Consider the following 54,656-nt stretch of genomic DNA (forward strand, 5'->3'; position numbering starts at 1 on the left):
CGGGGCGCCCTTGTACTGGACGTACTGGGGTGCTCCGCCAACGCGGCGAGGTGCGGTGCCGGGCGGCGCGGGCGAGGCAAGATCCGGAAGAGACGGCCTAGCGGGCCGTGCTGCCCGTCCCGTCGGCCACCGTCCGGACCCCGTCGGGATCGGACGTGAGGCCGCGGTCGAGGAGCGAGTCCAGGATCTCGCCGACCCTGACGCTGGTGTTGGACAGCAGGGACGAGGTGATGCCGTGCGTGTGCTCCGTGCCGCCCTGCACGTAGATGCCGCAGCGCAGTCCGGGGTCCGTCGCGATGCGGTAGTCGCGCGCGACGCGGACACGGCCCTCGTCGTCGCGCAGGCAGCGGTCGGCGACCTCGCCGAGGAGGCCGAGCGGGTCGGCGGGGCGGTAGCCGGTGGCGAAGACGACCACGTCCGCGTCCAGGGGCGTCTCCTCGCCGGTGACGAGGGACTGCACGGTGGCGTGGACCCCGGCCGGCGTCTCCGTGACGCCGGTGAGCCGCGAGACGTTGAGGAAGCGCAGCCGCTCGGTGCCGAGGACCTTCTCCTGGTACATCTGCCGGTACAGGTCGTCGATCAGATCGATGTCCACCACGGAGTAGTTGGTGTTGCGGTGGTAGTCCATCAGCTTGCGCTTGACGTTCTCGGGCGCGGTGAAGAACTCTCCGACCGCCTCCGGGTCGAAGATGCGGTTGGCGAAGCCGCTGTCGTCGGCGGGGCTGTAGCCGTACCGGGAGAAGACCGCGCAGACCTCGGCGGCGGGGAAGCGGCGGTGCAGATAGGCGACGTTCTCGGCGGCGCTCTGGCCCGCGCCCACGACGACGAACCGGGAGGGGTCGGCGCCCCGCAGCCCCTCGACCTTCGTCAGGAGATCGGAGTTGTGCCAGATGTGGGCGGTGCGCTCCACGCCTTCGGGCATGAGGGGGCGCAATCCGGTGCCGATGACGAGGTTGCGGGCCCGGTGGAGCGCGAGCCCCTCCGCCGACCGGACCGTCACGTCGAGGTGGTCCACCGATCCGTCGTGGACCACCGGCGAGACCCCCACGACCTCGTGCCCGTAGGACACCATGTCGTCGACCTTGGCCGCGGACCACTCCAGGTAGTCGTGGAACTCCACCCGCAGCGGGAAGAGGTTCTTGTGGTTGATGAAGTCGATCAGCCGCCCCTTGCTCTTCAGGTAGCACAGGAAGCTGAACTCGCTGGCCGGGTTCCGGAGCGTCACCAGGTCCTTCAGGAACGACACCTGCATGGTCGCGTCGTCGATGAGCATGCCCCGGTGCCAGCCGAAGCGCGGCTGCTGTTCGAAGAAGTGAGTGGTGATCACTTCCTCCCTGCCGACGCGTGCGTTGTGCTCGCCGACCGCGATCGCCATGGCCACGTTGGACGGCCCGAAGCCGATTCCTAGGAGGTCGTGGATCAGCGGGGGGTCTCCAGGACGAGCCTGTGCCATGTCACTCCCATCATGCGCGGGAAAAGGCGGGAAACCGGGCACGCCGACGGAGACGCGTCCGAATTTAGGTAAGGCTAAGCTGATTGCACGGGCCTGTCGAGACCGCATCAGCACGATTTGACACTGACTAGCCGTCAACTCCCAGCACAGCAGACATCGTTGCAATGTTAGGCAAGCCTTGCTTTACTCGAAAGCGACCAACCCCTGCCCGAGGAGGAACCCCATGCGGGTCGTCATGTTCGGTTACCAGACCTGGGGGCACCGGACCCTGCAAGCCCTCCTGGACTCCGAGCACGACGTGGTGCTGGTGGTGACGCACCCGAAGAGCGAGCACGCCTACGAGAAGATCTGGAGCGACTCCGTCGCCGACCTCGCCGCGGCGCACGGGCTGCCGGTGCTGCTCCGCAACCGCCCGGACGACGACGAGCTGTTCCAGCGCCTCAAGGAGGCCGACCCGGACGTCATCGTCGCGAACAACTGGCGTACGTGGCTGCCCCCGCGGGTCTTCGGACTCCCCCGCCACGGCACGCTGAACGTGCACGACTCGCTGCTGCCGAAGTACGCCGGCTTCTCCCCCCTGATCTGGGCGCTGATCAACGGCGAGACCGAAGTCGGCGTCACCGCGCACATGATGAACGACGAACTCGACGCCGGGGACATCGTGCGGCAGGAGGCCGTGCCGGTGGGGCCGACCGACACCGCCACCGACCTCTTCCACCGGACCGTCGACCTCATCGCCCCGGTCACCGTCGACGCCCTCGCCCTCATCGCCTCCGGGCGGACGGAGTTCACCCGGCAGGACCGGACCCGGGCGAGCTTCTTCCACAAGCGCTCCCCCGAGGACAGCCGGATCGACTGGACCTGGCCCGCGGCGGACCTGGACCGTCTGGTGCGCGCCCAGTCCGAGCCGTATCCCAGCGCCTTCACCTTTCACAAGGGCAGGCGGCTGGAGGTGCTGTCCGCCCGCGTGTCCCAGGGGCGGTACGGGGGCACGCCCGGCCGGATCTTCTACCGCGAGGGCGAGGGCGTGGTGATCGTCGCGGGCGCCGACGCCCGGACCGGCCGCAACCACGGGCTGGCCATCACCCGCGTACGGACCGAGGACGGCCGGGAGCTGCCCGCGGCCGCGTATTTCACCGCCATGGGCGGATACCTCACCGGCCGGCCCTGCCCCGCCGAGCCCGCCGGTCCGGCCGCGGCTCATGCCTCGAAGACCTCCTTCACTCCGTCGTGCGGGGCGCGGGAAGGGTGAGGCGGGTGATCGGGTCGGCGGCCGGGAGGGCGATCGGCCGGGCGCCGTCGTGGTCGTGCGTGACCTCCGCGAGCGGGCGGGTGTGTTCGGCCGCGCGGGCCATCCACGGCAGGATCCGAAACGGGGTGCCGGAAGTCGCGGGCGCCTGCTCGGTGCCGCTGATCCACGTCGTGAGGGTGAACCGGTGATCGGCGAAGTGTCCGCTGGGGCAGGTGGACGGGACCACTTCGTGGAAGGCGCTGGCCGGGAAGAACACGATGGTGTCGTGCTCGGGTTCGATCGTCCGGTACGTCTCCGCCGGCTGTGGCCCGCCCGGGTAGAAGTGGGTGTCGTACAGCCGGAGTTGACCGCCGTCGAAGCCGCGGGGCCGCCGGTGGAGGTAGTACACCGCCGACACGGCCGTGCTGACGTCGCGGACTCGTGAGGCGTCGGTGTGGATGCCGTAGTGGCCCCCGTCGCCGTGCGCCGTCAGGACCGTCAGGGTCTGCGTCAGCGCGGCCCGGTGACCGAGGACGTCCTGGACGAGCGGCAGGCAGTCGGCGAGGTGACGACTGAAGACGGAGCTGGTCACGGGGAGGACGAGGGAGCTGCGGCCCTTGTGGGAGACCTGACCCGACAGGGGGTCCAGGACCGTTCCCGCGTTGAAGTCGGGCTGCCGGGAGACCGCGTACGCCAGCAGGCCGGCGGCGCGCTCCGCGCCCAGGAAGTTCTCGAAGCGGCAGACCGGGGCCGGAATGACGGGGGTCGTGGACCAACGGTCGGAGGGAGGCAAGTCCCGGGTGCTGATCTCCGTCGGCGTGGCCGGTTCCTTCGCGTATCCACTCATGGCCCGGAACCGTAAGCGGAGGGGCCGGTGCCGTCGAAGGAGCACATGGGGGCGCACAGGAGTACGCCTCCGCCGGCCGAAGGCGCGTCCGGCCGGGTGGTTGACTACCCCGCATGGATTCCGCGCGCGTGTTCCCCGCAGGTGGCGAGCCCGGCCCGACGGCGTGGACCGCGCCCCCCTTCGACCCGGAACTCGGGGCGGCGCTGGCGGCCTTGGGGGACGGGGCGCTGGAGCCGTTCACCCCGGAGAACCTCGCCGCCCGGCAGCAGCAGGACGCCGCGGCCCGGCCCAGGCCGACCCTGCGGGAGCTCCGGGCCGACGGCCTCTTCGAGGTGGACGAGCTGCGGGTGCCGGGGCCGCCGGGCGAGCCGGACGTGACGCTCGTGAGCGCACGGCCCGCCGGGACCACCGGCCCGCTCCCGGTGCTCTACTACATGCACGGCGGCGGAATGGTCATGGGCAACGCCCGGTCCGTCGTCCCCGGGTTGCTGCGCGAATGGGCCCTGCCCCTGGAGCTGGCCGTCGTCTCCGTCGCATACCGGCTGGCACCGCACACGCGGTACCCCGGTCCGGTGGAGGACTGCTACGCCGGACTCGTCTGGCTGGCCGGGCACGCGGCCGAACTGGGCGTCGACGCGGACCGCGTCGTCATCGGCGGGAAGAGCGCCGGCGGCGGCCTCGCCGCGGCTCTCGCCCTGCTCACCCGGGACCGGGGCGGGCCCGCGCCGATCGGGCAGCTGCTGCTGTGCCCCATGCTCGACGACCGCGACGCCACCTTCTCCGGCCGGCAGATGGCCGGCCTCGGCATCTGGGACCGGACGTCCAACGCCACCGGGTGGCGGGCGCTGCTGGGCGAGCGGTACGGGGCCGCGGACCTGCCGCCGTACGCGGCTCCCGCCCGCGCCACGGACCTGTCCGGGCTGCCCCCCGCCTACATCGACGTCGGGTCGGCCGAGACCTTCCGGGACGAGGACGTGGCCTACGCGAACGCCATCTGGCAGGCGGGCGGCCAGGCCGAACTGCACGTGTGGCCCGGGGCCTTCCACGGCTTCGACGGCTTCGCGCCCCGAGCGGCCCTCAGCCGGGACGCCCGCCGGGCCCGTACCGCCTGGCTCCGGCGGCTCCTCAGCCGGCCCGGTGCGGGCTGCGGCCCCGCCGTCGGCTGAGCGCCCACGACGGCGGGCCCGGACGCGGGGTCACTGGGCCGCCGTGGCGGCCGCGATGTCGACGCGGGCGGCCCGGCGGGCCGGCCAGAGCGAGGCGGCCAGGGATCCCGCCAGGGCGACGAGCACACCGAGGGCGAGGCGCCCCCAGGGCAGGACCAGCGTGTAGCCCGCGACGCTCTCCTGGAGGGTGCGGCCGAGCGCCCAGCCGAGGAAGACGCCCAGGACCGTGCCGAGGGCCGCGCCGAGCCCGCCGAGGACCAGGGCCTCCAGGCGGATCATCCGGCTCACGCCGGCCCGGTCCACACCGAGGGCCCGCAAGGTGCCGATCTCCTTGCGGCGTTCCAGGACGGACATCGCGAGGGTGTTGGCGATGCCCAGCGCGGCGATCGCCAGGGCCATGCTCAGCAGGGCGTAGAAGACGTTCAGCTGGTCGCCGATGGACCCGCTGTCCTCGGCCCGGATGGCCTCCTCGTCGAGGACGGCCAGGGCGGGGTTGTCCCCGAGGGCGTGGGTGACGGCCGCGAGCGCGGTCCGGCCGGGTCCGCCGTCCAGGGCGACGAGGATCCCGGCGGTGTGCGGGGTGGGGTCGTGGCGGGCGACGAGGGAGTCGGGGGCGGTGATGCTGGGCAGCAGGTTGCTCTGCTCGTCCGCCCGGTAGACGGCGCCGATGGTGACGCTGTCCGGTCGGCCGTCCTGCCGCTCCAGGGCCAGGGTCTGGCCGACGTGCCAGCCGGCCGCCCCGGCCTTGAAGTCGGCCACGGCGATCTGGCCCTGGGCGAGACGGTCGAGGGAACCCTCCAGGACGTCGTAGCGCAGCAGGCGGGCGATGGTGGCGGGGTCGACTCCGGTCAGCACGGAGGGGATGCCGGCCAGCCGGTACTCGGTGGACTGGTTGAGCGGGCTGACCGCTGCGCCCGGCACCTTCCGGAGTGCGGCGGCGGTCTCGGCGCTCATCCGCATCCCGCCCTCGGCGGGCTTCACCAGGTAGTCGGCGGTGAAGTCGTGGGTGGTCGCCCGGTCCAGGTAGTGGGCGGCGGAGGCGCCGAGGACGGACAGGCCCGAGGCGAGGGTGAGGGCGATGGCGAGCGCGGCGGCCGTGGCGCCGGTACGGCGCGGGTCGCGCACGGTGTTGCGGGCGGCGAGGTCGCCGTACACCGGGTGGAGGCGGGTCAGCAGCGGCCGGACCAGGGCGACGAACGGCCGGGCCAGCAGCGGGATGAGGACGATCGTCCCGGTGAGGGTGAGGGCGGCGCCCAGACCGATGACGGTGCGCGCGTCACGGTCCGTGCCGAGCGCCCCGTACGCCGCGGCGGCGACGCCGGTGACCAGCAGCGCGGCGCCGAGGCCGGTGCGCAGGGAGCCGGTGCGCGCCGGGGCCGTCGGCTCGGCCGCGCTGAGCGCGGCGACCGGCGGGATGGCCATGGCCCGGCGGATGGGCAGCCATGCGGCGACCATCGGCAGGGCGGTGCCGACCAGCAGGGACGCGATGACGGTGCCCGGGGTGAGGACCAGCGGGCCGGCCGGGGCGTCGGCCGGGGCGAAGAGGGTCTGGAGCAGGGCGGCGGTCCCGGTGCCGGCGGCGAGTCCGGCCGCGGAGGCGACCGCGCCGACGAGGAGGGATTCCGTGAGCAGGATGCGGCGCACCTGCCCCCGGGAGGCTCCGACGGCCCGCATCAGGGCCAGCTCCCGGGTGCGCCGGGCGACGAGCATGGTGAACGTGTTGGAGATGAGGAAGGTGGCGACGAACAGGGCGACCGCGGCGAAGCCCAGCAGGATCTGGCTCATGGTGTCGCTGTCGTTGGTGGCGAGGTTGGCCTGGATCCGGGCGAGCTGGGCCCCGGTCGCCGCGCCGGCGCCGTCGGGCAGCACCGCTTCGATCCGGCCGAGGAGTTGCCGTACGTCGGCGCCGGGTGCGGCCGTGACGTCCACGGTCTGGTAGAGGCCGGGCCGGAGGAAGAGCCGCTGTGCGGTGGCGTCGTCGAAGAGCGTCAGGCTGCCGCCGGCGGGCAGTGTGGTCCCGTCCGTACGGAAGATTCCGCGGAGGGTGTAGGAGGCGGCGCCCTGGTGCGTGCCGACGCGTACGGTGTCGCCCGGCCGGAAGCCGCCCTTCGCGGCGGTGACCTCGTCGAGGGCGATCGTGTCGCCGCCGGTCGGGCCGGACCCCTGGGTGAATCGGTAGGCGGGGTCGGTGCCGTCCGTCCCCGGGGCGAAGTTGCCCGCCTGGTGGGAGGGGCCGTGTCCGAGCAGTCGGCCGTCGCGGTCGGCGACGGCGGCGAAACCGGTGACGCGGCCCGCGGCGAGGGCGACGCCCTGGACCTTGGCCAGGGCGTGCACGGTGCCCGCGTCGATGCCGGGCGGCCCGTCGTCCTGGCGCGGGGAGTCCTTCGCGCCCTCGGATTCCTGGGGGAAGACGCTGACGGCGATGCGCTCGTAGCCGTCGTTTGCCCGGGCGGAGGCGGCCCGGCGGAGACTGTCGCCGTAGACGAGGCTGCCGGAGACGAAGGTGACGCCGAGCATGACCGCGAACACGGTCATCAGCAGGCGGGCCTTGTGCGCGAACACGTTGCGCAGGGCGGTACGGAACATGGGGATGCGGATCCTGGGGAGGTGGGCTCGTCCGGTGCGAGCGGGCGAGCGCGCGGGCGGGCGGGCGGCTCGTGGGGTGGCTCGTGGGGTGGCTCGTGCGGGGCTGGTGTCGGGGGGTGCGGGGGTCAGCTGGTGCGCGAGCGGGCGTCGAACTCCTTCATCCGGTCCAGCACCCGGTCCGGGGTGGGACGGCTCATCTCGTCGACCAGGCGACCGTCGGAGAGGAACACCACACGGTCGGCGTAGCCGGCGGCGACCGGGTCGTGGGTGACCATGACCACGGTCTGGCCCAGCTCGCGCACCGAGTCGCGCAGGAAGCCGAGGACTTCGGCCCCGGAGCGGGAGTCGAGGTTGCCGGTGGGTTCGTCGCCGAAGACGATCGAGGGGCGGGTCACCAGGGCGCGGGCCACCGCGACGCGCTGCTGCTGCCCGCCGGACAGCTGTCCGGGCCGGTGGTCGAGCCGCTGCGCCAGACCGACCATGGAGACCACGCGGTCCAGCCACTGCCGGTCGGGCCGGCGGCCGGCGATGGTCAGCGGCAGCGTGATGTTCTCCAGCGCGGTCAGCGTCGGCAGCAGGTTGAAGGCCTGGAAGACGAAGCCGATCCGGTCGCGGCGCAGCCGGGTGAGCTGCTGGTCGTCGAGGGTGCCCAGTTCGGTGGTGCCGATGCGGACGGAGCCGGAGCTGAAGGAGTCGAGCCCGGCGGCGCAGTGCAGCAGGGTGGACTTGCCGCAGCCGGAGGGGCCCATGATCGCGGTGAACTCGCCCTCCCCGAAGGCGACGTCGACCCGGTCCAGGGCGACGACGCGGGTGTCGCCGCTGCCGTAGACCTTCGACAGGTCGGTGACGGCGGCCGCGGCCCCGGCCGGAGTGCGCGGCGGGTACGGGGCAAAGGGGTCGGCGGTCACGGAGGACTCCTCTTCGGGTGCGGGAACGTGCACTTCGAAGGGTGTCCGGGGAACGTATCGGGGCCTGGACGACCGTGTATCGGCCGCCGCTCCGCTCCGCTCCGTATCGGTCGGGTGGGAAGCGGCCGTCAGGCCGGCAAGTGCAGGGTGGCGACCGCGCCGCCGTCGGGGGCGTTGTCGAAGCGCAGCTCGGCGCCGAGCAGCCGGGCCTGGCCCAGGGCGATGGTGAGGCCCAGGCCGTGGCCCGTGCCGCGCCCCGCGGCGCCGGTGCGGAAGCGGCGCGGGCCGTCGACGAGCAGGTCCCGGGGGAAGCCGGGGCCGTGGTCGCGGACGACGACCGTACGGCCCTGGACGGTGACCCGCACCGGGGTGCCTCCGTGCCGGTGGGCGTTGACGACGAGGTTGCCCACGATCCGTTCGAGGCGCCGCGGGTCGGTCTCCACGGTCACCCCTGCCGGGGCGGTCCCGGGGCGACGCCGGCCGGCGTCGGCGTCGGCCTCGGCGTCGGCGTCGGCCTCGGCGGGAGCGGTGACCGTGACCTCCGTGTCGAGGCCGGTCCGCACGACCGCCTCGGAGACGACCGCGCCGAGCGGGACACGGTCGCGGACCGGCCGTTCGGCGCCGGCGTCCAGCCGGGAGATCTCCAGGAGGTCCTCCACCAGGCCGCGCAGATCGCGCACCCGGGCCCGGAGCAGGTCCTCCGTCTCACCGGCGGGCAGCAGGTCGGCAGCGGCCAGCAGACCGCCGACGGGGGTGCGGAGCTCGTGGGCCACGTCGGCGGTGAACTGACGCTCGGTGCGCAGCCGTCGGCTGAGGCTGTCGGCCATGAGGTCGACGGTGGCGGCGATGTCGGCCACCTCGTCGCCGCCCCCGGTGGGTCCGGTCCGGGCGTCCAGGTCTCCTGCGGAGATCCGGCCCGCGGTCTCGGAGACCCGACGCAGCCTACGGGCGAGCAGCCCGGCTCCGTAGACCGCCAGGGGCGCGGCGGCCGCGAGCGCGAACAGCGAGGCGAGCGCCATGCTCACGTCGAGCCGGCGCAGTTCGTGGAGCTCCGAGCTCATGTTGACCCGGACGGCGAGCACCGGGCTGTCCGGGCCGGCGGTGCGCTGGGCGGCCCAGACGGTGGGCCCCACGTTGCCTTCGACGTGCCCGTCGTGGGCCACGTGGCGGACGCCGTCGGCGGGGCGGCGCAGTACGGCGGGCAGCTCGGCCGGATCAAGCTCGGCACCCTCGATCAGCGTTCCGGTGCGCCGGTAGGTGGCCATGGCGGAGTACACGCTGTTGAAGGCCTGGGCTTCGGCCCGGCCGCGGATGTCCTGCGCGGTCCACAGGTGGACGAGGACGCCCACCGCGGCCACGACGAGGAATGCCGTGGCCGCGGCCAGCGCGGCGATCTTCCAGCGCAGGGACACGCGGGCCGGCCGCGGCCGGTGGAACGGTCGCACCGGCCTCAGCGCCTGAGTTTGTAGCCGAAGCCGCGGACCGTCTCGATCCGGTCCCGGCCGAGTTTCCTGCGCAGCCGCTGCACGCAGAGGTCCACGACGCGGCTGTCGCCGTCCCAGCCGTAGTCCCACACGTCCCGCAGCAGGGTGTGGCGTTCCAGCACGATGCCCGGGTGGGCGGCGAACACCAGCAGCAGCTTCAGTTCGGTCGGGGTCAGCGCCACCGGGCTTCCGGAGACGAAGACCTCCAGGCCACCGGTGTCGATGGTCAGGTCCCCGAAGACCAGGGACTCGCCCTCGGACGCGGCCCGCTCCTGCACGGGCGAGTCGCCGGCCGTCCGGCCGGGATCCGCGGCGGGCGGCGCGGGTGCGTAGGTGGCCCGCCGCAGCAGGGAGCGGATGCGGGCCACGAGCACGTACGTGTCCACGGGCTTGACCACGTAGTCGTCCGCGCCGGCCTCGAGACCGGCGACGACGTCGAGTCCGTCGCCGCGGGCGGACATCATCAGGACCGGCACCAGGCTGGTCTCCCGGACCCGGCGGCACAGCCCGATCCCGTCCAGGCCGGGCAGCATCACGTCCAGGATCAGCAGGTCGAAGCTCTGCTCGCGGAAGAGCTCCAGCCCCGCCAGCCCGTCGGCGGCGGTCTCCATCCGGTAGCCGTAGCGTTCGAGGGCGACGGTGAAGGACCGGCGCATCAGGTCGTCGTCCTCCACCAGCAGCACGCGAACGGGCCGCGGAGAGGCCGGGGCCGGTGCGGGGGCCGGGGGCGGGGCGGACGAGGACACGCGCGGATGACTCCTTGTTCGGACGGTCCGGGAACACGGGACCTGAGGGGAACGATAGGGCAGCCATCGGGCGTGGCCGGCCGCCCACGGCACGGCGCACGGGATCGATGGACGACCAAGCGCTCCCTGATACCCGCCCGATACAAGCCGGGCCGCCCCGCGGTCGCCGCCCCGCTCAGCCCGCGCCGTGAGCAGCAGCTGGCACGGCGACCGTCGCCCCGTCGGTACGGATCGTGGCGGCGACGGCGGCCGCCCGTGCGCGGGTCCGCGGCGCCAGGGCCGTGTCGAGCGCGAGCGACAGTGCACGACGGCGGCCGCCCGGCGGAACAGTGCCTGCTGGTTGACCTCGCCGACGAGGAAGCAGTCGTCCTGGTCGTCCACCAGGTCCAGGCCGGCCCGGCCGCGGGAGAGGACCACGCGCCTGCCCTGCGCGCGGACCGCGTCGAACGGCCACCCGCGCGAAGTCCTGCGGGGCGCCGGCGGGCGTGCTGCCCAGGCCGACGTACACCGGTGCCGTGCCGGCGTCCAGGAACGCCTCCAGATCGGCGGGGAGCGGGCGTTCGTCGGGCCGGATCCAGGCGCCGTTCTGCACCACGTCGAGGTCGCTCGGCGGCCAAGGGTCCAGGACCGGGTTGGTGGCCGGCCACGGCCGGTCCGTGAACGCGTAGTCGCGGACGCCGTCCACCGGGGGCAGCCCGAAGGCCGCCCGCCGGGCGGCCGGGCGGCCGGCGGCGGCGGGAGGGCGACCGGCTGGTGGCTCGCGTGCACGTAGCGGATCGCCGGCTCCTCGGCCACGGACCGCGCACCGGTCACCGCCGGCCCGCGCCGAGCTCCCGCAACGCCACCGCGAGACCCACCATGGGCTCGACACTCCCGCGCGGGCGGCCCTGAAGATGACTGGACCCGCCCGGACACGGTACGAAGTCCCCCGTGAACGAAAAGATCCAGTCCGAGACCGTCCGCGTCTTCATAGCGCTCGCCCCGCCCGACGACGCGAAGGACGAGCTGGCCGAGCAGCTGCGGCCCGCGTACGCCGCGTACCCGGACATGCGCTGGAACCGCATCGAGGACTGGCACATCACCCTGGCCTTCCTCGGCGAGCTCCCCGTCGCCGCCGTGCCGCTCCTCAAGGAGCCGCTCGCGGACCTCGCCGCGGCCCGGCGGCCCCTGAAGCTGGCCCTGCGGGGCGGCGGGCACTTCGACGAACGGGTGCTGTGGACCGGGATCGACGGAGAGCTCGAAGGGCTGCACCTGCTGGCCACCGACGTGCGCGCGGCGGTCCGCGCCTGCGGCGTCGACTTCCAGGAGCGGCCGCTGCGCCCGCACCTGACCCTGGCCCGCTCCCGCCGCAACGACCGCAACAGCGCGGTGGCCGCCGCGGCCGGGCTGGCCGCGTTCACCGGCCGCACGTGGCAGACCCGGCGGCTCCACCTCGTCGGCAGCAACACCGGTCGGGGCCCCGGACCCATCCACTACCGCGACATCCAGGCCTGGGGCTTCGACGGCGCGCAGTGACATCCCGCGGCGCAGCGAGAACCCGTGGCGGAGCGGGAACCCGCGGCCGGACGGAACCGTGTTGATCATTTTCGGCGTCTTTGTCGCCACGTGATCGTCAAACGGAAGAGGAGAGCCGACGTGGAGCAGACCCGTCGAGCGGTACTGACTCTGGGAGCGGGGGCGGCGCTGGCCGCGGCCCTGCCGGCGGGCGTGGCGCACGCGACGTCGCACGGCGGGGACGGCGGGGACTGCGGGGAGGGCGAGGTCGTCCGGCAGCTGCGCGCGCTGGAGCGCGAGTACGGCGCGCGGCTGGGGGCGTACGCCCGGGACACGGCCACCGGCAGGACGGTGCTGTACCGCGCCGACGAGCTGTTCCCCATGTGCTCGCTGTTCAAGACGATGGCCGCGGCGGCCGTGATGCGGGACCTGGACCGTGACGGCGCGTTCCTCGCCCGGCGCATCCACTACACGCAGGCCGACGTCACGGCCGCGGGCGGCGGCTCGGTGACGGAGCGGCCCGAGAACATCGCCGGGGGGCTGACGGTGGCCGAGCTGTGCTCGGCGGCCATCGCCCAGAGCAACAACGCCGCCGGGAACCTGCTGCTCCGTGAGCTGGGCGGCCCCATCGCGATCACCGACTTCTGCCGTTCCGTGGGGGACCGTACGACGCGGCTCGACCGGTGGGAGCCCGCGCTGAACTCGGCCGAGCCGTCGCGGGTGACCGACACGACCAGCCCGCGGGCCATCGGGCGGACGTACGGGCGGCTCGTACTCGGCGACGCCCTGGCCCCGCGGCACCGGGAGCTCCTGACGCGCTGGCTGCTGGCCAACACGACGAGCGGTGAGCGGTTCCGGGCCGGTCTGCCCGTCGACTGGGTGATCGGGGACAAGACGGGCTCCGGGTCGTACGGGACCAGCAACAACGTGGGCATCGCCTGGCCGCCGGGTCGGCCGCCGGTGGTGCTGTCCGTCCTGACCACCAGGCCGGAGGCCGCCGCGCCGCGTGCCGACGCGCTGGTCGCGAAGGCCGCCGGGACCCTGGCGGCAGCGCTCACCTGACGGCGCCGCACATCCCTTGCCGCGTACTAGGGTTGCCGCCGTGGGCCTCTTCTCGGACTCCTGGGCGGCGTTGCGCACGGCGGTGGCCGACCTGCGTGACGAGGACTTCGCACGGCCGTCCGGATGCGCCGGGTGGCTCGTGCGGGACCTCGTGTGCCATCTCGTCATCGATGCCCAGGACGTGCTGATCACCCTCGTCACGCCCGCCGCGACGGACCCGACCCGCGACGCGGTGACCTACTGGAACCTCGTCGAGCCCCCGACCGGCGACGACCCGCTCGACGCGCTGACCGTGCGTCTCGCCGCCGCGTACGGGGAGCCGTGGCTGCTCAGGTTCCACCTCGACGACGTCGGTTCCGCGGCGGGCCGCGCCGCCGGACTCGCGGACCGCACGGTCCCGGTCGCCACCCGGGACGAGGTGCTCACCACGGGCGACTACCTCACCGCGTACGTGCTGGAGTGGACCTTGCACCACCTCGACCTGATCGCGTACCTCCCCGACGCGGCGCAGCCGCCCGCCGAGGGGCTCGCCCGGTCGCGCGCACTGCTGGAGAAGATCGCCGGTGGGGCCTTCCCCGCGTCGTTCTCCGACGAGGACGCCCTGCTGATCGGCACCGGGCGGCGGGCGCCGACCGGAGCGCAGGAGGCCGAACTGCGAAGGTCGGCCACACCGCTACCGCTCCCCCTCGTCCTCGGCTGAGCGTGATCCGCAGGCCCCGCACCGATATTCGGTGGGAGCGGCGGGCGGCTCTCTGTGACAATCCGCCTTGATGATCACCACCGTCGAACAGCTGCTGTCCGCACTCGACTCGCTCCCGCACCAGGCCCGTCTCCGGCACACCGCCGTCACCGCGCACGCGCTGGCGGCCCGCGGGGAGCTCCGGCCGCTGCTCACCGCTCTCGACCGGCTCGGCCCGTACGAACGGCGGCTCGGCGCGCTGGCCGCGCTGGCCGGGGCGGACACCGACCACCTCGCCGCGCGCCTGGCCGACCCCGACCCGATCGTCCGCCGCTACGCCCTGCGCGCCGCCCGCGCCTCGACCGTGCCCGACCGGGCGGTCGAGGCCGCCTACGACAACGCCCCCGCGGTGGTCCGCGCCGACCTCGCCCGGCTGCTGCGCGACGGCGGCCGGCCCGCCCTGGCGGAGCGCCTGCTGCTGCGGCTGCGGACCGAGCGCGGCGACCGGGACGCGGCCCTGCTGCTGCCGGGCTGTTCACCGGAGTTCACCGCCCGGATGCTGCCCGAGCTCGCCGGCGCCGTCGCGTTCGAGGGGTGGAGCCTGCTGGCCCGCCGTCACCCGGTGGCCGTGCTCGACCAGGCCGAGCGCGACCTCGCCGCACTGACCCACCGGCTGCGCGTCGGCTGGTGGCAGCGGCACGCCAACGGGATCGCGGCGGCCCTGCCCGCCGCCCCCGCCCGGGTACTGGACCTCCTCGAGCGGCACGGCCCCGGGGACCTGCCCGACCCGCTGCACGACAGGCTCGCCGACCTCGTCGACGCGGACGCCGAGCGGACGGCCCGCTGGCTCGCCGACCCCGGCCGGCAGAGCGGCCGCTGGGAGCGCGCCCCACACCCCTCGGTGCTGCGCCGGCTGGTGGCGGCCGCTCCGCCGTCCCTGCACCGGCTCGCCGCCCGCTGGGCCCACCGGGGTGCCTACGTCACCATGCTGCGCGCCGTACCGCCCGCGGACCGGGTGGCCTTCCACGCGGCGGTCACCGCCGCGAGCCACCCCACCTCCGCTCCGGGCACACCCGATGCCGTACTGGCCCTGTTCCCGGCGGCCGAACGGCACCCCAGGGCGCGGGCGGACGTGGCGCGAGCCCGTGCCGAACGGTGGTCCGAGTTCGAGGTGTGGCCCACCCTCGCCCTGCTCCCCCCGGCCGAGGCCCGGCCGGAGCTCCTCGCCGCCACCGGCTCCGGCGACGCCGACGACCGGGCGTTCGCCTGGCAGCAGGTGACGGCCAACGCCGGGCACGCGGCGGATCCGGCGGAAGTGGCCGCCGTACTGGACCTGGCCGCGAGCCGGCTGCGCAACGAACGCGACCCGGTGCGCCGGGCCGTCCTGGAGGCCTTCGCCGCCCTGTCCGCGCCGCTGCTCGCGGCGGCCCTCACCGGGCCCTCGGGCCGCGCCGGCCGCGACGACCTGCAAGGGGTCTGCCTGGACGCCCTGCGCGCCCGGGACTGCGCGCCGGCCACCCGGACCGCCGTCCACACCCTCGCCGTCACCCTCCTCAACTCCTCGGCCGACGAAGAGCTCCTCGGACTCGCCGTGCGCCTGCTGGGGGCGCTCACGGCCCGCACCGGTGCGCTGGCCGCGCCGGCCGTCCGGCTGGACCGGGCGCTGCGGCACGGCCGCGAACGCGCCGTGCTCGACGCCGTACGGCCCTGGCTGGACGCCGCGGCCGGGCGGGGCGATCACGCGCCGCTGCTCGCCCTGGTCGAGGCGTTCGGCCCCCGGGCCCGCCTGCTACCCGAGCTCCAGGAGCGCCTCGCCGACGGCCTGCGCGACTGCCCCGACGGCGCGTTCGCCGACCTGGCCGCGGCCTGGCTGGCGGACCCCGCGACCCGGGCCGGGCGGGTCGCCGTACTCCTGGAACGGGAGCCCACCGCGGTGGCGCTCGGCCCCGTACTCGACGTGCTCGCCGCCCACCGCACCGACCTGCTGGACCGCGCCCTGACCGACCCGCCGCCCGCCGGCCGCTTCCCGGCCCCCGGCACGGCCCGGGCGCTGCCCCGCTTCCGGCGTGCGGACCAGTGGCTGCCCCGCCAGCAGCGGGCTGCCGTGCGCCTGGCCGAGGCGGCCCTCGCCGACCCCGGCCGGTCCCTGGACGAACGCGCCGCGCTGCTGCGCGAGGCGGCCACGGTCCCGGGGTACGGGTGGGACCTCGTCCGGCGGTACGGCGGCGCGGACGCGGCGGGTGCGGACCCCGCCACGCCGGCGGACCCCGGCAGGCCGGACCCTGCCGCGTCGGCCGCCGCGGCCGTCGCCGCCGGTCCGGACGCCGCCCTGCGCCTGCTGCTCGACAGCGCGGGCCAGGACGACGCGGCCGCGGTCTGGGCGGTCGCCGACCAGGTGGCGCTCCGGGCCCGCCCGGACGCCCTCGCCGCCCTGCTGCACGACCTGCTCACCCGGGAACGCGGGGTGAAGCTCACCGTCCGCAAGTCGGCCGCGCGGCTGGCGGCCCGTCACCTTCCGCCGGCCGAGGCCGCGCGGGTGCTGGCCCGGGCGGCGCTCGACGCCTCCGCGCACCCCGACCTGCGGACCGCGGCCGTCGCCCTGGCCCCTGCCCTGCTCCCGGCCGAGGCGGCCTGGTCGCTGCTGGAGTCCGCCGTCGCCGACGGCCCGGAAGGCGCCCGCCGCGCCGTGCTGTGCGGCCCGGCCGAGGTGGCTCCCGCGCACCGCTCCCGTTACGGCCGGCTGGTCACCGGTCTGCTCGCCACCGCCGACGACTTCACGACCCAGAGCGTGCTCTGGGCGCTGGAGGAATGGGCCGCGTACGCGCCGACGGTCACCGGGACGCTCGCCGACATGGTCGCCGACCTGAGCTCCTCCCTCATGTGGGAGGCGGCCGGCAGGACCCTCCTGTGCATCGCCGGATCGGAGCAGCCCCGTCCGTCGGGCGGAGCGGCCCCCGGCAGCGCGCTCCACGAGGCGGTGGCCCGGCTGCTGGCCGCGATGGCGTCCGACGAGCCGGTGGGCGGCGGCCCCGACGGGCTCGACCTGCCCGCCCGCCACCGGCTGCAGCACCTCCTCTCCTCGTCCGGCGTCACGGTGCCCCAGCGGTTGTGCGCCCCGCTCGCCCGACAGTTGGCCGTCGAACCACGGCTGACCGGCCTGCGCGCATCCCTCCTCGTCCGGGCCGTCGACCCGGCCGCGCCGGAGGCCGAACTGACCGCGGCCTGCCGCGAGCTGAGCGCCGCCGTCGCGGACCGCCCCGCGCTGGCGGGCCGCTGCGCCGAGCAGCTGCTCGGGCGGCACCGGTACGGCTCCCGCACGGGGGCGCACCCGGAACGGGCGCTCGGGGCCGTACGCGCCCTGTCCGACGGCACCGGCCCCGAGGGGCTGTTCGCCGCGTCCCTCGCCGCCGCGCTCGGCCCCCGCCTGGACTGGCCGGGGCCCTGGAGAGCCGCCGTCCGTGTCCTGCGCCGCCACCCGGACGCCGAGGTGCGCGAGGCCGCCGACGCCATCGACCTCACCGCCGAGTGACGACCGCGGCGTACGCGCCGCGGGCGACGGCGGCCTCGTCTACGGTGGGCCCATGAGGCTGCTGCTGACCTCCGACACCCATGTGCCCGCGCGGGCCCGGTACCTGCCGCAAGCGCTGCTGACGGCCGTCGACGAAGCCGACGTGGTGGTCCACGCCGGTGACTGGACCGACGAGGCCACGCTCGATGTGCTGGAGTCGAGGTCGCGGCGCCTGCTCGCCGTGTACGGCAACAACGACGGGCCCGCCCTGCGCCGCAGACTGGCCGAGATCGCCCGCGCCGAACTCGGCGGCCTGCGCTTCGCGGTCGTCCACGAGACCGGTCCGGCCGACGGGCGCGAGCGGCGTTGTGCGGCCCGTTTCCCCGACGCGGACGTCCTGGTGTTCGGCCACAGCCACATCCCGTGGGACTCCACGGCCCCGAACGGGCTCCGGCTGCTCAACCCCGGTTCTCCGACGGACCGTCGCAGACAGCCCGACCACACGTACCTGACCCTCACGGTCGCGGACGGCGCCCTGCACGACGTCGTCCTGCACCGGCTCGCCGCACGGCCCTGAACGCGCGGGGCATCGCGTCGAGGCCGGTGTCGCACCTTCACCCGCGGGGTAACACGCCTGCCCGAGCAGCCGAGTTGGGACGATTGCCCGGCTCGTCCCTGTGTTGGTCCTGCGGGTTTCCTTAGGGGAACCTGAAGAACCCCTCCAGCGGGCTCTTTTCACTGGTCGGCGACCTAGGCTCAGCCGGACTCCCCTCCTCCCCCTCTCCCCGTGAGGTGCAACCGCCATGAGCCGCAGCCACACTCCCGAAACGCCGTCCCGCGCCGAGGCGCGACGGAAGAGGACGGTGCGCACCCGCATCGTCCTGTCCGTCACCGCGGCGGCAGCGGCAGTGGCGGTCGGGGTCGCCGTGGCCGACTCCGACGGTGAGGCCGGCAGGGACAAGCGGGCCGACGGCCTCGCCGGTCAGGCGGCCGGGACCGCGGGGACCGGTGACGGCGTAGGGGCGGCACCCTCCCCTGCCGCCCCCACGCCCACCACCGACGCCACGGCCACGGCGAGCCCGAGCCCGTCCGGCACGCCGGAGGCCGGCGCCTCCGAATCCGCCGCCGCGCCGAAGCCCGACGCGGAGGAGAGCAGCGCCCCGGCCAAGTCGGCCTCGACCCGGGCCGCCGACCCGACGCGCAAGCCCTCCACGACCACGGGCGGCGGTTCCGGGGGCTCGGGCGGCTCGGGGGGCTCCGGGGGCTCGGGCACCGTCAACGGCGATGCCGAGTCCGCCGTCCTCGCCCTCGTCAACAAGGAGCGGTCCGCCGCCGGGTGCGGTGCGCTGACCATGAACGCCAAGCTGAGCACTGCCGCACGGACGTACAGCGACACCATGGCCCGCAGCGGCGTCATGTCGCACACCGGCCCGGACGGGTCCACCATGACCAGCCGGGTGGAGGCCGCCGGATACGGGTGGTCCCGCCTGGGCGAGAACATAGCCCGGGGTCAGGCCGACCCCGACGCGGTCATGAAGGCGTGGATGAACAGCTCCGGCCACCGGGCCAACATCCTCAACTGCGCCTTCAAGGAGATCGGCATCGGTGTCCACAAGGGCGACGGCGGCCCGTGGTGGACGCAGGACTTCGGCACCGCGAAGTAGCGGGCCCCGGGCCGACGGCCCCGCCCCCCGGACCGGCCACCCCCCACGCGCCACCACAACCTGCCACCCCCACCTGCCACCCCCCACGTCCACGTCCTCCGACCCGTCCCGCGGATCGGAGGACGTCGGCGTTCTCCGGGCCGCGCCCGGCGGGCCGACACCCGGGGCTCCGGGGCTTGTCGGGGGGAGGGGTGACGGGCCGGCCGGCGGGTCGGCCACAATGCAGCCGTGCCCCGGATTCCGCGTTACCTGCTCATATGGCTGTCGTGCACCGCCACCAGCGTGACCGCCGTGCTCGCCACGGTGCAGTTCGTGGTGGGCTCGACCAGGCACACACCCCCGGTCGCGCGGTCCGCCCCGGTCGTCATCGACACTCCGCCGGCCTGGGAGGCGGGCAGCCCCGCGCCGAGCGAACCGTCCGCGTCCGCGAGCCCCTCCCCCACCCCGACGCAGCGACCGACCCCCTCGGCGGCGACGCCCGCCAAGGCCTCGCCGGCCGCCCCCCGGACCACGGCGCCGAAGACCTCCGTGGACTGCGAGGAGGGCGGAGCGGGCCTGCACACCGTCCCCTCGCAGGGCGGCAAGGTCACGGTGCGGTACGGGAGCCGGGGCGTGTGCCTGATCTCCGCGATCCCCAGCCGCGGGTTCAAGGCCACCACCGCGCAGACCTCGGACGACACCCTCACCGTCACGTTCTCCGCCGCCGACCACCGGTCGGTGGTCACGGCGACGATCGTCCCGGCGGCGAAGGCGAGCGTCCGCGAGTCGTCGTTCTGACACCGATCCCTTTTGCGCGTTTCACGTCTTGTACGCCCTCATGCGCACCGCTCCGGCGAAGCGGAAGGTGAGCGCTTCCTTAGGGCAACCTCAAGATCGTGCCGAGGCCGTTCCACGGGCCCGGCCGGCGCCTATGCTCGCGTCAGCCGAGCGGCCCTCGGCGCCGGGAAACGCATCCGGTGAACCCCCGGGCCGTCGGTTCCGCCGTGCCGGAAGGCATTCGGCCCTTCCCGCAGTCCGCATCGTGCCTTGGGGTGTCTTCGCCATGAGTTCTCGCCTGCTCCGACCCGTCCGCGCCGACCGCCGTACGACGGCGCCCCGGTCCGCCGCGCCCCTGGGGACGCGACTGCCGCTGGTCGCCGTGGCCGTGGTCGCGGCGGGGCTGACGGCCGCCTGCGGGCCGTCCTCCCAGCCCGTCGGTTCCGCGGCGCCGGTCAAGGCCGGACAGTCCTCGGAGGCCGCCCTCCCCTCCGCGTCGGATCCGGCGACCGCGTCCCCCGAGGCCTCCGCGTCCGCTTCCGCCTCCGCCTCCGCTTCGCCGTCCGCGTCTGCCTCGTCCTCGGCCGCGGCGACCGCCTCGGCCGCCCCCGCCCGGACGCCTTCCAAGCCGGCCCGTACGTCCGCGGCGCCCGAGCCGGCCCGCGTACCCGGCCCGGGCTACGACAGTTCGGCCGACGCGCAGAAGCAGATCGAGGCGGCCCTGCGGGCGGCCAAGGCCGACGGGCGGGCGGTGCTGCTCGACTTCGGCGCGAACTGGTGCGGCAACTGCAAGGCCGCCGACAAGGTGTTCGCCCAGTCGCAGACCACGGCGATCCTCGGAGCCTCGTACCACCTCGTCAAGGTGGACATCGGCGGCAACAGCTCCGCCAACTCCGCGCTCCTGCGCAAGTACAGCCCGTCGGGCGGCACGTACACGATGCCGGTGCTGGTCGTCGTCTCCCCCTCCGGCACGGTGCGCACCGACACCCACGTCACGGGCAACCCGTCCCTGACCGCGGACGGCATCAACGCCTTCCTGCGCAAGTGGGCGTCATGAGACGACGGGTCCGCGGGGCCGTGCTCGCGCCGGCCGGCGCGGGCCTCGCGGTGGCGGCCGTCCTGCTCCTCGTCGGGCTCCTGACGGACGACGGCGACGCCAGGGTGGCGCCGGGCGGCCGGGCCGGCGGGATCAGCACCGCCGCCGGGGCGAGGGTCCTGGAGCCCGGCGCCCGGCGGGACGCGCCCGCGCTGTCCGGCGACGACCTGGACGGGATGCCGGCCGGCCTCGCCGGGCTCCGCGGGCACGTCGTCGTCCTCAACGTGTGGGGCTCCTGGTGCGGCCCCTGCCGGGCGGAGGCCGAGGACCTGGCGCGGCTCAGCCGGGAGACCCCGGGCGAGGAGGTCCGGTTCCTCGGGATCAACACGCGGGACCCGGACCGGGCGGCGGCCCGTTCGTTCGTACGCGAGCACGGCATGGGCTTCCCCAGCCTCCACGACCCGGCCGGCGAACTCCTGCTCCGCTTCCCGCCGGAGCTGCTGAACCCCGGGGCGGTCCCCTCGACGCTCGTGATCGACCGCCGCGGACGCGTCGCCGTCGCCATCGGGGGCGCCGTCACCGACGAGCAGTTGCGGCCCCTGCTCGCGCGCGTGGTGGAGGAGGAGTCGTGACGGGGGTGGCGGAGGCGTACCGGACGCTCGCCGTCGCGGACGCGCCCTCCCTGGTGAACGGCACCCTGGCGATCGCGGCCCCCGTGGCGTTCGTCGCGGGGCTCGTCTCCTTCCTCTCCCCCTGCGTGCTGCCGCTCGTACCCGGCTACCTCAGCTACGTGACCAGCCTGTCGGTCGCCGACCTGGCGGACGCGCGCGGCGGACGCCGCAGCCGCATGGCGGCCGGGGCGCTGCTGTTCGTCCTCGGCTTCACCGCGGTACTCGTCTCCGGCGGCGCCCTGTTCGGCTACTTCGGCCGCACCCTGCTGGTGCATCAGGAGGCGGTCACCCGGGTGCTCGGCGTCTTCACGGTGCTCATGGGGCTGTCGTTCATGGGCTTCCTGCCGGGTTTCACCCAGCGGGAGTTGCGCAGCCACCGGCGCCCCGCGCTCGGACTGGCCGGGGCGCCCTTGCTGGGGGCGGTGTTCGCGGTCGGCTGGACCCCGTGCATCGGCCCGACGCTGGCCGCCGTACAGGCGCTCGCGTGGACGGAGGCGAGCGCGGCCCGCGGCGCCCTGCTGATGGTGGCGTACTGCCTGGGGCTGGGTCTGCCGTTCCTGCTCGCGGCGCTGGCGTTCCGGCGCGCGCTGGGCGCGTTCGGCCTGGTCAAGCGCCACTACCCGTGGGTGCTGCGGATCGGCGGCGGCATGCTCGTGCTCGTCGGCGTGCTGCTGGCCACCGGGGTGTGGAACGACCTGGTGTACCGGCTGCAGTTGTGGAGCGCGAACTTCGGCACGGCCCTCTAGGCCGTCTCTTCCGCATCTTGCCTCGCCCGCGCCGCCCGGCACCGCACCTCGCCGTGTTGGCGGAGCACCCCGGTACGTCCAGTACAAGGGCGCCCCGCGAACACGCCGATGCACGGCACCGGACGACGCGGGCTTGACCGGCAAGATCCGGAAGAGACGGCCTAGAGCCGCCGTTCGCCCCGGGGACCGCCCCGAGAGATCGCCCGAAGCACCGATTCGATCCGTGACACGTGATACGTGACTCAGAAGTACAGGGACACCCATGAACCTTTCCGTACATGTCAGCCGTTCCCGGAAGGTCCGCGTCGCGGCGGCCCTCGTCTCCCTGGCCGCGCTCGCGGCCTGCGGTCCGCAGCCCGCCGAGGGCTCCCCCGCCGGCGCCGAAGCCGCCGCGCCGACGACGCGCTTCACCGAGAACGGCGTCACCGTCACGCTCTCGGTGTCCGACTGGCGCGCCTCGAAGGGCACCGTCACCGCGGTGTTCACGCCCGAGCGCAAAGGCTTCCACCTCTACAGCATCGACCTGCCGGCCACCGGCATCGAGGACGTGGGCCGGCCGACCGCGGTGACCGTGTCCGGGGTCCTCAGAGCGGAGGGCAGGCTGACGGCCGCCGAGGACGTACGGTCCATCAGCGTGCCCGGCGTCGACGCCCCGGTCCCCGTCTACCCCGACGGACCCGTCACCACCACGCTCCCGGTCAGCGCCGACGGGAACGGGGACGCGACCCTGCTGCTCGGCTACGCGAGCTGCAGTTCCGAGGACGGCTGCACCATCCCGGTCTCCGACCGCCCCGTGCGGCTGCGCGTCACCGGCGACGGCCCGGTCTTCGAAGCCCCTTAGGGTCCGTCTTCCCCGGCCGAGCCCCTAAGGTGTGCCCATGCCGAGCGTCCTGGTCGTCGAAGACGACCCCAGCATCCGCCAGTCACTCATCGAGGTCCTGGCGGAGCACGGGTATGCCGTGCGCAGCGCGGGCGACGGGTTCGGCGCCCTGCGCGAGGTCACCCAGTCGCCCGTCGACGCGGTCGTCCTCGACCTGGGACTGCCCGATCTGGACGGAGGAGACGCCTTGCGGATGATCCGCGGCATATCCTCCGTGCCGGTGCTGGTGGCCACCGCCCGCGACGACGAGACGGAGATCATCAAGCTCCTCAACGCGGGCGCCGACGACTACCTGGTCAAGCCGTTCTCCGGCGGGCAGCTCGTCGCACGGCTCTCCGCCGTCCTGCGGCGCACGAGCCACGTCCCGCCGGCCGGCGCCCCCGCGGGCGCACCGGTGGCACCGGCCGCCGAACCGCTGCGCCCCACCACCGTGGGCGAACTGTCCGTGGACCCGGGCGCGCGCACCGCGTACCTCGCCGGCCGGGAGCTGCGCCTCACCCGCCGGGAGTTCGACCTCCTGGCGTTCCTCGCCCACCACACCGGGCAGGTCGTCTCCAAGCGCCGCCTGCTGACCGAGGTGTGGCGCGAGCCGTACGTGGACGACCAGACCGTCGACGTGCACCTGTCGTCCCTGCGCCGCAAGCTGGGCGAACGCGCGGCGGCCCCGCGCTACCTGCTGACCGTCCGCGGCGTCGGCATCAAACTGGTGGCCCCGCGGTGAGACGCTCCCTGGCCGGAGTGGCCCTCGCGGTGACCTCCATGGTGGCCCTCTCCTTCCTCATACCGCTGGCCGCACTGGTGATGTCGCTGGTCAAGGAACAGGGCGTCACCGCGGCCGAGCAGCGGGCCGCCGCCCTCGCGCCCGTCCTCGCGCTGACCACGGACCCGGTGGCCCTGCGGGAGTCCGCCGCGAGCCTGGACGCGGCCGAGCACCTCGTCGTCCACCTGCCGGACACCGGGCCCCTCGGTCGTTCCAAGGCGCCGGCCGCGCTGCTCGAACGGGCCCAGCGGGGACGCGAGTCCATCTCGCAGGAGGTTCCGCACGGCTGGATCTGCCTGCAGCCGGTGGTGCTCCCCGGCGAGCAGGTCGCCGTCATCGAGAACTTCGTTCCCGAGGAGGAACTGACCCGGGGGGTCAAGGAGTCCTGGGCGGTCATGCTCTTCCTCGCCGTCGGACTGATCGGCGGCTCCGTCCTGGTCGCCGACCGCCTCGGCGCGAAGGTCGTCAGGTCCTCGAAGCGGCTCGCGCAGGCCTCGCGCGCCCTAGGCCAGGGCGATCTGGACACCCGGGTGGACCCGATGGGCCCCAAGGAACTGCGTGAGGCGGGCGTGGCCTTCAACGCGATGGCCCACCGGATGACCGAACTGCTCGCCGTGGAACGCGAACTCGTCGCCGACCTGTCCCACCGGCTGCGCACCCCGCTGACCGCCCTGCACCTCGCCTCGGAACGGATGGCCGGCACCCCCGAATCGGCCAGGGTCGAGGCTGCGGTCGGCGAGCTGGAGACGGAGCTCCAGGCCATCATCGCCACGGCGCGCACCCCGCTCGCCGTGGGCCCCATGGGCCAGGGCATGCTCGGCGCGGAACCCGTCACGGGCGACCGCCCCGCCGGCAACGGGGCTCCCGGTCCCCGCTGCGAGGCGGCCGACGTCGTACGCCGCCGCACCGCCTTCTGGGCGGTGCTGGCCGAGCAGCAGCAGCGGCCCTGCTGCCTCGACCTCACGCAGGAACCCACGGGCGTGGGCCTCTCCGAGGACGACGTGGCCGCCGTCGTGGACGCGCTCATCGGCAACGTCTTCCGCCACACCCCGTCCGGGACGCCGTTGGGCGTCCAGGTGGTGCGCACGGCCCACGCGGTGGAGCTGGTCGTGGAGGACGGCGGGCCGGGCATCCCGGATCCGGACCGGGCCCTGTCCCGCGGGAGCAGCACCGGTTCCACGGGGCTGGGGCTGGACATCGCGCAGCGGGCCGCGAGCGCCACGGGCGGCTCGATGCGCATCTCCCGCGGGCCCCTGGGGGGCGCGCACATCACGGTGACGTTCGCCCTGGCCACGCCGTCGCGGGCGGGCCGGGGGCCCCGCCTCTCCCGCCGTCGGCCGACCTGGCGGGCGACCCGCCGGCCCCGGACGTCAGGCTGAGGACAGCCCGGTGGCGGGGCGGCCGACCGTGCGCGGGTCAGCCTCGGGCCGTCCCGTACGCGCCCCCTCCACCGTTCGGGGAGGGGGCGCCGGCCGACCGGGCGGGTGCCCTGCGGGCGTGCATGACGTGGGCTTCCAGGGGCAGGGGGGTGCGGTCCAACAGTTCCAGGCCGGCGTCGGCGAGCAGTCGCGCGTACTGGTCGGCACGGCGTTCGCGGCCTCCGACGTTGCACATCATGTGGAGGTCCCAGGCGGTGGCCAGTGAGGGGGACCCGTCGGCGGGCAAGAGGCGTTCGACGATCAGCAGGTCGGCGTGCGCCGGCATCGCGCGGGCACAGTGGCGCAGGATCTCCCGGCACCGGTCGTCGTCCCAGTCGTGGAGGACGCGGGAGAGGATGTAGACATCGCCCCCGTGGGGCACGTCCGCGAAGTCTCCGCTGCGGTAGTCGCAGCGGGCGCCGCACCCCGCGGCGTCCAGCGAGCGGCGGGCCGTCTCGACGGCGTGCGGGCGCTCCAGGAGCGTGCCGCGCAGCCTCGGATGCGCGGTCAGGATGCGGCCGAGGAGCTCGCCGTTCCCGCCGGCCACGTCGACGACGGTCCGGGGGGCGGGCGCCCGGGCCGCGGCGGTGATCACCGGATGGGCGGGGAGCGGCCGGAACATGCGTGAACTGGCCGCCATGGAACGGTCGAAGAGGTCCGCGAGTTCGGGATCGCGGGCGAAGTGGTCGAAGTGGTTCTCGCCGAAGAGCTCGTCGAAGGCCGGTTTCCCGGTCCGTACGGTGTGGTCGAGCGCGGCGAAGGACCGGTAGAAGGGGCCCGCGTACATCAGCGCCAGCGGGCGCATCGTGTCCGGGGAGTCCGCGAGCAGCAGGCCGCCGAGCGGGGTGAGGCGGAAGCCGTCCTGCCCCTCCGGGTCCTCGGCCACGACGTCGAGCATCGCGAGGTAGCGCAGGAGCGTGGCGAGGCTGTCGGGGTGGGTTCCGGTGCGCCGGGCGAGTTCTCGGGTGCCGACGGCGACCCCGGGTTCCATGGCCTCGGGCAGGCGCAGCCGTGCGAACGCGGCGAGGGCCTGGGTGGTCCACGCTCCCGTGAGGAGGCGGAGGAGCGTTTCAGCTGGCTGGTGCGCGTCTGCGTCCGGGTGCTCGTCGAGGCCGGCGAGGTGGGCGGCGAGGGCGTCGCGGTGGTCGCCGGGCGCGTAGAGCTCGAGCCGCCGGTAGCCGCACGCCGCGTCCGAGGGGGTGGTGAAGTACAGGACGGTGCCGTCCTCGTGCGGGTTGTACCCGCCGCCGTCGGGGCGGGCGCCGTGCCGGGCGAGTACCGCGCACAGGCCGTTCAGCATCAGGGGGTCAGGGTGCTCCAGCTCGAAGGCCAGATGGGTTTCGTGGCCGCGGGCGCGTTCGTGCGCGGCGATCGGTGCCAGGTCCGAGTGCGCGGGCACCGGCAGGGTGAACACCTCCACGACGCGGCGCTCCCCGGCCGGGCCGTCGACGCGGGGGCGCAGGATCCGGACGTCGAGCTCGGCGGCGTCGCGGTGGTGGCGCCGGGCGAGCCGGGCCCGTACGACGACGCTGGGCCGTGCCGGGGTGTCGGCGGCGAGGCCGCACTCGACGAACCGGTGGCGCAGGTCCTGCGCGTCGGAGGGGAAGAGCAGCAGACCGACGTGGGCGAACCGGCAACGCGCGGCCACCGACGCGAGTTCCGGGCCGCGCAGGCCGGGCAGCAGGAGGGGCAGCAGGGTGGCACTGTCGTGTTCCCGTACGAAGGCGGTGGCCGCGCGCAGGCGGGCCGTGTCGTCGAGGAAGACCGTTTCGCCGGGAGGTGCCGCTCCGGCGGGGAGGATCGATTCGTCGGGGAGGGTCGTCATCATGGCGCAGGTGTCCTAGGGCCGGTGCTGGGGCGTCGTGGGGTGGAGCGTGGCGTGGCGTGGTGGAGCGTGGCGGGGGTGGAGCGTGGCGGGGGTGGGGCCGGGTGGGGCCGTGGTCACACGCCGACGTAGTTCTCGGCGAACCAGTCCTGGTGGGCGCGGGACGTGCGCAGCGAGTCGAGGCGGGCCCGCCGCAGGGAGGCGTGGAAGAGCGATCCGCCCGACTGCTCCTGGCCGGGGACCGCGTGCAGCAGCCCGGTCATCCACTGGGTGAACTCCTGGGCGCGCCAGATGTGCGCCAGGCACTGCGCCGAGTAGCGGTCGAGGGCCGTGCCGTCCCCTCCGGCGAGGGCCTCGGTCAGGGCCCCGGCCAGGATCTCCGCCTCCAGGACGGCGAGGTTCGCGCCCTTCGCGGCCGCCGGGGCGGTCAGGCTCGCCGCGTCGCCGGCCAGCAGGAGCGAGCCGTGGCGCAGCGGTTCGACGACGTCACAGGCCAGGTCGACGACGCCGCGCTCGATGATCGGACCCCTGTGCAGCGGGCCGTGCTCCGTGGCGCGCATGCGCACGTCGAGTTCGTCCCAGATCCGCTCCTCGGACCAAGCGTCGGCGGACGCGCCGCGCCGGCACTGGAGGTAGTAGCGCGTGACCTGCGGGCTGCGGGCCATGTGGCCGGCGAAACCGCGGTCGTGGACGGCGTAGCCGACGGCGTCGAGGCTGGGCGGGGCTTCGGCGAGCAGACCGAGCCAGCTCACTCCGTGGTCGTGGTGGTGGCGCACCGCGCGGGGCGGGAGCGAGCGGCGGGCCGCTCCGTGCCGGCCGTCGCAGCCGGCGACGTACCGGGCGTCCCAGCGGGTGGGGCGTCCGTCCGGCTCGCGGGTGGTGACGTAGGGCCGGGGGCCGTCGGCGTCGTGGACGGCGATCGCCTCGGTGCGGAAGCGGATGCGGCCGCCGGCGTCGAGGTAGCGCGTCAGGAGGTCGGTCACCAGGTTCTGCTGCGGGTAGACGGTGTGCTGCTCGCCACGGCCCAGGGCGCCGTAGTCGAGCCGGAAACGGCCGTCCCCGGTGCGGAACTCGCACGTGCCGTGCGGGCGTCCGTCGCGGTGCAGCCCGTCGGCGAGACCGTGGCGGTCCAGGATCCGTACGGTGTTCGGGGCGAGGAATCCGGCCCGGGCCCGGGTCTGGACATGGGAGCGGGCGGCGCGTTCGAGGACGACGCAGTCGATCCCGGCGGCGAGCAGGAGGTTCCCGAGCAACAGGCCGGCGGGGCCCGCTCCGAGAACGACGACATCGGCCGCTTCACATAACGCCTGGCAATTCTGACTTTCTCTCATAGCGCGGGAATCATAAGCACGGAAGAACTCGGCAATGATCAAGAGCAATTCGGATGCCGCAATAGAATGAAGATCGCCCTTTCTTCCGTGGAGCACTCCGCCTTCGGACGCCGGCCGGACCCGCGTCCCCGGTGCCCTGCCCGATCCCCGCGGGCAGGGTACCGGGGTGTCCGCGGCGGCTACGCGCGCCTGCCGGCCCGTTCCGGCCGGCGGACGGACAGCACCCGGCCCAGGTCCAGCACGCTCAGGCCGAACATCAGGACGCCCAGCGGGACATGGACCGACGGCACGCGCGCGATGCCGAGCACCACCTGCACCGAGGCGAGTACGAGGAAACCGGACGCGTACAGGATCGGGCGGGGCGAACCGCCGCCCGGCCGCCACGCCAGGACCGCGGCGAGCACGTACAGCATCGACGCGCCGTACATCATGCGTGCTCCGATGCCGTGCAGCAACTCGCCGTGGGACGAGGACAGCAGCAGTCCCGCCGTGGCCGCCTGGAAGAAGATGCCCGCCGTCTGCAGGGCGATCGCGACCTGCTGGAACGTGACTCTGCCCGGTGCTGCCGTCATCTGTGTGGCCATGGCGTGGCCCCCCTCGTCTGCCTCGCGGCGGTGGATCGGTAGTGTCTCGTCCGTCCGACGACGCGGGCCCCCGAAGTGTGAGGTGTGAGGCGGAGCGTCGGCGCTCACACTCCGGTGCGGTGTTTCGTCGAAGGGCCGAGAGCCGAAGCGGACGAGACGAACCAGGGAGCGGTCACGAGCATGAGCACCCCATCCGAGGCAGGGCACGGCCGGTCCGAGCCGGACCTGAGCGTGGTCGTGGGCGAGCGGCGCCAGCTGATCAACCTGGCCTACCGGCTGCTGGGTTCGCTGGCCGAGGCCGAGGACGCCGTGCAGGAGACGTACACCCGCTGGTACGCGATGTCGCGGCAGCAGCAGGAGGCCATCGAGTCGCCCGGTGCCTGGCTGACGACCGTGGCCGGCCGCATCTGCCTCGACGTGCTCGGCTCGGCGCGGGCCCGGCGCGAGCGCTACGTCGGCGCGTGGATACCCGAGCCGCTGCCCGACCGCAGGGAGTGGTTCAGCGGGCGGGCCGGCGGCGGCAGCGGCCAGCCGGACGACCCCGCCGACCGGATCACCCTGGACGAGTCCGTGAACATGGCCTTCCTCGTCGTGCTGGAGTCGATGACGCCGGCCGAACGCGTGGCGTTCATCCTCCACGACGTGTTCCGCTACCCCTTCCCGGAGGTCGCCGGGATCGTCGGCCGCACGCCCGCGGCCTGCCGCCAACTGGCCTCCTCCGCCCGCCGACGGATGCGCGCAGCGCAGGCCCCGACGACCGCGACGGCCGGACAGGCCGGCCTGGTACGGGACTTCAAGAAGGCGTGGGAAGCCAAGGACATCAAGGCGCTCGTCGGCCTGCTCGACCCCGACGCCACGATGACCGCCGACGGCGGCGGCCTCGTCGGTACCGTCCTGCGCCCTGTCGTGGGCAGCGCGCGGATCGCCGAGTACCTCATCCACATCGCCGACAAGGCCCCCGGACTGACCCTCCTGGAACGGACGGTCAACGGCCGGCCCGGCCTGGTCGCCCAACACCGCGGCATCACCGTGACCGTGGCGGCGTTCGGCCTCAACGACGACCGCGTCACCCGAATCTGGGCCGTCCGCAACCCGGAGAAGCTCCGCCCGTGGACCGAGTTCACCGAGAACTGACCCGCAGCCGGGCGTGGTTCGGCGCCGTCGGCCCCTGAGCGTGCCGGCGGCGCCTTTTCAGTGCCTGGTCAGTGGACCGCGTGCGGCCCCTCAGGGCATCTCGTCGGGGTCGCAGCTGGCGCGGCGCAGCCCGATCGTGCGCAGGGCCCGCATCAGGGCTTCGGCATCTCCCTCGCGCACCACATGGACGGCCCCCTCGACTGCGAGGCCGGACACCCCTCGGGGCATGCGGGCCGCGGCCGTGCGCAGCACCACCGCGCTCGGCGGGTCCAGGGCGCGCACCCCGTGGAAGACGCGCAGGACGCCCGGGTCCGCGTCGAGGCTGTCGAGCCCGGCCGGCAGGGACAGGACCGTGATGTCGGGCAGGAGGACACGGGCGTGCGCGAGGGCGACGGCGGGGTCACGGGCGTGCGACACGACCCGGAAGTGCGGGTTGCGCTGGATCCCCGAGCGCAGCAGCTCCACCTGCTCGCCGTCGGGCACCCCGACCACCAACACCGTCATCACCTGTTCCATCCTGCTCCCCGGCCCGGCACGGCGCGAGGCGACCGGGACGCGGAGCGGGATCCGGGTGCGACGGGTTCGGCCGGTGGGGGCCGCCGAGGGTCCCGCAGAGCGGCGGAAGATCGACTTCCCGGCTGCGGGCCGCTCCACGAGACTGGGCCCACGCGGTCCCCGACGGAAGGCGGAGGTGCCAGATGGCGGATCCGGAGGATGCCCTTGCCATCCGCCATGTGGCCGAGCGGCTGATGGAGGCGCACCCCCAACTGGACACCGGCCTGATAAGAGCGTCCGTCCAGACGGCGTACGACGAGCTCAGGTACGCACGCGTCCGCACCTACCTGCCGGTCCTGATGGAACGCCGGGCCAGGGACCTGCTCCCCTCCGACGAACCACCGGACGCGTCGAGCCCACCCGGATGAGCAGCAGGCCCGGCTCGCCGCCCCCGCCGGCCGCGAGCCGCACCTCAAGGCCGTCGGTCGCCCGCCGGCCGGCGCTCACGTCGTGTCGCCCGGTCGGCCCAGGCGACCCGCCTCTGCTCGCGCGGCCCCCTCAGGTGTTCAGGAGCCGGTTGAAGAAGGACCGGTAGTGCTGCAGTGCGAGCCGCAGTTCCTCGGTCGCGACCTGTTCGCCCTGGCCCCACTGCCCCTCCAGCCCCTGCTTGTGGGCGGAGAAGGTACGGGCGAGGGTCTGCATCACCTCGGCGACGAGGGCGTCCGCGGACCTGACCGCCTCCTGCGGGTCGTCGACGAACCGGCCCTGGATCTCGTTCCACGCCTTGCGGTAGTCCGCCGTGTCCTCGGCGCCGAGCAGCGGCTCGTCGGCGACCCCTGCGCCTGCGGCGCCACCCGCCCCGCCGGTCCCCTCCGGGGTCCGGTCCGCGGTCCGGTCCGTCAGGCGCTCGTCGCCGTTCTCGCGGGTCCCGGGCTCATCGGTGGCCGTGTCCAGCGTGGCCTCCCCCGGGTACACGGGCGCCGTCCGCCCGTCATCCGTGCCCGCGTCCCTGTCGGCACCCCGGTCAGCTTCCCTGTCGGCGTCCGCGGTCGGCACCGGGTGGGCGATGTCCGCCGTCGTGATGCCGGCCTCGCCGACCTGGTCCTCGTTGCTTCCGTGGTTGCGCATCTCATCGGCTCCTCTGGTCGGTCAGGAGGTCGTCGAACAGGGCGCGGTAGTGGACCATCGCCCCGCGGAGTTCCTCGGTCGTCGTCCGCTGGTCGGCGCTGCGCACCTTGACGTCGTGGGCGGCCCGGTAGTGCTCCAGGGTCCGGCCGTGTTCGACGGAGAGGTCACGCAGTTGGCCGTGGTAGTCGTCCGTCGGGTACCCCCGCTCGCGCATCAGCCGCGACACCAGTTCGTCGGCCTCCTCCACGGAGCCTTCCGGCCGGTCCACGAAGTGCTCCTGGACGGTGCTCCATTCGGCCGCGTACCGGTCCCGGCGTTCGGCGGGCAGTTCCTTGATCTCCAGCTGGTCGTGGCGTTGTTCGCGCTCGCGCAGCTCGCGCTCGGCGGCCCTGCGGCCACCTTCCGCCTCGACCGTGCGGTCGTATTCGGGTCCGAACCTGTTCTGCAGGTGTCGTCGTCGCGCCATCATCCACAGGGCGACCGTGAGCGCGATCACGATGAGCGCTGCGACCACGATGACGGCTATGAGTGTGCTGGTTGACATGTGCGGCCTCCATTTTCCCGGGGCCTCGTCGGCTTCGGTGCCTCGTCGGATTCACTGACGCGGCTGCCCCTGTCCGCGCCGGGCAAACCCCGGGCAAACCCGCGCGCCGCGGAGGGGCGGCGTGCGCGTGGTTCGAGGACGAACGGCCGGGTAGCCGCTCAGCGGCGAGAGGAGTTGCATATGCCCAAGACCGGGCTCGATGCCTTCACCGACGTACTGGACGGTCCGATGTACGTGGTCACGGTCGCGGCCGACGGCGAGCGCGGCGGTTGCCTGGTGGGATTCGCCGCCCAGTGCTCGGTCCGCCCGCCGCGCTTCGTCGTGTGGCTGTCCACGGCCAATCGCACCTACCGCGTGGCGCGCGGAGCCACGTACCTCACCGTGCACGTACTGCGCCGGAACCAGCACGCGCTGGCGGAGCTGTTCGGCGGCGAGACCGGCGACCGGGTGGACAAGCTGGCGCAGGTCGCCTGGCGGCCGAGCAGGCACGGCAGTCCGGTGCTGACGGACGTGCGCACCTGGTTCGTCGGCAGGATCGAGGGGCAGATCGAGGGCGGCGACCACGTGGGTTTCCTGCTGGCCCCCGTCGAAGAGGGCCCGCCGGAGGACGGGGACGGTGCCGACGGGGTGGAGGGCGGCGGGCTGCTGCGCCTCAGCGACGTCGAGGACATCTCTCCGGGCCACCCCGTGTGACGGCCGCCCCGGTTCGGGGACGGCCGCACCGCTGACCGCCGCCCCCGGACCGGCTCACGGACGACCGCACGGGCTCACGGCCGCGGACCCGCCGCTCACCGCCGTCGCTCGGCGAAAGGGCTGCTGTCGAGGTGGGCGAGCAGGTCGGCGGGGTGCCGGTAGACGGCGCGGGCCCCGGCCTCCTCCAGGTCCCCCCGCGGGATGCCGCCGCACAGCAGACCCACGCAGGTGACGTCGGCCCGGGAGCCCGCCCGCATGTCCCAGACCGTGTCGCCGACGAACACGGAGTCGCGCGCGGCGGCGTCGGCGAGGCCGAGGGCGTGGTGCACCTGATCGGGTGCCGGCTTGCCCTCGCTCACGTCCTCGGAGCTCGCCGTCGCGGTGATGGCGTCGTCCGCCCCGATGGCCCTCCTGAGCGCGTCGAGCTCGGCGTCCTTCGCCGAGGTCACGAGCACGACCCGCCAGCCCCTGCGGTCCAGCTCGCGCAGCAGCTCGGCCGCCGCGTCCAAGGGGGGCAGCCGGTCGAAGTACGTGCCGTAGAGGGTGGTGTGCGCGGCGCTGAGGGCGTCGTCCTCGTCCGTGTCCCGGTCCTCTCCCAGCAGATGGGCGAGGAGGTCCTCGCCGGGCAGTCCGATCGCGCGGTGGACGTCGTGCATGGCGACATCGTGGCCCGCCTGCCGGAAGGCCTCCCACCAGCACACGACATGGAGGTGATTGGTGTCGGCGAGGGTGCCGTCGACGTCGAACAGTGCGGCGCGGTTCATGTCCGCCTCCCACGGGTTTCGGCAGCCGGGACCGCGAGGACCGGCAGGGGCCGACGCAACGCGCTGCGCCCCTGGTCCCAGGCCGCCCGGATGTGGGCCGCGAGGCGGTCCTCCAGCAGAACGGTCGCCGCGCAGCCGAAGGCGACGTCCGCTTCGAGGCTGGGCTCGGCGGCGAGGAGGCCTGCGACGACCTCGTGGCGTACGACCTGTTCGTGGACGGCGTCGGCCTCCACGTGTTCGGCGTAGAAGTGCTCGGCGGCGGGTCCCGCCCCGCACCGGCGCATGGCCTTGGCGAGGCGCCTGGACCCGGGCGAGGAGGTGATCTCGACGCACGCGAAGTGGCCGATGAGGGCGCCGCGTGAAGCCCGGTGGAGACCGAGGAGCGACATGAGGTTGACGGTCGCGAGCAGGGGCGCGGGTGCGCGGTCCAGGTAGTGGCCGTACTCGGGATTCAGGCCGAGGTCGGTCATCAGGGCCGCGAAGAGCTCCGCGTGGATGCGGTCGGCGCGGCCGGCGCCGAACTCGTCGTACTCGATGGCGACCATGGCGGCCTTGGCCCGTCCGGTGAGCCGGGGGATGACCCAGGCGTGCGGGTCCGCCTCCTTGAGGTGGTAGAGGGAGCGCAGGGCGGCGTACTCGCGCAACTGCCAGAGTTCGCCGTCCGTTTCGAGGTGGCGGCTGAGGCTGCCGGAGAGGTCGACGGGCTCGACGAGCAGTGGGGCGAAGGCCTCGTCGACCGATCGGGGTCCGTCGGACAGCTCGGTGCGCAGGGCGTGGAGGAAGCGGGTTTCGAGGGCTCCGCGCAGGCGCAGCAGGTCCGGATCCCATTCGCGCTCGTCGTCGACGCCGTCGAAGCCCCGGTAGTGCAGTTCGTAGAGGAGGTAGAGCGCGAGCTGGAGGTCCTCGCCCCACGGGTCGGCCTTCAGTACGGACCCGGTGGCGTACGCGGGCGGGCTGCCGGACCGCAGGGCCTCGGCCACGGCCGTGGACAGCGGGCCCCGCCCCTCGGCCAGGCGGGGGCCGGGGGCGGGGGCCGTCGTGCCGGGGCTGGGAGGGGTCATGAGGGTCATCACGGGGTCCTGTCCTCGGAAGGCGGCGGATCGGTCCGCTCGCGACGGCGGTGGCTGGTGTCGCACCAGGGGTACGTACGGCTGCGGCGGCAGGTGCAGACCGCGACCTGGAAGCGGTCGGAGCGGGCGACCGTCCCGTCGCCCAGGACGATCTCGACCGGCCCCTCGACGAGGACCGGGCCCTCGGGATCCACGGACACCCGGCGGGGGTCCCGGCCGGAGGCCGCGCGGGCGTCCGGGCGGGAGTCCGCGTGGGTGTCGGGACGGGATTCCGCGGGGGCGTCCGGGCGGGATTCCGCGCGGATGTCCGGGCGGGGGGCGCTCTCAGAGGTTCCGGGCACGGATGACCACCAGCTCTTCCCACTCCTCGGCCTCGCCGGCCAGTCCCCGATCCTGCAGCCAGGCCCGTCGTGAACGCAGGACCGGCCCCCACGGCACGGACGCCCTGGCCGTGACCTCCGCCGCCAGGCCCGCGCCGGCCAGCCGGTCCACGGTCGCCTCGGCTCCGCACATGCCCGAGTGCACCAGGAGCAGCACACCGCCGGGTCGTAGCAGGTCGGGGGCGCTGGCGCAGATCCGGTCGATGATCACGCGACCGTCGGGGCCGGCGTCCCAGGCCCGCTCCGGCCCGTGCGACGGGAGCCGGTCCGCCGGGGCGGGGACGTACGGCGGATTCGCGACGACCAGGTCGTATCGGCGCCCGGCGGTGCGGGCGGCGAAGTCGCCGTGCAGGACGCGCAGGGGCAGGCGTCGGCGCCACGCGTTCAGCCGTGCCGTGAGCACGGCGGGCCAGGAGACGTCGACCGCCGTGACCCGGGCTCCCCTGCCGGCGGCGTGCAGGGCCAGTGCCCCGGTGCCGGTGCCGATCTCCAGGGCGTCCGTCCGCGGCCCGAGCTCCTCCTGGGCGAGCGCGTCCGCGAGGAGGCGGGTGTCCGCCTGGGGCCGGTAGACACCCGGCAGCGCCAACAGGCCGGGCGGCAGGGTGCCCGAAGTGAGAGCCGTACTGGACACCGCGTACCTCCGGGGTCGAGGGCGGGTCCGGCGTGGCGGACCCGAATGACGGATGGGACTGTGCGGCTGCCCCGTCAGACGGACCCCATCCACGAACGCGTGGATCTTCGGAGGATCACACGGAACCGGTACCGTCCGTCCCGGCCCGGTGACCATGCGGCGCGCCCACCGCCCGGTTCGGACCGCAGGTCACGGCCCGGCGCGGTGGCCGGGTCTACGGTGGAAGGGTCCCGTCCCACCTGAGCGGCAGATGAGGCTGACAGCTGTGTCGACGTCGAGCCACGAGATCTTCGGTGCCCCGTGCTGGGTCAGCCTGATGGCCCGGGATCTCGGTTCCGCCCAGCAGTTCTACGGCGCCGTGCTCGGCTGGGAATTCCGCACCACGCACCTGGGCCACGGCATGATGGTCGCCTTCCGCGACGGCGCTCCCGTCGCGGGGGTCGGCACGCTCGGCGGGAGCGCCGGCGCGCCGGTGGTGTGGACGCCGTACTTCGCCGTCGACGACGCCGACGTGACCGCCGCGCGGATCCGTGAACGCGGCGCCACCATGGCGGTCGGTCCCCTGGCCTTCGGCACCGGGCGGGCCGCCCTCGCGGCGGACCCCGACGGGGCCGTCTTCGGCTTCTGGCAGGGCGAGGTCGTCCCCGACTGGTCGGTCGGCCGCGGGAGCGCCCCGGCGTGGCTGGAGCTGCGGACCCGCGACGCGTTCGCCGCGGCCATCTTCTACGGGGAGGTGCTCGACTGGGGCAGCGAGCGGCCGTCCTGCTGCACGGTCTCCTACGAGCACGACCACGTCGTCCTGCGCCACGGCCGCGACACCGTCGCCCGCATCAGCGGCGGCGCGCTCGAAGCGGCGCCCGACCCCGAGGTGCGCCCCCGCTGGCACGTCCACTTCCGTGTGCCCGACCTCGAAGCCGCGGTCGACGCCGCCATCCGCCTGGGCGGCCGGACCGCCTCACCCGTGCAGTCGTCCAGCACGAGCCGCTGGGTCGTCCTCGCCGATCCCGAAGGGGCGCTCTTCACCGTGGTGGCGCCCCAGGACACGCTCACCTGACCCACTGACCCACCCGCCCGGCCGCACGGAGCCGTGGCACGACGACTCCGCCCTTCTAGGACGGAACCTGACCTGATTGCGTCCTACTGTCGTCACGTCAGCAGGAATCGACGGAGAGGACGTTCCGATGAAGCACACCGCACCCGAGGGATACACCAGCGTCGCGCCGTGGGTCGTCACGGACGACACCGGCGCGCTGCTCGACTTCATCGCCACCGCCTTCGACGGCGAGGAGATCTCCCGCGTGCCGCTGGAGGACGGCACCATCGGCCACGGCGAGATCCGCGTCGGAGACACGGTCGTACTGGCCTTCGACCGCAGGCCCGACTGGCCGGTGATGCCCTCCCTCCTGCGCGTCTACGTACCCGACGCCGATGCCGCCATGGCCGCCGCGGTGGCGCAGGGGGCGAGGGTGGTCACCGAGGCCGTCGACAGTGCGTGGGGCGACCGCGGCGGGCGGGTGCGCGACCCGTTCGGCAACATCTGGTGGGTGACGAGCCGGGTCGAGGACGTCGCACCGGACCGGGCCTGGCAGCGGATGTCCGAGCCGAAGTACGCCGAGTCGATGCGCATCGCCCAGGCGACCCTCGACGCCGAACTCGGCGGGCGGGAGTCCGGGGTGGCCAGCGCTCCCCGACACCCGGCTCCCTGATCCGTGCCGTTCCGCGGGCCGTCAGCGGCGGCGTGCGCAGGTCCAGGCCCCCATGCCCTGGATCCTGGCGAGTCTGCGCGCCGTCGCGATCTGTTCCGACTTCGTGGCGAGGTCGGCGCGCGGGGCGAATCGGCCGCCTCCGGCGGCCTTCCAGCTCGACTGGGTGAACTGCAGCCCGCCGTAATGGCCGTTGCCGGTGTTCGCCCGCCAGTTCCCGCCGGACTCACATCGGGCGATGGCATCCCAGTCGGGTTTGGGTTTGGAGTGGACGGCGGCGGCGTGAGCCCCGGACGCGTCCCACAAGGCCACGGTCAACAAGACCGCTGAAGCGAGCAGTTGGCCGAGCATGCGCCGGCTGCGCCGGTCCTTCCGGTTGCACGACATCAGTCCTCCTTCGCTGTTGGGGCGGACCTGCCGCGAACAGCGGGCGGGCCGCCTACGACCCCCTTCGGGCCGTGGCCACAGCAGAGCACGGACCGACCTGCTTCCCGCGGCACTTGCGGTCCGCGAAGGGGAGACGCCACCCGAACGGACGCTCTAAGACCCCTCGCGCAGGCGCGTCGGGGCCCTGGGGCGGCGCTCCACCGGGCCGATCACGCGCGCCGCCGATGCGGCTTCGTGTTGCTCCAGTGGGCTGACGTGGGGCTGCTGAAGTGCCACGATGATCCGTGCTTCAACAGTGTGCCGTTCGGGACGCGGTGAGCGGTGACAGCGCGTCCCGGTGGCAGCCCTACCCCACGAAAGGGCGGACACCCCATGCGCGTCACTCCTCTCGTATCGTCCTTAGCCAGCGAGCAGGGCTCGGCCACGGACGACATACGGCTCTACTACAGCCACAAGACCCAGGAGATCCTCCAGAAGTACGGCCCGGGCCCCCGCGTCCACTTCCACGTGGGGCTGTACCCGGACGGCCCGCCGGACACCACCGTCTCCCAGAACATGCTCAAACAACGCATGCTCGACGCCCAGGAGCGGATCGTCGACCACGCGGCCCGGTCCTGGGGTGCGTACGAGGCACCTCCCCGGCGGCTGCTGGACATCGGCTGCGGCCTGGGCGGGACGTCGCTGTACTGGGCGCAGGAGCACGGGGCATCGGTCACCAGCCTCACCGTCGCCGGCGAACACATCCCGATCGTGCGGCACTTCGCCCGGGACGCCGGGGTCGGCGGGCGGGTCGTTCCCGTACTGGCGGACGTGCACGACCTCGACGAGACCCGTGCGTACGACGCCGTCTACGCCAACGAGAGCAGCGGCTACACCGATCGTGCCCGGCTCTTCGACGTCGTCGCCAAGGCACTGGAGCCCGGCGGATGGTTCGGGATCCAGGAACACTTCATGGGCCGTTCCGAGTGGCGCGAGTTCATCGACGACTACTACAGAACGCGCCTGGGGCTGCGCGGGGAATACCTGGCCGCGGCCGAGGCGGCCGGCTTTGAACTCGTGCACGACGAGGACGTGACGGACTCGGTGGCGGAGTTCTGGGTGCAGTCCATGGCGTGGAACACCGCCGAACTCGACCGTCTCCGGGCGGGCCGTGCCGAGCCGGGTGCGTGGACCCGCGAACGACTCGAACAGTCGACGCTCGCGCACAGCAGGTTCTTCCGGCTCTGGCGTGACCACGCGGTGCAGACCAGACTGCTGCAATTCCGGTTGGGGGGTGGCCGATGACGGTGTCGTCCGCACCGGTGCCGCGCCCCTCGCTGCTCGGTGCGCGCCTGCCGTCGTTCTACTGCCCCCTGGAGCGCGACCTCCTCCATCCCGAGGCGAAGCAGGTGGAGGCCCGCGCGATCGAGTGGCTGGACGCCTTCGGCCTGTACCCCGATCCGGTCGAGCGCGCGTGGGGACTCGCCACCCACAGCGCCGACTTCTCGTGCCGCATCATCCCCGACGGGAACGTGGAGGCGCTCCTGCTGTTCACCGAGTGGAACTACTGGGCCAACGCCGTCGACGACTGGCAGGATTCGGGTTCCGACGAGGTGGGGACCGGCGCCGTCGTCGAACACGGGGCGCGGCTGCTGCGGACCATCGAGGACCCGGGGGCGTCGGTACTGCCCGACGGACCGATGACCCGCGCGCTGCTGGACCTGGTGGGCCGCACCCATGCCCTGCTCACCCCCTACGAGTTGCGCCGGTTCGTCGAGGGGACGCGTGACTGGCTGCTCGGGGCGGCCTGGCGCGCCGCCCAGGCCGAGGCGGGGACCATGCCGGGGCTGAACGACTTCGTCGCCATGGGGCCGTTGGCGAACGGTACGCGTTTCTCGCTGACCTGGTCCGATGTCGCGCGCGGGGACCGGCTGCCGGCGGACGTGCTCTGCTCCCCCGCCCTGATGGCGCTGACGGACGCGGCGGGGTTCGTCGTCAGCGCGGACAACGACCTGTTCTCCTACGACAAGGACGACCATCTGGAGCCGCGGGAGGTGAACCTCGTCAACGTCCTGGCCCACCAGGAGAACTGCTCGCCCGCCGCGGCCGTGCCGCTGGCGGTGGCCCTGCGCGACCAGGTGATGGTCCTCTTCACCAGACTGCGGGCGCAGGGGGAAAGCAGCGCGGACGCGGCGGGTGGCTCGGGCGGGGAACTGCGGCGTCATCTGGCCGCGTTGGGTCACTACGTGGCCGGCTCCATCGCCTGGCAGAGCCGCGCCCCCCGGTACGCGAGCCCCCGCAACCGGCATCAACTGCCGCTGTCGGAGGCCAGGTTCGCCCTGCGGTACGCCGACGCCCCCAGCGTCGACGGTACGGAGCCACCGGATGTGCCGGCCCTCGCCTCCTGGTGGCGGCACGTACGCGACTGAGCACGGGGCCCCGGCCGGTGCGGCCGGGGCCCTCGGTTCGGACGGCCTGCCTCAGCGGCGGGCGAACAGCCGGCGCCACCAGCTGACGCCACGGCGACGGCGGCCGCCGACTGCGGGCGCCGCCGTCGGCTGCGGCGGGATGAGCGCGTGGACCGGGTGCCCGGCGGGCTGCTCCTCCTCGGGCTGCGGGACCGGCGCGGAGTGCGGGGCGAACCGTACCGGCAGCGAGAGCAGGTGGCGTGACATGAGGGTGCCCCGCCATTGCAGCTCGCTCGCGTCGACGGCCAACTGGAGGTCGGGCAGCCGGTCCAGCAGGACCTCGATGCCGGTGTCCGCGATGGCGCGTCCGATGTCCTGGCCCGGGCACTCGTGCGGTCCGCTGCTGAAGGCCAGGTGGGAGCGGTTGCCGTGGACGGAGACGTTGGGGTCCGGCCGGATCTGCGGGTCGGCGTTGCCCGCGGCGAGGCCGAGCAGGATCATGTCGCCGGCCTTCACCTGCTGGCCGCCGAGCAGGGTGTCGCCGGTGGCCCAGCGCCCGATGATCGTGTTGATCGGCGGGTCGTCCCACAGGACCTGTTCCAGGGCGTCGGGCAGGGTCATGTGGCCCCCGGAGAGGCTGGCCCGGAAGCGGGGGTCGGTCAGTACGGTCCGCAGCGTGTTGGCGATCAGGTTGGCGGTGGTCTCGTACGCCGCGATCAGCACGACGCGCAGGTGCATCAGCACCTCGGTGTCGCTCAGGTTCGCGGGGTGCTCGATCAGCCAGGAGGCCAGGTCGCGGGCGGGCCGGGCCTTGCGCTCCACGACCAGGTTCTCCAGTGTGGCGGTGACGTAGCGGTCGCTCTGGAGGGCCGTCTCGGTGCCCTGGAGCATGTCGCGCGCCGCGTTGACCAGCAGGGGTCCGTGTTCGTCGGGGGCGCCGATGAGCTGCGTCATGACCAGCATGGGGAGCTGGTCGGAGAAGGCCGACACCAGGTCGGCGTACCCCTCGGCCGCGATCTGGTCGACGAGCTGGTTGGCGAAGCGGGTCACGTAGCGGCGGATGCCGCGCTTGTCGAAGCGCTCCAGGGACTCCACCACGGCCGAGCGCAGCCGCTCGTGGACGGGTCCGTCGGTGAAGTTGCACACCGGCACCCAGGAGACCATGGGGCCGAGCGGGGTGTCGGCCGGGACCCGGCCCTCTCTCATGTCGCGCCAGCCCCGGGGGTCGCGGGCGAAGCGCGAGGACGTGCGCGCCACGTCCAGGTTCTCCCGGTGGCCGAGGACCAGCCAGGCCGGAAGGTCCCCGCTCACCAGTACGGGGGCCACCGGGCCGTGTTCGGCCCGCAGCTTCTCGTACAGCGCGAAGGGGTCGGCCTCGGCCTCGGCTCCGTGGAGCCGGTACAGGCCGCCCGCCGTCGCCGCCGCGGCGTGGGCGGGGCACTCGGGCGGTGGGGTGGGGGTGGTGCTCACATTGCCTCCTGGGTGGCTGCCTGGGAGTGCAGGTAGCGCATGAGGGTCAGCAGGACATCGCGGGACGAGTCCCGCCGTCTGGCGTCGCAGACGAGGATCGGGACGGCGGGGGGCAGATCGAGGGCCTGGCGCAGTTCCTCCACCGGATGCTCGGGCGCGCCGGGGAAGGAGTTGACGGCCACGACGAAGGGGACGCCCCGCTCCTCCAGCCGTCCGATGACGTCGAAGCTGATCTCCAGTCGTCGGGTGTCGAGGAGTACGACCGCTCCGAGCGCGCCCTCGAAGAGTCCGCGCCACAGGAACCAGAACCGCTCCTGACCGGGGGTTCCGAACAGGTACAGGACCAGTTCTTCGTTGATGCTGATGCGGCCGAAGTCCATGGCCACGGTGGTGGTGATCTTGCGTGCCACGCCCCAGGTGTCGTCGACGCCGACACCGGCCCGGGTCATGGTCTCCTCCGTCGTCAGCGGCTTGATCTCGCTGACCGCACCGACCATCGTCGTCTTGCCCACGCCGAAGCCGCCGACGATGACGACTTTCACGGCGGCCGCGGCCGTCTGCGGGAGTATGTCCGCCTCGCGCGGCCCGGCGGCCAGGTCAGAGTTTCTGAAGTCCATCGATCACTGCCTCGATCAGAGCAAGGTCGGGTAGCTGCGCGGCGGGGACGGGCGGGCGGACGTACACGCGCTGAGCGGCCATCAGGTCTCCGACCAGCACGGTGACGACGCTCACGGGCAGGCCGGCGTACGCGGCGATCTCGGCCACCGACAGCGGTGACTGGCACATCCGGAGGATGGCCGCCTGCTCGGGTTGCATCTCGGGCCGGGCGTGCCCTTTGGCCACGACTAAGGTCACGAGGTCCAGATGGACGGCGGTGGAGGGTCCACTGCGTCCGCCGGTGATGACGTAGAGCCGTTCGGGGCTGCCGTCCTCCCAGCTTGTGGGCGGCTCATTCACGCGGGCTGCCCGTCATGTCGGGGCGGGCTGCTCAGGTGGTCCCCCATTCGGGTCACCAGGTTGCGCATCTGCGCGCCCATCAGGCCCGCGTCCACACCCTCGTCGGCGAGGACCGCGAGGTACGAGCCGTCGCCGGCGGCCATCAGGTAGAAGAACCCGCCGTCCATCTCGATCACGACCAGGCGCATCCTGCCCTCGGAGCGGGGCAGTTCCGCGGCCACCGCTCCGGCGAGGCTCTGCAGGCCCGCGCAGGCCGCCGCCAGGCGGTCGGCCGTGTCGGTCTCGGCCCCGTACTGCGCCACGCAGAGCCCGTCCGCGGACAGGACGATCACGTGCCGTGTCTGCGGCACTCCGGCGGCCAGGTCCTTGAGCATCCAGTCCATGCTGCTGATTCGCTGGGTCATCACTGCTTACGCCCCCTTGGTCGCTGAACCCGACGCGCCCTCGGCGCCCGGCGCGTCGTGGCCGGGCGCGCCGGACAGTCCGCTGTGGAAGGCCTCCAGCCACATCCCGGGGCCCTGGCCGTCGGCCGGCTGCGGCTCCGCGGCCGGCCGGACGTCGAAGGTGGTGGCACGGTCCTTCCGGCGTCGCTGCGGCAGGCCGGTCGCGGTGCGTCCGATCTCCGGCTGCCCGCCGGCGGCGGGCGCCGGCCTGGGCACCGGGGCCGGTGCCTGCCGGGGCGCGGACACGCCGGCCGGCGAGCGGTCGAACGGGTGCTCGCGCGGCGTGGCGGCCACCGCCCTGGGGCCGGAGGAGGAGCCGATGCCGTGGGCAAGACCCGTCGCCGAGGAGGCCGTGGTGATCAGGTGCTGCGGCACGATGACGACGGCGCGCACGCCGCCGTACGCGGACGAGCGCAGGGAGACCTGGAACCCGTACGCCTGTGCCAGCCGACCGACCACCGCGAGGCCCAGCCTCGGTGTCTCGCCCAGGTCGTTGAGGTCGATCCCGGACTGTGCCTGGGCCAGCATCTTCTCGGCTCGGCCGCGGGCCTCCTCGCTCATGCTGAGGCCGCCGTCCTCGATCTCCACGGCGATGCCCGACTGCACCTCGACGGCCGTGAGGTGGACCCGGGTGTGCGGCGGCGAGTACCGGGTGGCGTTGTCCAGCAGCTCCGCCAGGGTGTGGATCAGCGGCTCCACGATCGGGCCGACGACCGCGACCTCGGAGACCGAGTGGAGCTCCACGCGCTGGTAGTCGATGATCCGCGACATCGCGCCGCGCATCACGCTGTACAGCGTGACGGCCCTGCTCCACTGGCGGCCGGGGCGCGCGCCGCCGAGGACGGAGATGGAGTCGGCGAGGCGGCCGATGAGGGCGGTGCCGTGGTCCAGTCGCAGGAGGTCGCCGAACACGTCGGGGTTGCTGCCGTGCCGGTCCTCCATCTCGCGCATCTCGTGGGCCTGCTGGTGGACGATCGCCTGCACGCGGCGGGCGACGTTCACGAAGGCCCGCTGCGCCGAGTCGCGCAGGCTCTCCTCGTTGTCGACGGCGTCGATGACGTGGGACAGCACGGCCTGCAGAGCGGCGCGGAAGCCCGGGGTCAGGGCCTCGTCGTTGCCCCAGCGGTCGCCCTGGCCGCCGCGCCCGCCGAGGGCCGTCAGCACGTCCTCGGCCAGCTCGCCCCTGCGCAGTCGCTCGATGGCCTCGGGCAGCACCACCTGGGACAGGCGGGCCGCCTCGGTCTCCTGCCGGGACAGCGCGTGCTGCATGGCCGCGACCCGGGCGCGCTCGGCGGCGAGCGCGCGGCCGCGCCGTAAGGCTTCGACGAACACCACTGCGGTGCACACGGCGGCCACGGCGATCAGTGCGGTGCCGACCGGTGCCGTGGCGGAGGCGAGTGCGCCGACCAGGCAGGCGGCGCCCACGAACGCGGACGCGGGCATCATCCGGCTTGCTCTCCCCTCCACGTGGGCGCTTTCGGGGGGAATGTCTCTTTGCTCCATCGGCGTCCTCGAACTATCGAAAAAGGGGGGCCTTCTGACCGGTGGGCGGGAGCATAACTACGCCCAACTTCCCGCACGTGTGGTTTCGTTGGAGTTCATCGGACCGGAGGAACCGATATGCGCCAAGGTCAGCGCCGGATTCCGGCGCCGGCGCGGCCCCGTGCGCGGCGCCCGGCGGTGTAGCGGGAGGTCGGCGGGGTGGCGGCCCCGTTCGCGGCGCGTGAACGGGTGCTCACGCTCCGATGAGTTCCGGCCGCACCCCTTCGCCGGCCGGTGGCGCCCCGGCCGGAAATGCGCTAGGTCGTCTCCGGGGCGCGCGGCGGGGGCTCGACTGCGCCACACTGGTCGCCAGGCACCCCGCACGGCGGTGCCGTCCGGATCCCGGTGGGCGGGAGGCGCAGCATGGTCATCAGTCACCGCATCGCCGAGGACACCCTGCACGTGCGGATCCTCCAGGAGCTGGACGTCACCAACCGGTCCGCGGCCGCCCTGCAGATCGAGTCCCTCGTCCACGCGCACCGCCCCTCCCGGGTCACGGTCGAGCTGCCGACCGACGCCCCCTCCCCCATGACCTTCAGCGCGCTGGCCCGCGCACAGCGGATGTGCCAGAGCCTCGGCATCCCCCTCACCGCGACCGGACCCGGCGAGCACGCGCCTGAGCTGCCGCTCGGCCCCGGCCCCGGTGCGGGTGCGGGCCGACCCCGGTCACTGGAACACGGCGCGCGCCACGACCACTGAGGGAACGGGGACCGGAGCCGGCCCGTCGCGAACGGCCGAGACGGCGGACGCGATCACTTCCGATGGACGGGCCCCGCCACGGCCGTCCGCTCCGCGTCCCGCGCCGGGCGCCGGTGCGGACGTGCTCATCCGTGCTGCGCGGGATTCCCTCCGGTCAGCCAGGGGAACTGGTCGGCGGAGTAACGGTAGGCGCGGAAGACCGAGTTCTGGGCGCCGGCCGAGGACTCCAGGCCGACGCCCTCGCCGAAGGACCGGAACTGCGGCACGACGAACTCCCAGACCACGTCGCCGTCGGGCGTCACCTCGAAGAGCCGCCCGAAGGAGCCCTCGGCGATGAAGGTGTTCCCGTTCGGCAGTCGCTGCGCGCTGGACATGTACGGGCTGTAGAAGTTCTGCGGCGGGTTGTCCTGGTAGGACCACACCTGCCGACCGGTGCGCGGGTCCAGTTCCAGCACCCGCGAGTACGGCACGGAGGTGGTGTCGCGGTAGGTGCCGTTGTCGAAGACCAGGATGTTTCCGCCCGGCAGCTCGTGCGGGTGGTGCTGCTGCGCCAGGACGTCGGGGCCGATGTGCCACAGCACGGACCCGTCGGCCCGGTCGACGGCCACGGTGGAGGACGCGCTGCGGAAGCCCACCACGATCGAGCCGTCGGCGCGTTCGTTGACGGTGTTGGCCATGGGCCAGTGCTCGCGGCCGAAGTGCGGGTTGAGCGGGAACTCCGCCGGGTCGAGGTGCTCGATGGCGGCCCAGCGCCACACCTCTTCCCCGTCCCAGGTCAGCTCGTACACCACGTCCCCGTAGATCACCCCGCCCGGCGCCTCGGAGCCGGGGATGCCGCCGCGGATGCGGGCCGCGTCGGCCGGGTCCAGCGGTTCGACGACCGTGACGATGAGGTTGCCGTTGCGCAGGACGGAGGCGTCGTGGTGGTGGAAGGGGTGCCTGACCTCGCGGATCACGGTGGAGTCCGGGGCCAGTTCCTGGAAGATGCCGCCGTGGTAGACGTCCCAGATGGGGAAGAGCGTCGGGCTGTCGGTGTCCTTGGCGGCGTAGAAGAGGTTCCCGTTCGGGAGGAGCTGCGCCTGACGGCCGGGCGGGTGCGGGGAGTTCCAGGTGTGGACGGACCGGCCCTCGATGTCGACGAGGTGGATCTCGCCGGCGCTGGTGATCGGGGTGTAGAGGGTGAGGCCGCCGTGGCTGCGCTCGGGGTCGTGGGCGATCAGGCCGGTGCCGCGGCGGCGCAGGGTGTTCTGGTCGACGGTCATGGGGATCGGGCTCTCCTCGGGTGGGTGTGGGTTCAGCGGACGGTGACGGCGGCGGGGTCGACCGCCGTCAGGGGGCCGGGGTTCAGGTACCGCAGCAGTGCGGTGCGGTCGGCGGCGCCCGGCAGGTTCTGGGCGGCCTTGGCCCAGGCGGCCTCCTCCTCCAACTGCGTCAGCAGCTCGGGGGTGAGGGTCGCGCCGTAGGTGTAGCGGGGCTCGTAGGTGTCGACGTAGCCGGCCTGGAGAGCGCCCTTGGACTGGGCCACCAGGGCCTGCCGCGCGCCGGCCGGGTCTTCGCCGATCGCGTGCTGGGCGCGCCGCAGGGTGCGCAGGACGGCGGTGGTGGTCTCCTCGGTCGCCTTGGGGCCCGCGATCAACAGGGTGCGTGCGGTGTAGCCGGTGAACGGGAGCTCGGCGTACCGCTCGCCGAGGGCGGTGCGCGCGGCGTCGTAGAAGCCGGGGAAGGTGACGCCGGCGTCGACGTCACCCCGGGCCAGTGCCGAAGTGACCTGGTTCGGGGCGAGGTTGACCACGGTCACGTCGGCGGCCGTCAGCTGTACGGACGCGAGCATGCGCGAGAGCGCGTACTCGACGTTCGTGCCCTGCGGAACTCCGATCTTGCGGCCCTTCAGAGCGGCGAATCCGGTGATCTGCCGGTCGGTGCGGGTGAGCAGGCGCCAGTCGGAGAAGCGGGACAGGTCGGCGACGATCCGCAGGTCGCGCCCGCCGAGCGCGGCCGTGACCGCGGGCAGGTCGCCCACGACGCCGAGCTCCGCCTGGCCGCCGAGCACGGCGTTCAGGGCGTCGCGCCCGGTGGGCCGGGTGGTCACGGCGGCGTCGATGCCCTCCGCGGACCAGAGCCCGCGCTCCTGGGCCACGTAGACGGGCGCACCGCCGAGGTGGTCGCTGCCGGCCAGGGAGACGGCCGGACGGTCGCCGCCCGTGGGCGTGGAGCCGCCGGCGCAGCCCGCGGTGAGCACGCTGAGCAGCGCCGCCATCAGTACGACGGTGGCCGCGCGGGGTCCGGGCATGGGGGGTCCTTCCGGGGACGGTGGTGGGGTGGTGGTCGTGGAACGGCGCAAGCGTGGGGCTCCTGCGGGCTTCACTCGGAGCCGAGGTGACGTGCGATCAGTGAGCGCAGGTCCGGGTCGGGAGGTCCGTCGGGCACCGGGTGGTCGGCCAGCACCCGTCCGGGGGATCCGCCGAGGACGACGACCCGCTGGGCGAGGGCCAGGGCCTCGTCGATGTCGTGCGTGACGAACAGCACGGTGGTGCCCCTGCGCTGCCACAGCTCCCGCAGCAGGCTCTGCATACGGGTGCGGGTCAGGGCGTCCAGGGCCCCGAACGGCTCGTCCATCAGGAGGACTTCGGGCTCGGCGGCCAGGGCGCGGGCCAGTGCCACGCGTTGTTGCATGCCGCCGGAGAGCTGCGCCGGGTACTTGTCGGTGCCGCCCGCCAGGCCGACCTCGGCGAGCGCCTCCAGAGCGCGTCGCCGGCGTTCCGCGCGCGGCAGACCGAGCCGCTTGAGGGCGAACTCGACGTTGCCGCGGGCGGCGCGCCAGGGGTAGAGCGCGTAGTGCTGGAAGACCACGCCGCGGTCCGGGCCCGGTCCGCGCACCGGCCGGGCACCGGCGGTCACCGCGCCGGTGGCGGGCGGTACGAAGCCGGCCACGGCGCCCAGCACCGTCGACTTGCCGCATCCGCTCGGCCCGAGCAGGGCGGTGAACGACCCTGCGGGGAATTCCAGGTCGGTCCGCTCCAGCACGGGGGCGGCGCCGTAGCCGAGGGTCAGTCCCTCCAGCCGTACAGCCAGGCTCATGACGTGCTCCAGTGCACGAACCGGCGGCCGATCCCGGCCAGGAGGAGGTCGACGGCCACGCCGAGCAGGCCGAGCACGAGCAGCCCGGCGAACATCCGGTCCACGCGCAGGAACTGGCCGTCGACCTGGAGGCGGTACGCCAGTCCGCTGTCCGCTCCGCCGAGCTCCGCGGCCACCAGGGCGAGCAGCGCCACCGAGGCCCCGTAGCGCAGCGCCGCGAGCAGGGCGGGTGCGGCGGCGGGCAGCAGCACCTCGGTGAAGCGGCGGTGCAGCGGCGCGCCCAGTGACCGGGCCGCGCGGAGGTGGGAGACCGGGACCCGGGAGACCCCGTCGTGTACGTAGAGCCACACGGCGAGCAGTACGGCGTAAGCGATCAGCAGGCGCTTGGCGGTCTCCCCGATGCCGAACCAGGCGGTGGCGAGCGGTACCAGGGCGATGGCCGGGATCGGGCGCAGGAAGGAGACGACCGGGGTGACGGCGGCGGAGAGCCGCGGCAGGTAGCCGGTGGCGAAGCCCAGTGCGCTGCCGATGAGGGCGCCCAGCGCGAAACCCTGCCCGGCGCGGGCCAGGCTGGCGCCGAGATCGGCGGCCAGGATGCCGCTGCGGGCGCTGTCCGCCAGCGCGGCCAGGGTCTCGGCGGGTGTGGGCAGGAGTCCCGGGGCCACCGCGCCGGACCGGCTGAGCAGGTACCACAGGGCGAGCACGGCGCCTGCCGCGCCCAGGGCCGGGCCCACCCGGCCGAAGGCCCGGCCGGGTGGTGAGGGGGTGGCTTGCACGGGGCGGCTCCTCCGTCGTCGATAAGTGAGGTCAATAATTGACCACGCTTATGAAGGGAGTGTTGCGGCAGTGCGAAATGTCGCCGGGGCCGCCGGCCCTTGATCGGCGATGCGGTACGTTCACCTGCGTGCCTCGACCCGAACCCACGCCCGAGGCGATCGAGGTCGGACGTGTGATCCGGAGCTGTCGCAAGCAGCGCGGCGTCCCCATGGCCGCCCTCGCCGCCCGCTCAGGCCTCTCGCAGCCCTTCCTCAGCCAGCTCGAACGCGGCCTGGCCACGCCCAGCCTCAGCTCGATCTACCGGATCGCCGAGGCGCTCGACGTCACGCCGGGCACCTTCCTCAGGCCGCCCGGCCGCCCCGGAGCGGTCAGCCATGAGAGCGATCCGCAGGTGATCCGGGTCAGCGAGACGGCGGGGCAGGTCGCGCGGGTGCTCATCCCGGGCGGGAGCAGTGCGCTGATGGAAGCGTACGAGCACCACTTCGAGCCCGGCCGGGGCGAGCGCGGCTGGTTCGAACATCCCGGCGAGGACTTCCTCTACGTCCTGGAGGGCGAGGTCGTCCTGGAGGTCGAGGGCGAGGCCCCGCTGACCCTGCGCGCCGGGCAGAGCGCCCACCACCGGGGCGAGGTCCCCCACCGCTGCCGCCTGGCGGGCCCCTCCCCCGCCCGCACCCTCCTGGTCATCGCCAACGCGTAGGGGCCGGCGGCGAGGCCTTCAGCTCTTGCCGCCGGCCTCCACCGCCTTGTCCGCGATCTCCTCCAGAACGGCCTTGGGGTCGCCGCCCGGCTCCACGGCGCGTCCGATGCTGCGCTTGATCGTGTCGCTGACCGTCACCCACGACGGGTCGTTCACCGGGTAGAGCCGGGCGGTGCGCAGCGCGCTCAGGAAGTCCTCGTCGGTCTGGCTGAGGCCGCCGCCGGCCGGGGTGCGCGCGGCGGAGGCGGTGGCCGGCAACAGGTGGTAGCGGCCGACGAAGTCCGACAGGTTCTTGTCCTGGTAGACGTACTCCAGGAACCGGCCGATCTCGGCTCCCTTGCCGTTCTGTCTGAAGGCCACCATCCAGTCGGCCACGCCCACCGTCGGCGGGCTCTCCGCGGTGCCGAGCGAGTCGGAGACCGGCATGGCGATCGCGCCGACCGTGATGCCCTTCGCGGCCGCGTCGTGCGCGAGTGACGGGTACCCGTTGAGCATGCCGACCTCGCCCCGCAGGAACGCGGCGAAGGCGTCGGCGCGGTTCAGCCGGGACGGCGGGGTGGGTCCGACCAGACCGGGGGTGACCATGTTGTCCTTGACCCACTGCCAGGTCCGGACGTTCTTCTCGGAGTCCAGGCTGTAGTTGCCGCTGCCGTCGGCGTAGCCGCCGCCGTTGCTGAGCTCCCAGATCAACGCCTCCGCGTGTGCCTCCTCCGGGCCCAGCGGCATGGCGTACGGGAACTTCACGCCCTTGTCCTTGAGCGCCTTGGCGGCGGCCTTGAGTTCCGACCAGGTCCTGGGGGCCTTCTTGACGCCGGCCTTGTCGAAGAGCGCCTCGTTGTAGAACAGGAGCCGGGTGCTCGCCACGAACGGCAGTCCGTAGAGGTGGCTGTTGACGGTCCCCGCCTCGGCCAGCGGCTGCAGGAAGTTCGCCTCGGCGCCGACCGACAGGAGCTCTTCCGCGGAGTAGAGCTTGCCCTGGGCCGCGAAGTCCGAGTAGGAGCCCATGAGCGCCATGTCGGGCGCCTTGCCCTCCTTGACCATCCGGGAGACCTCGCGGTCGATGTCGGCCCACGGCAGCAGCCGGACCTCGACCTTGACACCGGGGTGGGCGGCGGTGAAATCGCCGGTCACCTTGTCCCAGTAGGCCTTGGAACTGGTGGCGGGCGTATCGCCGTACTCCGCGGCCACCAGGCGGAGCGTACCGCCGTCCCCCGCGCCGTCTCCCGAACTGCCGCATCCCGACAGTGGTATCAGCAGGCCGAGCACGACCGCGGTGGCGGCCGTGCCGAAGGTCTTTCGTCGCACGGGTGTGTTCCCCTGATGTCGCTCGGATGTCGCTGCTCGTCGCACACCCGGCCAAGGGCGGCTGCCCGGCGGCCCGGTGGCCGGAATCATCTCCCGATGTCGAAGCGATTGATTCCTCTCGGGGGACATGTGTGGTCGATGATCCAACCGGGACGTCCCGCGCTTGTGGGTTACGACATGCCGCGGGCCGTTTTGACGCGCGTAGAGAGCGGCCCGCCTGGTCAGGCAGCCGTTGCGCCGGGGCCGAGAACGGCCTCGACGTCGACCACGACATCGACCATGGCGCTGACGACCACCCCACCGTGGTCGACCACGTCGTTCCAACTCACACCGAAGTCGTGCCGGTTGATCCGCGCCGTCGCGGTGAAACCGGCGCGCCGCCTGGGCCCGAGGTCCCGTCCGTCCTCCCACCACGGGGTGTCCCACTGTCCCAGGTAGGTGACGTCGAAGGTCACGGGACGCGTCACGCCGCGTACGGTGAGATCACCGGTGACCTCGAACTCCGTGCCGCTCAGCTGCTGTACGCCCGATCCGACGAACGTCCAGGTCGGGTGGTGGTCGACGTCGAAGAAGTCGGCGCTGCGGAGATGGGCGTCGCGCTGGGGCTGCCCGGTGTACACCTGCGTCGCGTCGACCGTCGCCTCGACCCGGGCCTCCTCCGGTCGGTCGGGATCGACCTCCAGCCGGCCCTGCACGTTCTTGAGCTGCCCGCGCACGTGGGTGACCATCATGTGCCGGGCGCGGAACTCCGCGGCGGTGTGGCCGGGCTCGAAGAACCACTCGGTCATGGCCATGTGCGCTCCCGGCCGACGTGCTCGCGCTCGTGTCCGCGGTGCGCCACCAGGGTCACCGGTGACAGTGGTGACGGCGGTGACCTCGGTGACCTCGGTGACAGCCGTGCTCGTTGACACCGTCCACGAGGAGGGCCACGCCGATGCCCAGCAGCCACACGTCCTTGGCGAGGCCGATTCCCTGCTCGGTGGGACGCAGGCTGCCTTCCTCCCGCATCCCCGGCGTCCGCAGGTACAGCCCCAGGGTGCCGACGGAGAAGGCGGTCACGGCGGCCCCCGCGACAGCGGCGGGGAAGACCGGCACGAGCAGCGCCGCGGCGATGGCGATCTCTCCGGCGGAGAGCATCCGGACGAACTTCCGCGCGTCCTGCTCGCCCAGGAACGGGTAGGTGGTGGCCGCGAACTGCTGCAGGCCCTCGGCGGTGTCCTCGTCCGCACCGAGCTTCGAGAGGCCGGAGCTCAGGAAGAACGTGCCGGCCGTCAACCTGAGCGGAAGCTGCCGCGCCAGGGAATCCCATGCCCAACCGAATGCCATGAGGAACCTCCCGGGAATGACCCCCAGCTACCACCCTGCCACCCCTTCGGACCCTGTCAAACGGACGTCGGCCCGGCCGGGCGCCACCGCCGACGGGGTCAGCGCCCGGCGCGCGCGAGCCACTCGGCGAGGAGGGCGCGCAGGAAGTCGGGCTGCTCGTGGGGCAGGGCGTGTCCCGCGTCGTCGACCACGGCGAGCGAGGCGTGCGGGTGGTGGTCGAGGAGGTCGACGGCGGCGGCGTACCCGACCGCGGAGTCCAGCCGCCCCGCCACCACCACGGTCGGCCCCGCATAGCCCGCCGGGTGGCCGGGCGCGCGGTCGGGGGTGAGGGCCCACCGTGCGCCGATGCGCTCCATCGCCGCCTCGTCGACGAGCGCGGCGGCCGGGGCCACGTACCGCTCGTACCGTTCGAGCATCTCCGGGGTCTGGATCACGAAGTAGCCCCGGAAGGCCTCGTCACCGAGCTCCCCCGATCCGACGACGGCGCGGTGCTCCGGTACGTCGCGCAGTCCCGGCACCAAGGGGCAGACGAGCGCCAGACCGGCGACCTGCGCCGGGCGCCTCGCCGCCATCGCCTGCGCGAAGTACGCGCCCGCCGAGTGACCGACGAGGAGGTACGCGGCCCCGCCCGTGACCCCGTCGGCGAAGTCGAGCAGCGTGTCGAGCACGTCGTCGGCGCTGCGCAGCGTTGCGGGGGCGGCCGTGCGGCCCATACCGGGAAGGTCGGGATAGATCCGCCGCAGCCCCGCGGCGCCCTGGAAGACCGGCTCGAAGCAGGCCTCGGTCTCACGGTGGTCGACTCCGGCACCGTGGAGCACCAGCACGGGCCGACCGGTCCCGTGCTCCACGTAGTGGACCGGCACCCAGCCCCCACTGATCTCCATTCCCGCATGCTAGAGGCGCACGGCGTGGAAGGCCGGAAAAAAGACTTCGGGCGAGGATGTCGAGAACCCGTGACCGGCTCCGTCCCAGGGGTGAAGGCGACCACAATGGGTCGCACAGCACCGAGGAGAGTCACCATGGCAAAGTACCTGCTGCTCAAGCACTACCGCGGCGCGCCGGCTGCCGGCAACGACGTCCCCATGGACAAGTGGACGCCGGAGGAGATCACGGCGCACGTGCAGTACATGCGCGATTTCGCGACCCGGCTCGAAGGGACCGGCGAGTTCGTCGACGGTCAGGCGCTCGCCCCCGAGGGGACGTGGGTCCGGTACGACGGCGAGGGCCGGCCGCCGGTCACCGACGGCCCGTTCGCCGAGACCAAGGACCTCATCGCCGGCTGGATGGTGATCGACGTCGACAGCTACGAGCGCGCCGTCGAGCTGGCCGGGGAGCTGTCGGCCGCCCCCGGGGCGGGCGGCGAGCCGATCCACGAGTGGCTGGAGCTGCGCCCCTTCCTGTCCGCGCCGCCCACCATCGCGGAGTCCTGCCACTGATGGACGAGGTCCTGCTCAGGAGCCTCACCCCGAGCGTGCTCGCCGTCCTCGTCCGCCGCGGAGCCGACTTCGCGGCGGCCGAGGACGCCGTACAGGACGCGCTGGTCGAGGCCGTCCGCGTCTGGCCGGACGACCGGCCGCGGGACCCGAAGGGCTGGCTGGTCACCGTGGCCTGGCGCCGGTTCCTCGACGCGACCCGGGCGGACACCGCCCGCCGCCGCCGCGAGGACCGCGTCGAGGAGGAACCGGCGCCCGGCCCCGCGCCCGCCGTGGACGACACGCTCCAGCTCTACTTCCTGTGCGCCCACCCGTCCCTGTCCCCGTCCGCCGCCGTCGCGCTGACCCTGCGCGCCGTCGGCGGGCTGACGACCCGGCAGATCGCCCGGGCCTACCTGGTGCCCGAGGCGACCATGGCGCAGCGCATCAGCCGGGCCAAGCGCACCGTCTCGGGCGTGCGGTTCGACCAGCCCGGCGACGTCGCCACCGTGCTGCGCGTCCTCTACCTGGTGTTCAACGAGGGCTACTCGGGCGACGTCGACCTCTCCGCCGAGGCCATCCGGCTCACCCGGCAGCTCGCCGCCGCGATCGACCACCCCGAGGTGGCGGGGCTGCTCGCCCTCATGCTGCTGCACCACGCCCGGCGCGCCGCCCGGACCGCGCCCGACGGCAGCCTGGTGCCGCTCGCCGAGCAGGACCGGGGCCGGTGGGACACCGCCTCGATCGCCGAGGGGGTGGCGATCCTGCAGGCGGCCCTCGCCCGCGACCAGTTGGGCGA

At 73.8% G+C, this 54,656-nt stretch carries 55 protein-coding genes and 1 pseudogene (1 of these 56 running past the window's edge); 26 read left to right on the forward strand and 30 right to left on the reverse strand.

Going from position 1 to position 54,656, the window contains the following annotated elements; translation table 11 throughout:
• Positions 1-97 precede the first annotated feature (97 nt).
• Positions 98-1,453, reverse strand: a complete 1,356-nt coding sequence (locus ACFYP3_RS05085) for a lysine N(6)-hydroxylase/L-ornithine N(5)-oxygenase family protein (RefSeq protein ID WP_388826913.1) — start codon at positions 1,451-1,453, stop codon at positions 98-100.
• A gap of 223 nt (positions 1,454-1,676) precedes the next feature.
• Between ACFYP3_RS05085 and ACFYP3_RS05090 the strand changes: the two are divergent.
• Positions 1,677-2,621: pseudogene (locus ACFYP3_RS05090) on the forward strand (methionyl-tRNA formyltransferase); the annotation flags it as partial.
• A 52-nt stretch (positions 2,622-2,673) separates the two neighbouring features.
• Here the strand turns inward: ACFYP3_RS05090 and ACFYP3_RS05095 are convergent.
• Positions 2,674-3,531 (reverse strand): 2OG-Fe(II) oxygenase, encoded by an 858-nt coding sequence (locus ACFYP3_RS05095; RefSeq protein WP_388826916.1) that lies wholly within the window; start codon positions 3,529-3,531, stop codon positions 2,674-2,676.
• 113 nt (positions 3,532-3,644) lie between these two features.
• Here ACFYP3_RS05095 and ACFYP3_RS05100 point away from each other — a divergent pair, with 113 nt between their 5' ends.
• Entirely contained in the window at positions 3,645-4,697 is a 1,053-nt protein-coding gene (locus ACFYP3_RS05100; protein ID WP_388826919.1) for an alpha/beta hydrolase, read from the forward strand.
• Positions 4,698-4,727: 30 nt separating this feature from the next.
• Here the strand turns inward: ACFYP3_RS05100 and ACFYP3_RS05105 are convergent, their stop codons facing one another.
• The 4 genes from ACFYP3_RS05105 to ACFYP3_RS05120 all read right to left on the reverse strand — a co-directional run bounded on the left by ACFYP3_RS05105 (position 4,728) and on the right by ACFYP3_RS05120 (position 10,331).
• Positions 4,728-7,283 carry an ABC transporter permease gene (locus ACFYP3_RS05105; protein ID WP_388826922.1) on the reverse strand — a complete coding sequence of 852 codons (2,556 nt, stop codon included), beginning with the start codon at positions 7,281-7,283 and terminating at the stop codon, positions 4,728-4,730.
• Positions 7,284-7,408: 125 nt separating this feature from the next.
• A complete protein-coding gene (locus ACFYP3_RS05110; protein ID WP_388826925.1) occupies positions 7,409-8,191 on the reverse strand; it encodes an ABC transporter ATP-binding protein in 783 nt (260 codons plus the stop codon).
• Positions 8,192-8,319: 128 nt separating this feature from the next.
• Entirely contained in the window at positions 8,320-9,636 is a 1,317-nt protein-coding gene (locus ACFYP3_RS05115) for an ATP-binding protein (protein WP_388826928.1), read from the reverse strand.
• Between the two features lie 5 nt (positions 9,637-9,641).
• Positions 9,642-10,331, reverse strand: coding sequence for a response regulator transcription factor (locus tag ACFYP3_RS05120; RefSeq protein WP_388827641.1), 690 nt, complete (start codon positions 10,329-10,331; stop codon positions 9,642-9,644).
• Between the two features lie 1,020 nt (positions 10,332-11,351).
• Between ACFYP3_RS05120 and thpR the strand changes: the two genes are divergently transcribed.
• The 13 genes from thpR (at position 11,352) to ACFYP3_RS05185 (ending at position 25,056) form a co-directional block, all read left to right on the forward strand.
• The gene (gene thpR, locus ACFYP3_RS05125) at positions 11,352-11,936 is read left to right on the forward strand and encodes an RNA 2',3'-cyclic phosphodiesterase (protein ID WP_388826931.1); all 585 of its coding nucleotides are present in this window, start codon (positions 11,352-11,354) and stop codon (positions 11,934-11,936) included.
• A 120-nt stretch (positions 11,937-12,056) separates the two neighbouring features.
• Positions 12,057-12,977, forward strand: a complete 921-nt coding sequence (gene bla, locus ACFYP3_RS05130) for a class A beta-lactamase (RefSeq protein WP_388826934.1) — start codon at positions 12,057-12,059, stop codon at positions 12,975-12,977.
• A 40-nt stretch (positions 12,978-13,017) separates the two neighbouring features.
• Positions 13,018-13,677: a maleylpyruvate isomerase N-terminal domain-containing protein gene (locus tag ACFYP3_RS05135; RefSeq protein ID WP_388826937.1), complete on the forward strand. Its 660-nt coding sequence runs from the start codon at positions 13,018-13,020 to the stop codon at positions 13,675-13,677.
• A gap of 70 nt (positions 13,678-13,747) precedes the next feature.
• On the forward strand, positions 13,748-17,185 hold the full coding sequence (locus ACFYP3_RS05140; protein WP_388826940.1) for a hypothetical protein: 3,438 nt from the start codon (positions 13,748-13,750) through the stop codon (positions 17,183-17,185).
• Between the two features lie 52 nt (positions 17,186-17,237).
• Positions 17,238-17,741: a metallophosphoesterase family protein gene (locus ACFYP3_RS05145; RefSeq protein WP_388826943.1), complete on the forward strand. Its 504-nt coding sequence runs from the start codon at positions 17,238-17,240 to the stop codon at positions 17,739-17,741.
• 226 nt (positions 17,742-17,967) lie between these two features.
• Complete coding sequence (locus ACFYP3_RS05150; RefSeq protein WP_388826945.1) at positions 17,968-18,828, forward strand: CAP domain-containing protein; 861 nt, start codon at positions 17,968-17,970, stop codon at positions 18,826-18,828.
• Positions 18,829-19,056: 228 nt separating this feature from the next.
• A complete protein-coding gene (locus ACFYP3_RS05155; RefSeq protein ID WP_388826947.1) occupies positions 19,057-19,605 on the forward strand; it encodes a hypothetical protein in 549 nt (182 codons plus the stop codon).
• Positions 19,606-19,870: 265 nt separating this feature from the next.
• Entirely contained in the window at positions 19,871-20,641 is a 771-nt protein-coding gene (locus ACFYP3_RS05160) for a thioredoxin family protein (protein ID WP_388826949.1), read from the forward strand.
• A complete protein-coding gene (locus ACFYP3_RS05165; RefSeq protein WP_388826951.1) occupies positions 20,638-21,252 on the forward strand; it encodes a TlpA family protein disulfide reductase in 615 nt (204 codons plus the stop codon). Before ACFYP3_RS05160 ends, ACFYP3_RS05165 begins: the two co-directional genes overlap by 4 nt.
• Positions 21,249-22,037, forward strand: coding sequence for a cytochrome c biogenesis CcdA family protein (locus ACFYP3_RS05170; protein ID WP_388826954.1), 789 nt, complete (start codon positions 21,249-21,251; stop codon positions 22,035-22,037). The genes ACFYP3_RS05165 and ACFYP3_RS05170 overlap by 4 nt, the downstream gene beginning before the upstream one ends.
• A gap of 262 nt (positions 22,038-22,299) precedes the next feature.
• Positions 22,300-22,878, forward strand: a complete 579-nt coding sequence (locus tag ACFYP3_RS05175) for a hypothetical protein (RefSeq protein WP_388826957.1) — start codon at positions 22,300-22,302, stop codon at positions 22,876-22,878.
• A gap of 37 nt (positions 22,879-22,915) precedes the next feature.
• Positions 22,916-23,638: a response regulator transcription factor gene (locus ACFYP3_RS05180; RefSeq protein ID WP_388826960.1), complete on the forward strand. Its 723-nt coding sequence runs from the start codon at positions 22,916-22,918 to the stop codon at positions 23,636-23,638.
• Positions 23,635-25,056, forward strand: a complete 1,422-nt coding sequence (locus tag ACFYP3_RS05185) for an ATP-binding protein (RefSeq protein WP_388826963.1) — start codon at positions 23,635-23,637, stop codon at positions 25,054-25,056. The genes ACFYP3_RS05180 and ACFYP3_RS05185 overlap by 4 nt, the downstream gene beginning before the upstream one ends.
• A gap of 37 nt (positions 25,057-25,093) precedes the next feature.
• Here the strand turns inward: ACFYP3_RS05185 and ACFYP3_RS05190 are convergent, their stop codons facing one another.
• The 3 genes from ACFYP3_RS05190 to ACFYP3_RS05200 all read right to left on the reverse strand — a co-directional run bounded on the left by ACFYP3_RS05190 (position 25,094) and on the right by ACFYP3_RS05200 (position 28,835).
• On the reverse strand, positions 25,094-26,923 hold the full coding sequence (locus ACFYP3_RS05190) for a methyltransferase (RefSeq protein ID WP_388826966.1): 1,830 nt from the start codon (positions 26,921-26,923) through the stop codon (positions 25,094-25,096).
• Positions 26,924-27,036: 113 nt separating this feature from the next.
• Positions 27,037-28,251: a 4-hydroxybenzoate 3-monooxygenase gene (locus ACFYP3_RS05195; RefSeq protein WP_388826969.1), complete on the reverse strand. Its 1,215-nt coding sequence runs from the start codon at positions 28,249-28,251 to the stop codon at positions 27,037-27,039.
• A 179-nt stretch (positions 28,252-28,430) separates the two neighbouring features.
• On the reverse strand, positions 28,431-28,835 hold the full coding sequence (locus ACFYP3_RS05200; protein ID WP_388826971.1) for a hypothetical protein: 405 nt from the start codon (positions 28,833-28,835) through the stop codon (positions 28,431-28,433).
• 180 nt (positions 28,836-29,015) lie between these two features.
• Here ACFYP3_RS05200 and sigJ point away from each other — a divergent pair, with 180 nt between their 5' ends.
• Complete coding sequence (gene sigJ, locus ACFYP3_RS05205; protein ID WP_388826974.1) at positions 29,016-29,969, forward strand: RNA polymerase sigma factor SigJ; 954 nt, start codon at positions 29,016-29,018, stop codon at positions 29,967-29,969.
• A 90-nt stretch (positions 29,970-30,059) separates the two neighbouring features.
• Here the strand turns inward: sigJ and ACFYP3_RS05210 are convergent, their stop codons facing one another.
• On the reverse strand, positions 30,060-30,473 hold the full coding sequence (locus ACFYP3_RS05210; RefSeq protein ID WP_388826977.1) for a hypothetical protein: 414 nt from the start codon (positions 30,471-30,473) through the stop codon (positions 30,060-30,062).
• Positions 30,474-30,667: 194 nt separating this feature from the next.
• On the opposite strand from ACFYP3_RS05210, the gene ACFYP3_RS05215 reads away from it, so the two are divergent.
• Complete coding sequence (locus ACFYP3_RS05215) at positions 30,668-30,892, forward strand: three-helix bundle dimerization domain-containing protein (RefSeq protein ID WP_388826980.1); 225 nt, start codon at positions 30,668-30,670, stop codon at positions 30,890-30,892.
• Between the two features lie 130 nt (positions 30,893-31,022).
• Here ACFYP3_RS05215 and ACFYP3_RS05220 read toward each other — a convergent pair whose 3' ends face one another.
• Both ACFYP3_RS05220 and ACFYP3_RS05225 read right to left on the reverse strand, forming a co-directional pair.
• Entirely contained in the window at positions 31,023-31,592 is a 570-nt protein-coding gene (locus ACFYP3_RS05220; RefSeq protein WP_388826983.1) for a hypothetical protein, read from the reverse strand.
• Between the two features lies 1 nt (position 31,593).
• Positions 31,594-32,136 (reverse strand): hypothetical protein, encoded by a 543-nt coding sequence (locus ACFYP3_RS05225; protein ID WP_388826986.1) that lies wholly within the window; start codon positions 32,134-32,136, stop codon positions 31,594-31,596.
• A gap of 180 nt (positions 32,137-32,316) precedes the next feature.
• Between ACFYP3_RS05225 and ACFYP3_RS05230 the strand changes: the two genes are divergently transcribed.
• Entirely contained in the window at positions 32,317-32,829 is a 513-nt protein-coding gene (locus tag ACFYP3_RS05230) for a flavin reductase family protein (RefSeq protein WP_388826989.1), read from the forward strand.
• A gap of 95 nt (positions 32,830-32,924) precedes the next feature.
• Here ACFYP3_RS05230 and ACFYP3_RS05235 read toward each other — a convergent pair whose 3' ends face one another.
• Genes ACFYP3_RS05235 through ACFYP3_RS05250 form a run of 4 tightly spaced genes read right to left on the reverse strand, consistent with a single transcriptional unit; the run spans position 32,925 to position 35,674 of the window.
• Positions 32,925-33,593 (reverse strand): HAD family hydrolase, encoded by a 669-nt coding sequence (locus ACFYP3_RS05235; protein ID WP_388826992.1) that lies wholly within the window; start codon positions 33,591-33,593, stop codon positions 32,925-32,927.
• Positions 33,590-34,654: an iron-containing redox enzyme family protein gene (locus ACFYP3_RS05240; protein ID WP_388827644.1), complete on the reverse strand. Its 1,065-nt coding sequence runs from the start codon at positions 34,652-34,654 to the stop codon at positions 33,590-33,592. Before ACFYP3_RS05240 ends, ACFYP3_RS05235 begins: the two co-directional genes overlap by 4 nt.
• An 8-nt stretch (positions 34,655-34,662) precedes the next feature.
• Positions 34,663-35,004: a CDGSH iron-sulfur domain-containing protein gene (locus ACFYP3_RS05245; RefSeq protein WP_388826995.1), complete on the reverse strand. Its 342-nt coding sequence runs from the start codon at positions 35,002-35,004 to the stop codon at positions 34,663-34,665.
• Positions 34,988-35,674 (reverse strand): HemK2/MTQ2 family protein methyltransferase, encoded by a 687-nt coding sequence (locus ACFYP3_RS05250; protein ID WP_388826998.1) that lies wholly within the window; start codon positions 35,672-35,674, stop codon positions 34,988-34,990. The genes ACFYP3_RS05245 and ACFYP3_RS05250 overlap by 17 nt, the downstream gene beginning before the upstream one ends.
• Before the next feature lie 316 nt (positions 35,675-35,990).
• Here ACFYP3_RS05250 and ACFYP3_RS05255 point away from each other — a divergent pair, with 316 nt between their 5' ends.
• Together ACFYP3_RS05255 and ACFYP3_RS05260 are read left to right on the forward strand one after the other, a co-directional pair.
• Complete coding sequence (locus tag ACFYP3_RS05255; protein ID WP_388827646.1) at positions 35,991-36,728, forward strand: VOC family protein; 738 nt, start codon at positions 35,991-35,993, stop codon at positions 36,726-36,728.
• A gap of 127 nt (positions 36,729-36,855) precedes the next feature.
• Entirely contained in the window at positions 36,856-37,380 is a 525-nt protein-coding gene (locus ACFYP3_RS05260; protein ID WP_388827001.1) for a VOC family protein, read from the forward strand.
• Between the two features lie 21 nt (positions 37,381-37,401).
• On the opposite strand, the gene ACFYP3_RS05265 is transcribed toward ACFYP3_RS05260, so the two are convergent.
• Entirely contained in the window at positions 37,402-37,764 is a 363-nt protein-coding gene (locus ACFYP3_RS05265) for a transglycosylase family protein (protein ID WP_388827004.1), read from the reverse strand.
• Between the two features lie 372 nt (positions 37,765-38,136).
• On the opposite strand from ACFYP3_RS05265, the gene ACFYP3_RS05270 reads away from it, so the two are divergent.
• Both ACFYP3_RS05270 and ACFYP3_RS05275 read left to right on the forward strand, forming a co-directional pair.
• Complete coding sequence (locus ACFYP3_RS05270) at positions 38,137-39,048, forward strand: SAM-dependent methyltransferase (protein ID WP_388827007.1); 912 nt, start codon at positions 38,137-38,139, stop codon at positions 39,046-39,048.
• On the forward strand, positions 39,045-40,172 hold the full coding sequence (locus ACFYP3_RS05275; RefSeq protein ID WP_388827010.1) for a hypothetical protein: 1,128 nt from the start codon (positions 39,045-39,047) through the stop codon (positions 40,170-40,172). The genes ACFYP3_RS05270 and ACFYP3_RS05275 overlap by 4 nt, the downstream gene beginning before the upstream one ends.
• Positions 40,173-40,223: 51 nt before the next feature.
• On the opposite strand, the gene ACFYP3_RS05280 is transcribed toward ACFYP3_RS05275, so the two are convergent.
• From ACFYP3_RS05280 to ACFYP3_RS05300, 5 genes are read right to left on the reverse strand one after another with little or no spacing between them, the layout of a single operon-like run.
• Positions 40,224-41,621 carry a cytochrome P450 gene (locus tag ACFYP3_RS05280; protein WP_388827013.1) on the reverse strand — a complete coding sequence of 466 codons (1,398 nt, stop codon included), beginning with the start codon at positions 41,619-41,621 and terminating at the stop codon, positions 40,224-40,226.
• On the reverse strand, positions 41,618-42,238 hold the full coding sequence (locus ACFYP3_RS05285; protein ID WP_388827016.1) for an ATP/GTP-binding protein: 621 nt from the start codon (positions 42,236-42,238) through the stop codon (positions 41,618-41,620). Before ACFYP3_RS05285 ends, ACFYP3_RS05280 begins: the two co-directional genes overlap by 4 nt.
• Positions 42,219-42,578: a DUF742 domain-containing protein gene (locus tag ACFYP3_RS05290; protein ID WP_388827019.1), complete on the reverse strand. Its 360-nt coding sequence runs from the start codon at positions 42,576-42,578 to the stop codon at positions 42,219-42,221. Before ACFYP3_RS05290 ends, ACFYP3_RS05285 begins: the two co-directional genes overlap by 20 nt.
• The gene (locus tag ACFYP3_RS05295; RefSeq protein ID WP_030713382.1) at positions 42,575-42,982 is read right to left on the reverse strand and encodes a roadblock/LC7 domain-containing protein; all 408 of its coding nucleotides are present in this window, start codon (positions 42,980-42,982) and stop codon (positions 42,575-42,577) included. The genes ACFYP3_RS05290 and ACFYP3_RS05295 overlap by 4 nt, the downstream gene beginning before the upstream one ends.
• Positions 42,983-42,988: 6 nt before the next feature.
• The gene (locus ACFYP3_RS05300; protein WP_388827022.1) at positions 42,989-44,467 is read right to left on the reverse strand and encodes a sensor histidine kinase; all 1,479 of its coding nucleotides are present in this window, start codon (positions 44,465-44,467) and stop codon (positions 42,989-42,991) included.
• A 459-nt stretch (positions 44,468-44,926) separates the two neighbouring features.
• Between ACFYP3_RS05300 and ACFYP3_RS05305 the strand changes: the two genes are divergently transcribed.
• On the forward strand, positions 44,927-45,262 hold the full coding sequence (locus ACFYP3_RS05305) for a hypothetical protein (RefSeq protein ID WP_388827025.1): 336 nt from the start codon (positions 44,927-44,929) through the stop codon (positions 45,260-45,262).
• Positions 45,263-45,387: 125 nt separating this feature from the next.
• On the opposite strand, the gene ACFYP3_RS05310 is transcribed toward ACFYP3_RS05305, so the two are convergent.
• From ACFYP3_RS05310 to ACFYP3_RS05325, 4 genes are all read right to left on the reverse strand, one after another.
• Positions 45,388-46,524: an aryl-sulfate sulfotransferase gene (locus tag ACFYP3_RS05310; protein WP_388827028.1), complete on the reverse strand. Its 1,137-nt coding sequence runs from the start codon at positions 46,522-46,524 to the stop codon at positions 45,388-45,390.
• Between the two features lie 32 nt (positions 46,525-46,556).
• Positions 46,557-47,552, reverse strand: coding sequence for an ABC transporter substrate-binding protein (locus ACFYP3_RS05315; protein ID WP_388827031.1), 996 nt, complete (start codon positions 47,550-47,552; stop codon positions 46,557-46,559).
• 71 nt (positions 47,553-47,623) lie between these two features.
• Complete coding sequence (locus tag ACFYP3_RS05320; RefSeq protein WP_388827034.1) at positions 47,624-48,340, reverse strand: ABC transporter ATP-binding protein; 717 nt, start codon at positions 48,338-48,340, stop codon at positions 47,624-47,626.
• Positions 48,337-49,116, reverse strand: a complete 780-nt coding sequence (locus tag ACFYP3_RS05325) for an ABC transporter permease (protein ID WP_388827037.1) — start codon at positions 49,114-49,116, stop codon at positions 48,337-48,339. The genes ACFYP3_RS05320 and ACFYP3_RS05325 overlap by 4 nt, the downstream gene beginning before the upstream one ends.
• A gap of 128 nt (positions 49,117-49,244) precedes the next feature.
• On the opposite strand from ACFYP3_RS05325, the gene ACFYP3_RS05330 reads away from it, so the two are divergent.
• A complete protein-coding gene (locus ACFYP3_RS05330; RefSeq protein ID WP_388827040.1) occupies positions 49,245-49,814 on the forward strand; it encodes a helix-turn-helix domain-containing protein in 570 nt (189 codons plus the stop codon).
• 18 nt (positions 49,815-49,832) lie between these two features.
• Here ACFYP3_RS05330 and ACFYP3_RS05335 read toward each other — a convergent pair whose 3' ends face one another.
• From ACFYP3_RS05335 to ACFYP3_RS05350, 4 genes are all read right to left on the reverse strand, one after another.
• A complete protein-coding gene (locus ACFYP3_RS05335; RefSeq protein ID WP_388827043.1) occupies positions 49,833-51,119 on the reverse strand; it encodes an extracellular solute-binding protein in 1,287 nt (428 codons plus the stop codon).
• A 221-nt stretch (positions 51,120-51,340) separates the two neighbouring features.
• Positions 51,341-51,913 (reverse strand): YceI family protein, encoded by a 573-nt coding sequence (locus tag ACFYP3_RS05340; RefSeq protein ID WP_388827046.1) that lies wholly within the window; start codon positions 51,911-51,913, stop codon positions 51,341-51,343.
• Positions 51,914-51,965: 52 nt separating this feature from the next.
• Positions 51,966-52,445: a hypothetical protein gene (locus ACFYP3_RS05345; RefSeq protein WP_388827049.1), complete on the reverse strand. Its 480-nt coding sequence runs from the start codon at positions 52,443-52,445 to the stop codon at positions 51,966-51,968.
• Positions 52,446-52,543: 98 nt separating this feature from the next.
• Complete coding sequence (locus ACFYP3_RS05350; RefSeq protein WP_388827052.1) at positions 52,544-53,329, reverse strand: alpha/beta fold hydrolase; 786 nt, start codon at positions 53,327-53,329, stop codon at positions 52,544-52,546.
• Positions 53,330-53,464: 135 nt separating this feature from the next.
• Between ACFYP3_RS05350 and ACFYP3_RS05355 the strand changes: the two genes are divergently transcribed.
• Together ACFYP3_RS05355 and ACFYP3_RS05360 are read left to right on the forward strand one after the other, a co-directional pair.
• Positions 53,465-53,881 (forward strand): YciI family protein, encoded by a 417-nt coding sequence (locus tag ACFYP3_RS05355; protein WP_388827055.1) that lies wholly within the window; start codon positions 53,465-53,467, stop codon positions 53,879-53,881.
• Positions 53,881-54,656, forward strand: the 5' portion of a protein-coding gene (locus tag ACFYP3_RS05360) for an RNA polymerase sigma factor (RefSeq protein WP_388827058.1). 370 nt of this gene lie beyond the right edge of the window; 776 of the gene's 1,146 nt are visible here — the first part of the coding sequence; the start codon lies at positions 53,881-53,883; the stop codon falls past the right edge of the window. The genes ACFYP3_RS05355 and ACFYP3_RS05360 overlap by 1 nt, the downstream gene beginning before the upstream one ends.

Origin of the sequence: Streptomyces sp. NPDC005533, assembly GCF_042871845.1 — a bacterium.
Lineage (GTDB): Bacteria > Actinomycetota > Actinomycetes > Streptomycetales > Streptomycetaceae > Streptomyces.

Excerpts from the sequence above, each read along its gene's own strand:
- ACFYP3_RS05085 (WP_388826913.1), bottom strand. The coding sequence starts at position 1,453 with ATGGCACAGGCTCGTCCTGGAGACCCCCCGCTGATCCACGACCTCCTA.
- ACFYP3_RS05095 (WP_388826916.1), bottom strand. The coding sequence starts at position 3,531 with ATGAGTGGATACGCGAAGGAACCGGCCACGCCGACGGAGATCAGCACC.
- ACFYP3_RS05100 (WP_388826919.1), top strand. The coding sequence starts at position 3,645 with ATGGATTCCGCGCGCGTGTTCCCCGCAGGTGGCGAGCCCGGCCCGACG.
- ACFYP3_RS05105 (WP_388826922.1), bottom strand. The coding sequence starts at position 7,283 with ATGTTCCGTACCGCCCTGCGCAACGTGTTCGCGCACAAGGCCCGCCTG.
- ACFYP3_RS05120 (WP_388827641.1), bottom strand. The coding sequence starts at position 10,331 with ATGCGCCGGTCCTTCACCGTCGCCCTCGAACGCTACGGCTACCGGATG.
- ACFYP3_RS05140 (WP_388826940.1), top strand. The coding sequence starts at position 13,748 with ATGATCACCACCGTCGAACAGCTGCTGTCCGCACTCGACTCGCTCCCG.
- ACFYP3_RS05145 (WP_388826943.1), top strand. The coding sequence starts at position 17,238 with ATGAGGCTGCTGCTGACCTCCGACACCCATGTGCCCGCGCGGGCCCGG.
- ACFYP3_RS05150 (WP_388826945.1), top strand. The coding sequence starts at position 17,968 with ATGAGCCGCAGCCACACTCCCGAAACGCCGTCCCGCGCCGAGGCGCGA.
- ACFYP3_RS05160 (WP_388826949.1), top strand. The coding sequence starts at position 19,871 with ATGAGTTCTCGCCTGCTCCGACCCGTCCGCGCCGACCGCCGTACGACG.
- ACFYP3_RS05165 (WP_388826951.1), top strand. The coding sequence starts at position 20,638 with ATGAGACGACGGGTCCGCGGGGCCGTGCTCGCGCCGGCCGGCGCGGGC.
- ACFYP3_RS05175 (WP_388826957.1), top strand. The coding sequence starts at position 22,300 with ATGAACCTTTCCGTACATGTCAGCCGTTCCCGGAAGGTCCGCGTCGCG.
- ACFYP3_RS05180 (WP_388826960.1), top strand. The coding sequence starts at position 22,916 with ATGCCGAGCGTCCTGGTCGTCGAAGACGACCCCAGCATCCGCCAGTCA.
- ACFYP3_RS05190 (WP_388826966.1), bottom strand. The coding sequence starts at position 26,923 with ATGATGACGACCCTCCCCGACGAATCGATCCTCCCCGCCGGAGCGGCA.
- ACFYP3_RS05195 (WP_388826969.1), bottom strand. The coding sequence starts at position 28,251 with ATGAGAGAAAGTCAGAATTGCCAGGCGTTATGTGAAGCGGCCGATGTC.
- ACFYP3_RS05200 (WP_388826971.1), bottom strand. The coding sequence starts at position 28,835 with ATGGCCACACAGATGACGGCAGCACCGGGCAGAGTCACGTTCCAGCAG.
- sigJ (WP_388826974.1), top strand. The coding sequence starts at position 29,016 with ATGAGCACCCCATCCGAGGCAGGGCACGGCCGGTCCGAGCCGGACCTG.
- ACFYP3_RS05210 (WP_388826977.1), bottom strand. The coding sequence starts at position 30,473 with ATGACGGTGTTGGTGGTCGGGGTGCCCGACGGCGAGCAGGTGGAGCTG.
- ACFYP3_RS05215 (WP_388826980.1), top strand. The coding sequence starts at position 30,668 with ATGGCGGATCCGGAGGATGCCCTTGCCATCCGCCATGTGGCCGAGCGG.
- ACFYP3_RS05220 (WP_388826983.1), bottom strand. The coding sequence starts at position 31,592 with ATGCGCAACCACGGAAGCAACGAGGACCAGGTCGGCGAGGCCGGCATC.
- ACFYP3_RS05225 (WP_388826986.1), bottom strand. The coding sequence starts at position 32,136 with ATGTCAACCAGCACACTCATAGCCGTCATCGTGGTCGCAGCGCTCATC.
- ACFYP3_RS05230 (WP_388826989.1), top strand. The coding sequence starts at position 32,317 with ATGCCCAAGACCGGGCTCGATGCCTTCACCGACGTACTGGACGGTCCG.
- ACFYP3_RS05235 (WP_388826992.1), bottom strand. The coding sequence starts at position 33,593 with ATGAACCGCGCCGCACTGTTCGACGTCGACGGCACCCTCGCCGACACC.
- ACFYP3_RS05240 (WP_388827644.1), bottom strand. The coding sequence starts at position 34,654 with ATGACCCCTCCCAGCCCCGGCACGACGGCCCCCGCCCCCGGCCCCCGC.
- ACFYP3_RS05255 (WP_388827646.1), top strand. The coding sequence starts at position 35,991 with ATGGCCCGGGATCTCGGTTCCGCCCAGCAGTTCTACGGCGCCGTGCTC.
- ACFYP3_RS05260 (WP_388827001.1), top strand. The coding sequence starts at position 36,856 with ATGAAGCACACCGCACCCGAGGGATACACCAGCGTCGCGCCGTGGGTC.
- ACFYP3_RS05265 (WP_388827004.1), bottom strand. The coding sequence starts at position 37,764 with ATGTCGTGCAACCGGAAGGACCGGCGCAGCCGGCGCATGCTCGGCCAA.
- ACFYP3_RS05270 (WP_388827007.1), top strand. The coding sequence starts at position 38,137 with ATGCGCGTCACTCCTCTCGTATCGTCCTTAGCCAGCGAGCAGGGCTCG.
- ACFYP3_RS05275 (WP_388827010.1), top strand. The coding sequence starts at position 39,045 with ATGACGGTGTCGTCCGCACCGGTGCCGCGCCCCTCGCTGCTCGGTGCG.
- ACFYP3_RS05285 (WP_388827016.1), bottom strand. The coding sequence starts at position 42,238 with ATGGACTTCAGAAACTCTGACCTGGCCGCCGGGCCGCGCGAGGCGGAC.
- ACFYP3_RS05295 (WP_030713382.1), bottom strand. The coding sequence starts at position 42,982 with ATGACCCAGCGAATCAGCAGCATGGACTGGATGCTCAAGGACCTGGCC.
- ACFYP3_RS05300 (WP_388827022.1), bottom strand. The coding sequence starts at position 44,467 with ATGATGCCCGCGTCCGCGTTCGTGGGCGCCGCCTGCCTGGTCGGCGCA.
- ACFYP3_RS05305 (WP_388827025.1), top strand. The coding sequence starts at position 44,927 with ATGGTCATCAGTCACCGCATCGCCGAGGACACCCTGCACGTGCGGATC.
- ACFYP3_RS05310 (WP_388827028.1), bottom strand. The coding sequence starts at position 46,524 with ATGACCGTCGACCAGAACACCCTGCGCCGCCGCGGCACCGGCCTGATC.
- ACFYP3_RS05315 (WP_388827031.1), bottom strand. The coding sequence starts at position 47,552 with ATGCCCGGACCCCGCGCGGCCACCGTCGTACTGATGGCGGCGCTGCTC.
- ACFYP3_RS05320 (WP_388827034.1), bottom strand. The coding sequence starts at position 48,340 with ATGAGCCTGGCTGTACGGCTGGAGGGACTGACCCTCGGCTACGGCGCC.
- ACFYP3_RS05340 (WP_388827046.1), bottom strand. The coding sequence starts at position 51,913 with ATGGCCATGACCGAGTGGTTCTTCGAGCCCGGCCACACCGCCGCGGAG.
- ACFYP3_RS05345 (WP_388827049.1), bottom strand. The coding sequence starts at position 52,445 with ATGGCATTCGGTTGGGCATGGGATTCCCTGGCGCGGCAGCTTCCGCTC.
- ACFYP3_RS05350 (WP_388827052.1), bottom strand. The coding sequence starts at position 53,329 with ATGGAGATCAGTGGGGGCTGGGTGCCGGTCCACTACGTGGAGCACGGG.
- ACFYP3_RS05355 (WP_388827055.1), top strand. The coding sequence starts at position 53,465 with ATGGCAAAGTACCTGCTGCTCAAGCACTACCGCGGCGCGCCGGCTGCC.